The sequence below is a fragment of the Novosphingobium sp. SG751A genome (assembly GCF_013149295.1).
Classification (GTDB): domain Bacteria; phylum Pseudomonadota; class Alphaproteobacteria; order Sphingomonadales; family Sphingomonadaceae; genus Novosphingobium.
In genome coordinates, this window is sequence record NZ_JABGCB010000019.1 from 1 (window position 1) to 56450 (window position 56450).

Below are 56450 nucleotides of genomic sequence, written 5' to 3' on the forward strand. Positions count from 1 at the left end.
GCCGCGCTCAACACACCCGTCCTCATCGACCTGCGCAATGTATTCGACCCCGCAGACGCCCGCGCAAAGGGCTTCGAATATTCCTCCATCGGGCGACCGTAAGGAATTGGGCGGCGCCGGGGAATGACCCGGCGCCGCCTGAAGCCTATTGGAGCGTAGCCGCGCCCTCGTCGCCATCGCGGCGACCATAGAATTGCATCAGTTGCACCAGCAATTCGCAGCGCTCGCCCAGATCGCCGCATTCCAGCAGCGCCTGTTTCGAGGCCGCGTCAAACGGCGCTATCTGGGCCACGCCATTGATCAGCGATTGATCGTCCAACCGCGTCACCTGTTCCCAATCGACGGCATAGCCCTGCGCATCGGCGAAATGACGCGCCTCCCGCTCAAACATCGCGCGTTCGACCGCGCTGATGATCTGATGCTCGGCCTCGGGCAGCAATTCGGCCTCAACCTGACGGAAAGGCGTCACCACCGTCATCTCGCGCAAGATGCGAAAGCGCGCCTCGCCCACCAGCACGATGTTGAACCTGCCATCGGGCAGCGCCTCGACCTCCTGAATATGGCCCAACGTGCCGACATCGTAGAGCGGCGCGCCCTCCTCAGCCTTGTGCGGCTGGATCATGCCGATGCGCCGATCCCGAGCCAGCGCGTCGGACACCATAGCCCGATAGCGCGGCTCGAAAATATGCAGCGGCAGACTGAGCCCCGGATAAAGCATCGCGCCGGACAGAGGGAAGATCGAGACGCGCATCGATCAGCCAAACAGGATGGTGGACAGCTTGCGCCGCTGGGCCGAAACCCAAGCATCCTCAAGGCCGATGACCTCAAAGATCTGGAGCAGTTTGGCGCGGGCGGCGCCTTCGTTCCATGTTCGGTCCGCCGCGATCAGGCGCAGCAGCGTGGCAGCCGCCGAATCGCGATCACCCGCCGCAAAGGCCGCGCTGGCATAATCGAACCCGGCCTGGTGATCCTCTGGCGCAGCCTCCGCCGCAGCTTTCAAACCGGCCAGCTCGCCATCCTCAGGCGCATCCTTGGCCAGTTCGAGCGCCGCCCTGGCGCGCTCCACCGCCGGATCGGCCGCCAGCGCGGGATCGAGCGCAACAAGCACGGCTTCGGCCTCCTCAACGTGACCGCCCAGCACCAGAGCGCGGATAAGGCCTGCGTGGGCCGCCGCGCTGTCCGGGGCGATTTCGGCGATCTGGCCAAAGATATTGGCCGCGCGTTCGCCATCACCTGCCTCCAGCGCTTCCTCACCCATCGCCAGCAGCGGTTCGAGGTCGGGCGCAGGGTCGCCTGCGGGCTGGATCGGCAATTGCTTGAGCAACTGGTCCAGCATAGCCTTCAACTGCGATTCGCCGCGCGCATTGGTCAGGTCGGCAATCGGCTGTCCCTGAAAGATCGCATAGACGGTCGGGATCGAGCGGACCTGAAACTGGCTGGCGATAAAGCCTTCCTCGTCCACATTGACCTTGGCCAGCACGACGCCCTTGTCGGCATATTCGGCCGAGACCTTTTCCAGCACCGGGGTCAGCGCCTTGCACGGGCCACACCATTCGGCCCAGAAATCGAGAATCACCAATTGCGTCATCGAAGGCTCGACCACCGCCTTGCGGAAGCGATCAACGGCTTTCTGTTCTTCGATGCTCAGGCCAAGACTTGCCACGCGGTACTCCATCCGTCTGTGCGCCTCATCCGGCGCCTTGGCCCCCTATGTGGACCTTTCGCGGCATTTGTGAAGAGATAAAGCGCGTTTCAACCCAAAGCAGAGGTGATGCAAAGAGGGCTCGGCGCCATCTTTCCCCCATGAAAATGGAAAGATGTGAAGATTGTGCTTGGCAAGGTGAAATAGCCTCGTTAAAGGGCCGCCTCACCCCGCAACGGAGCGCCCCGCTCCATTGCAGAAACGCCAGAGCGGGCGTAGCTCAGGGGTAGAGCACAACCTTGCCAAGGTTGGGGTCGAGGGTTCGAATCCCTTCGCCCGCTCCAAGTTTCACCCGGTCAGACCCATTTGGGTTTGGCCAAGCCCGAGCGGGCGTAGCTCAGGGGTAGAGCACAACCTTGCCAAGGTTGGGGTCGAGGGTTCGAATCCCTTCGCCCGCTCCAGTTTTTCCGGTGTTGCCGTTTGGCGCACCCGCCCGAGCGGGCGTAGCTCAGGGGTAGAGCACAACCTTGCCAAGGTTGGGGTCGAGGGTTCGAATCCCTTCGCCCGCTCCAGTTTTTCACGACATCGGCGCGATGGCCCGTCTCAATAGGGCCTGCCTGCCGCCCTCAGTCAAAAGCGGCGCACCCAAGGCGCGCCGCCTGCTCTCCGTTTTACGCCTTCAGCCTTTCCGCATGCCACGCCACATGCTCGGCCATAAAGGTCGAGATGAAGTAGTAGGAGTGGTCATAGCCCGGCTGCATTCGGATGGTCGCAGGCTGGCTCGCCTTGTCGCATGCCTCGACCAGCAGATGCGTTTTCAACTGCCCTTCAAGGAAACCATCCGCCTCGCCCTGATCCACCAGCAGGTCAGGCAGGCGCGCCCCGCCCTCGATCAGCGCCACCGCGTCATATTCGCGCCATGCCCCGCGATCATCGCCCAGATAGCCCTCCAGCGCCTTTTCGCCCCAAGTACAGTTGAGCGGCGACACGATCGGCGCAAAGGCCGAAACCGAGCGAAACCGCCCCGCATTGCGCAGTGCAATGGTCAGCGCGCCATGCCCGCCCATCGAATGGCCGGTGATGCCCTGCCGCCCCATATCCGCCGGGAAATGCTCGGCCAGCAAGGCAGGCAACTCGGCCTCAATATAGGAGCGCATGCGGAAATGCGGCGCCCATGGCTGCTGCGTCGCATCGACATAGAAACCCGCCCCCTTGCCAAAGTCATAAGCATCATCATCGGCCACATCATCGCCGCGCGGCGACGTATCGGGCGCCACAAAAATCACTCCCGCCTCGGCGCAGGCACGGCGGAATTCACCCTTCTCGGTTACATTGGCATGAGTGCAGGTCAGGCCCGAGAGATACCACAGTACGGGCAGGCGCTCGCCCGGCGCATGATCGGGCACAAAGACCGAGAAGGTCATGCGCGTACCTGTCTGTTGCGAATCATGGGCATAGACCCCCTGCGTGCCGCCAAAGCTGCGATTGCTGCTGATCACTTCCAACGTCATGTCGTGCCTCTCATTGCCCTGTTTGCGCGCCTTCGGCGGTGAACCGGAAAAATGCCCTAAAACTGTTGCCGCGCAAGGAATCTTACTTTGTAAAATCGCGCATACTGTAGAGTTCCGCGCTTCTTCAAGGGGTCAACCGGCTCGGTTCATCTTATTCCCCCTTGCCTTTGGCCGCTATTCCCTGCACCTCCCGCAACACCCCATTCATCCGGCGTTCACTGCGCGAGCGCCACTCGCCCCATTCGGGGTAGACATTCGAAAGACGAAGGACAGACACGGACATGGCCCGGTCGATTAACTTGCTCAGCCGCACCACCCGCGCGCGCCGTTTCGCGCCTATTGCCCTTGCGTCCACCGCGTTGATGACGCCCGGTGTTGCCTGGGCCGATTGCACGGCCAGCGGCACCACCGTCACCTGCTCGGGCACGTCGGCCGCCTATACGAACACGGCCTCGGGCGTGAATGTCACCGTCAATTCGGGCGCCAGCGTCACCTCGCCGCTGGTGATCGGCACATCGGGCACGCTGACCAACGCGGGCACGATCACCAACACCGGCGCGGTTTACGGCGTACAATATGGCGATGGCGCCACGATCACGAACAATGGCACGATCACCTCGACCAGCAGCACCTCCGGTGCAGGCGCGATCACCGTGGGTGCCAATTCGACTGTGACCAACAATGGCGTGCTGACCGCTTATTCGGGCACGCCTGCGGTCAACTTCGGCGTCAACGGCACCTTCATCAACAATACGTCCGCCACCGCCGCTGTCACGGGCAACATTGTCTATGGCACCAACACCGGCACCAACCGCGCCTACTTCTACAATTACAACACCTCTTACGGTTTTACCGGCGCAGTGACGGCCAGCGGCAACATCACGGCCTATAACAATGGGATCTTTACCGGCACGTTCAGCCAGTCGCCCGTTTCAGGCAGCAACACCGTTTCCTTCACCAACGATGTCAGCGGCACCTTCACCGGCATTTTCGCCTCGGGAGACACGACCACGCTGACCAACGCCGGTACGATGTATCTCTATTCGGGCAGCACGATCGGTTATTATTACACGACCGGCGGCACTTCTTCGGTGGTAAACAACGGTACCTCATCGGCCAACAGCCAGCTTTGGATCGGCACCGCATCGGCACCTGCCAAGGTCACCGTATATGGCAGCTACACCCAGGGCGCCTATGGCACGTTGAATATCCCCATCTATCCGGCCGGCAGCGCGACCACCGCAGCGGGCACCAACTACAGCCAGCTCTACACCACCGGCACCGCATCGCTGAGCGGTACTCTGAACCTAAACGTCACGGCAGGCTTCTATCCCACCGGCACCGTGTTCAGCGTGATCCATGCCGATGGCGGCATCTCGGGGGACTTCTCGACCATCACCGTCAACAACGGCACAAACCTGCTGTTCACCACCTTTACCAAGGTCGGCGCGGTGACCAGCACGAGCGGCACCGACTATCAGTTCGTCGCCACGCATAATTCCTATGACACGGTGATGGCCGCCAATGGCGCCAATGCCAATCAGATCGCCATCTCCAAGGCGCTGGGCCACACCGACGGCACGGTTGCGGGCACCACCGGCCTGCTGGCCACCGCCACGGCAAGCACCGGTTCGGATGCCGCTACGCTGCTGGGCACGGTGGACATTCTGAACGCTTCGGACGCCAAGCTGTTCCTCGACCAGATCTCGCCCGAAGGCTATCTGGCCTATGCAACGGCGCTGCGCGATCAGGCCAACCTGTTCCACCGCACCATCGACATGCGCCTGAAGGATCAGAACAGCACCCATCCCGAAGACGGCTGGTGGCTGACGCCGATGGCGCAGGGCAGCTTCTCGTCGACGGCTTCGACCGTGGGCGGCTATCGCACCCGCGATCAGATCACCGCGATTGCCGCCGGTTATGACTTCTCGGGCCCCAGCCATGTCTATGGTGCCGCCGTCAACCTGTCGTGGGATAAGCTGAAGTATGCGCCGGGCAATCTGAACGGCACGAACCGCGATTATGCGGTGGCCGCCTATGCAGGCAAGAACTTCGGCCCGCTGCATCTGACCGGTATCGCCAGCTATCATATGGGCAAGGTGAGCGCGACCAAGATCATCACGATCGGCTCCTATGTCCGCAACGCCACCGCTTCGGTTGGCGAAGACCTGTTCAAGGCCACCGGCAAGGTCGGCTTTGAACTGAAGGCCAATGGCTGGACGGCCGAACCCTTTGTCGGGATCGACTTCAACAAGGGCAAGATCAAGAGCTTCACCGAAACCGGCGCGGGCGCTGCCAATCTGACCGTCAACAGCATCAGCGCGGATCGCACCGAATGGCTGGCGGGTGTGTCGCTGATCCGTTCGAAGGGCATGCTGCGCCCCTATCTGAACGCAACCTATCGCTCTAAGATCACCGGTGCGGGCAACACCGTGACGGCGATCATGAACGGTCAGGCTGACACGCAGTTCACCGTGACGGGGCTGGCCCAAGGCAACAGCCAGGTTGACACCAATGTCGGTGTCAACTTTGTGTTCGACGATGCGGGCGCGCTGTTCGTCGGCTATCAGGGCACCTATCGCAGCGATTACATGGCGCATGGCATCAATCTGGGCATCCGCCTCGAATTCTGATCCCTTGCGATCCATTTCGTGAGTTAGGGGCGGCGCTGCGGCGTCGCCCTTTTCATTTGCGCGTCCGGCTTGCGCTCATGTCACACAAGCATCACGCAACCGCCACGTGCATGTCACCTCCATCGCCTATCAGGGCATGAAGGAGACGCCATGACCGCCCAGATGCTTGAGAAGTCGTTGATGACCCGCCGCCTGACCGTCCGCCTTGCCCGCGATGGCGATGATCTTCATGCGGTGCAGCATCTGCGCTGGCGGGTGTTTTTCGAGGAAATGGGGGCCGATGCCGATCCGGCCGCCGATCCTGCCAATGCCGCGCTGCGTTGTGATCGCGATGCTTACGATGCGCTGTGCGACCATCTGCTGGTAATCGACGAGGCGCTGCTGGACGCGGGCGCGGCGCCTGCCGATGCAGTGGTCGGCACCTATCGCCTGCTGCGCGAGACGGTGGCGCGGGCACATTCGGGTTTTTACTCGGACGGCGAATATGACCTTTCCGCGCTGATGGCGCGCGAGAATGAAGGCAAGGAATTGCTCGAGCTGGGCCGTTCCTGCGTGCTGCCGCAATATCGCACCAGCGCGACGATCTCGATGCTTTGGCGCGGGATCGCCGATTATATCAAGGCCAACCGGATCGGCCTGATGTTCGGCTGCGCCAGCTTTCCCGGCACCGACCCGGACCTTTACGCGCCGGCCCTGTCATATCTCTATCACCACCATCTGGCCGCGCCCGATCAATGCCCGCGCGTGTTGCCGGGCAAGGGTGTGTCGATGGAGCGCCTTGAACGCGGCACCTATGACGAGCGCCGCGTGATGTTTCAGCTTCCCCCGCTGGTCAAGGGCTATATGCGGGTGGGCGCGCGCTTTGGCGATGGCGCGTTCATCGACCATGCGTTCAACACGGTCGATGTGTTTGTGGTCATGCCCGTCGATCTGATCGCTGACCGCTACGCTTCGCGTTTCAGCGCGGCGGCATAAGCGCCTCGGCGCGACTTCCTAAACGCGCCACCACGGCGGCCTCACAGGCGCGGGCCAACGCCTTGCGGTCGCCCGCTTCGATCGGCGTCTCGAACCACACCTCGGCCCGGATACGCCCCATGCCCGCCAGATTGAGCGCATGGGGCAGCAGTTCATCATCGCCGATCCATGCGATCTGCCGCTGCTCCTCAGGGGTAAAGGCCCGCCCGTCGGCATAGGCATAGCGCAGGGTGATCGGCTGCACCCGCGCCGTCCCCTCGCCCACCCCCGGCACCAGCGCGAACAGGCTGGAGCGGAACGGCAGCACGCCGTCGCCCAGCCCCGTCGTCCCTTCGGGAAACAGCACCAGCCCGCGCTCGGCCTCCAGATGGCTGGCCAATTCGGCGGCCTGCGCGCCCACCTTGCCGCGCCGCTCGCGCTCGACAAAGACGCAGCCATATTCCGCCGTCAGCCGCCCGATCAACGGCCAACCGCGCATATCATCCTTGGCCACAAAGGCCGCGCGCGTGACCAGTCCCAGCACCGGAATGTCGGTCCAACTGATATGGTTGGCAACATAAAGCGTGCCCGCTGCAGGCATCGGCGCGCCATGGACCTCGACGGTGATGCCAAAGCTGCGCAGCAAAACCCGCCACGCCATCACCGCCAGACAGCGCCTCGCCCGCCACCCGACGGGCATCATCAGCCATGGCATCGCCAGAACCAGAAACAGCGCCACGCCCACCGCCATCCGTCCATATCGCGGCCAGCGCGCCAACTTGTCCAAACTCACCCGATCCCCCGATGCAAAACGCGTCACAAGCCGCCCCGTATGACAGGGTGATGACTAAGGCGCCAGTGCTGCACCGGTTCTGGCGCCCAAACGGGGAATAGCCTGCCGATAACGAATCGCCCCGCCCAGCCGTGCCACGATTACGCTCAACGCCGCCTCAGCATCGGCCAGGGGGCCGCAGACGAAAATGTCGATCGCGGCCAGCCCTTCCTCGGGCCATGAATGGATCGAGATATGCGATTCGGCCAGCAAGGCCACCCCGGTCACCCCCTGCTCCGGCCCGAAAGGGTGGAGGTGGACCGAGAGCACATGGACATGGGCAGCATCGGCGGCCTCACGCAGCGCAGCCTCGATCAGGGCCACATCACACAACCCGTGACAGTCCGCCAGATCGGCAATCAGATGCAGGCCGGTGGCAGGAGCGGGCATCACAGCAGGCTCTCGACACCGCGCCCCAGATGGGCCAGCGCACGCTCGGCGGCCAGCACACCGTGGTAATGCGCCTCTTCAAACAGCGAGAGGCCAGAGAGATCGGAATGGGCGCGAAATACCGGGCCAGCCATCGCCTGCGCCGCCGCCCGCGCAGGATCGCTGCGAAAACCCACCGTTGGCCGCACCATCGCATGGCCCCAGCGCCAGACATCAATCCGCTCGATCCGCCCATCGAGTTCGGGGTTCATCGCCAGCAGATCCGCCGCGATCAGCGCCTGCCACTCACCCAACCCCCGCGCCAGCAGACTCTTGCGCGCCGCCACCGGATCGCCCTCGGACAGGGCCTGATACCATGTCAGCACCCCCGGCCCATCTGAGGCCGAGGAAGTCTGGTGATTGGCCACGACATAGCCGAGGCTGGCGCTGGTGCTGGAAACATTGTCCCACGCCAACGGTACGCCCGGCCCCCATGGCATGCGCGACACCGCCACATTGGCCACCACCCATGGCGCATAGGAAAAGCGCGAGGCCCCGGTAAATTCGGGCGCCACATGGCGCGCCACAAAATCCGGCATGGCCAGAACCACCGCCTGCGCCCTGATCCGACGCCCCGCGCCCGCCCGATGATCGAACACATCGACCAGCACATCTTCGCCATCGCGCGCAACATGGGTGACGCTGTGGCGCGGGCGCAATCGCGCGCCGATCCGCCCGGCCATCAGCCGCGCCAGCCGGGCATTGCCTTCGGGCCATGTCAATTCACTCTCGCCCGCGCCCTCGGCGGCCCACCCCCGGCGACCGGCAAAATAGTGGATGCCCGCCCATGCCGAGATCGCGGCCGGCTCGCTGCCATAATCATCGCGGGTGCAATAGCGCAGGTGGGCGAGCAGAGGCGCGGCGGTGTATCCCTCCCGCGCCAGCCACGCGGCAAAGCTGATAAGCTCGAGCGCGGCATAGGCCTCGTCGCGGCTGGAAAGCGCAGAGGGGCTGGCAAAGGCGGGGCGGCCATCGCGGCCGATAGCCTTGCGGAACTGCTCCATCGCCGCATCGAAACGGTGCCATTGCGCGGCATCCTGCGCCGAAAGGCCGGTGGAGGGCACAAGGCCCTCCTGCCACTTGCCGCGCCAGAGCAGGCGCTCCTCCAGATCGGCGCAGAGCTGAAACGGATCATAGACCGGCGCGCCATGCGCGTCCGCCCCCGTCACCATGCCGAATTGGCGCAGCATATGGATCAGCGCCCTCGCCTCTCGGTTGGGGATCGGCAGATAATGCGCGCCCCATGGGAAAGCCGTGACGCTATTGGCACCGCTGCGCGCATTGCCGCCCGCGACATCTTCCAGTTCGAACAGGGCGAAATCGTTAAAACCCGCCTCGGCCAGCCGCCAGCCAGCCGCCAGCCCTGCCACACCGCCGCCCGCGATCACCAACGGGATGCACTCCTTCGGCCCGGTCGGCCCCGGCAATCTGCCATCGCGGATCGCATGGCCCCGCGCCATATCCGGCCCCAGCAGCGCGCCGGGGAAAGGCCTGGCCTGCACCGACCCGCAACCGCTCAGCGCGCCGCAGGCCCCCAATGCCCCGCAGACCATGGCTCCGGCGAGCAGATCGCGCCGCCGGACCTCAGCCCTCATAGTGGCTCCATTCCTCGGCAAAGCTGCGCACCAGTGCCTGATTGTCGAGGCGGTTCACAGGCGTCGGGCGGCGGGCCATGTCGGGAGGAAAATCGAACATCAGCGGTTCAGACACCGCATTCAGATAACGCAGGCCAGCGGGCAGATGTGCAGGCCCCGTGGGCGGCGTACGCGCCGCCAGCGTAAAGCCCCATTCGCCAAAGCTGGGCACATAAGTGTGATAACCGCGCGTTTGCAGGCCCGCCGCTTCCAGCGTCTGGGCCACGGTCCAGAACGAGCGCGGCGCCACCAGCGGCGAGGTCGATTGCACCACCATCACCCCGTCCGGGGCCAACAGGCGGGCCACCTGCGCGTAGAAGCTGACCGTATAGAGCTTGCCCAGCGAATATTCGGTGGGATCGGGAAAGTCGATCAGGATCGCGTCATACGTCCCCCGCGCGGCGCGGACCCAGCGAAAGGCGTCGGCATTTTCCACGCTGAGGCGCGGGTTCAGCAAAGACCCGCGATTGAGCGCGGCCAGTTGCGGCGTTTCACGAAACATCCGCGTCATTTCCGGGTCCAGATCGACCAGATGGATCGAACGCACCCGTCCATCGCGCAGCACCTCGCGCGCAGCCAGCCCATCGCCACCGCCAAGGATCAGCACCCGCGCCGGATTGGCCACCCGCCCCAGCACCGGCCAGACCAGAGCCTCGTGATAGCGATATTCATCGCGCGACGAAAATTGCAGATTGCCGTTGAGATAGAGCCGCAAGTCCTCGCCCCGGCGCGTCAGCACGATGCGCTGATAGGGGGTCGAGCGGGCATGGATCACACCCTCGCCATAATAGGCGATCTCGGAAAAGCGCTGGATGCGTTCGGCCATGAACAGGCCAGCGATCAGGCTGATCGCCACCATCAGCGCGGCGGACATATCCACGCCCACCCGCCGCGTGCCGCGCAGCACGAACAGCAGCGCCACCGCCACCGCCACATTGGCCAGCCCAAACACCAGCCCGGTGCGGATCATCCCCAATTGCGGCACCAGCAGCAGCGGAAAGGCCAGCGAAGCAATCAGCGCGCCGACATAATCATAGGTCAGCACATTGGAGACCAGATCGCGGAACGCAAAGCGCGAGCGCAGGATGCGGATGAGCAGCGGGATTTCCAGCCCCACCAGCGCCCCGATCACCAGCACGATGGCATAGAGCAGCACCCGGAAATCAGCGCTGAGCGGAAAGGCCAGAAACAGGCCCGCCGCGCTCCACCCGCCGATGGCCGCGATCATGATCTCAACGCGGATGAACACGCCGATCTCATCGCGCCGGACATAGCGCGAGAGAAAAGACCCCACCCCCATCGCAAACAGATAGGAACCGATCACGGTCGAAAACTGGGTAACGCTGTCGCCCAGCAGATAGGAAGCCAGCGTGCCCGCCAGCAATTCATAAATCAGCCCGCAGGTGGCCACCACCAGCACCGAGAGCAGCAGAATGGCCGCATGGGCGCGCGCAGGACCCGTAAAATCGCCGGAATCGTCCATCAGCCGTGAATCGCCGCCGAGATAATCATGCTTAGCCCCAGCGCCACCGCGCCCGCCAGAATGGCCACGGCCATATTCTGCCGCTCGATGATTTCCTTCCACAATTCGCCCGGCGTCAGCTTGTCCACCAGAATGAAGCTGGCGACGAAGACGACGATGCCCAAAAGAGCATAGAACAAGGTGGCGGCGATGACGGTGGTCGAAAGCATGACGATCCCTCCCCTTTTATTTGTGCGAAGGCCCAAAGCCCCAGAAACCGGCCGCCCCGCCATGGTGATGGCTGCGTTCGGCAGGGCCGCTGTGCCGGGCCGAGCCGTCGGCAAACGGGTCCCACGCGGCCCAGCCCGCCCATCCGGCAAGGCCCAGCAGCGCAAGGCACCATGCGGCAAAGAACAACAAGCCACGGCTCATCAGGCATCCTCCCCGTAAACGGCGGTCCTGCTGGCGCGATAGGCATAGAGAAACAGCAGCGGCAACGACGCCAGCGCCACGATCAGCCACCAAAGACCCAAAGGCAGCCCGCCCGGCTCGACAAGGAAACCGAGGCTGATCACTTCCTGCTCAGGCGCGGTGGCGTCTTGTGCGCCGCCAATGCCCCATGGGTTTCCCCCACTGATCGGGGCGTTATAATTGCTGGCGCTGGGGTCATTCCAACGCTTGGCCTCCGCCTCAACCAGCAGGTCATAATCACCGGCAGGCACGCCGGCGAAACGGGTGCTGGTTTCATGGCTGCCCTCGGACCAATAGCCATCGGAATCGCGGCCCGCGTAATATTCGATGGTGGCGCTGGCGGGAATCGTCGCCTGCGTGGCGCGGTTAACCAACAGGTAGTCCAGATCGACCCAGCGGTTGGTGAAATTGCTGGCCGCAACTTTGACCGTGACGAATTGATAGGCGCTCGTCAATTTGACCGGCCCGACCGTGATGCGCGCGGTGGGGCCATCGACCACCACCTGCCCATCACCCCGCACGCCGTTGCCGCCTGCGGTCAGGAAGGAGAGCAGCAGGAAGGCCGCAACGATGGTGATCAAAACCAGTTTGACCATATCCCAAAGGCTGGTCCGTTTTCCGGCCGAATCCTGCCAAAAGCGGGCGAAGAAACCGGGCTTTGGCCCATCGACCTGCGAACGCACCGGCTCGGGGCGGGCCAGATCGGGGCCTTGGGGGCGGACAAATGCGTCGATCAGCCGCTGGGGCACGCCGACCAGGTGGGTCCACTGCACCTCTTCACCTTCGCGCCATTCGCGCGACAGCGAGGCAGGCCCGCGATCATAGCTGCGCGCCACCCACATCTCGCCCGCCTGAACGCGCCAGTAAAACTCGCCGATCACGCGTGTGGTGGTTATGGTGACAGGCTCATCCTCGCTGGCATAGGTTTCGCCGCGCCATGCCGCCTCGCCCCAATGGCCCGTTTCGCGCGGCATGTCGGTCAGCATGGTGCCGAATTGCCACTTCCCATCGGAATGGACCAGCCAGCGATAGCCCGCATAGGGGTTGAAGAGGAGATATTCGCCCCAGGAATAGCCGCCCGCCTCGCGCCGCAGCCAGCCAATGGCCTCCCATTGCGTGCCGAACAGGATGCCCCGGCTGCCCAGCGGCAGGGGCAGTTTGGCGACATTTTCGTGATATTCCTTGATAATGGCCACATCGGGCTGGGCGACGTCCAGCACGCTGCCGCAATGGCGACAGGCGACCGTTACCGTATAACCCGCCGCCTTAACATCAATCGAACCACCGCAGGAGGGGCAGAGGATCGCCCGGCTCACCGACCCGTCTCCGCCAGATTGTCGGGCATCGCCCAGTCCTCAACCGCACGCAACCGGCTGGGGCGCAATTCGGCCAGTTCGACATAGCGCCCCACATAAGCACTGGCCCCGACCCGGTCGCGCTGGACCGACAGCGCCGCGCCGGTAGGCGAGCGAAAGTCAATGCTCTCCACCTGCCAGTCGATGGGCGTGGGAAAGGGCAGATCGCCCTCGCCACCAAGGCAGGTGACGGTCTTGATGTCGCTGGCGGTCAGGCTTTGGCCGTCCACATCGATGGTGAAGCCCAGCGCAATGTCGGCGGGCAGGCGCTGCGCCACATCCTCGCGCTCGGCCAATATCTGAAACTGCCCCATCGCCTCACCCAGCCAGCGGGTGGAGCCATCGGAGAGTTGCAGCAGCCATTCGTTCCACGCCCCATCGGCCCAGCCCCAGCGCACCCGGCCCACCACGGTGAAACGCGCGCCATCGACCGCGCCCCCGGTGCCAAGCTGGATGGGGGAAATATCATAGGGCAGCAATGCCGCCTTGCCGATGTCGCGCATGCCGTCGCGCGCGATCACCGTCTGGCAATAGCCGCACACGGCATAGGGCATGGCGCCAGAGCGCATCGGCACCGGCGCGCCGCATTGCGGGCAGGTAATATTGGCCATGGAGGTTCTCTTACTTCACCCGCGAGAGGATTTCGGCCTTCTTGGCGTCAAATTCTTCCTGCGTGATCGCGCCGATGGTCAGCAATTTATGCAGCTTTTCCAGCAGGGCGAAGGGATCTTCAGCCGGAGCGGCGCCGGCAGGCGCGCTCTGGCCGAAAGCGCCGCTCATCGCGCCGCTCAGCATATTGGCCGCCGCCATGCCCGCGCCGATCCCGGCGAGGCCGCTGTCCGAGGCCGGATTGTCCAGCGCCTGCGCCGCCTGAAAGCGGGTGTAGCCTGTCATATCGCCCAGCACGCGCATCGATGAACCCTTGTCGAGATGGGCCTGAACCTCGTCGGGCAGGCTGACGCTTTCAACAAAGAAGCTGGTGCAGGACAGGCCCCATTGGGCAAAAGTCTTGTCCACCTCGGCCTTGATCGTGTCCGACATCGCCTGCTGATTGGCGGCCAGATCGAGGAAGGGCACCTTGCTGGCGCCCAGCGCGGTGGCGATGGCGGTGACGATGGCGCTGCGCAATTGGGTGTCGAGCGTGTCGGCCCAGATCTCGCCCATCGTGCCCAGCACCTTTTCGACAAAGAGCTTGAGATCGGCGATTTTGAACGAATAGGTGCCAAAGGCGCGCAGGCGGATCGCGCCAAATTCGGCGTCGCGCACCGTCACGGGCTGGGGCGTGCCCCATTTGCGGCCCGCCTGTTCTTTCAGGCTGATAAACACGACATCGGATTTGAAGGGTGAATTGAACCCCTTGTCCCAATTCATCAGATTGGTCAGAATCGGCAGATTGGCCGTTTCCAGCACATGCAGCCCCGCGCCGAAATAATCGGCCACCTGCCCCTCGTTCATAAAGGCCGCGATCTGGCCCTCGCGCACGGTCAATTGCGCGCCATTCTTGATTTCATTGCCCGCCGTGGGCACACGCCATGCGACCTGTCCGGGCGCCTCATGCCATTCGATCACATCGATGAACTGTTTGCGCAGGAAATCAAACATCGCACCCATCCTGAGTTGTTCCGAGAACAGGTGTTATTCTAGAGTAAGACACCGCCCTTGCAAGCGAAACCGCAAGCATAACCGGACAGGCGCCCGCATCGCCCCTTCATTTTTGCTGCGTTTTGGCGTAACGGCGCCCGCTATGTCTGCCATTTCCACCCCCCGCACCTCGCCTGTTTCCGCCCCACGCACCTATCGCGTGAAAAGCTTTGGCTGTCAGATGAATGTCTATGACGGCCAGCGCATGGAAGAATTGCTGGCCCATCAAGGCATTGCCCCCGCGCCCGAGGGCGAGCAGGCCGATCTGGTCGTCCTCAACACTTGCCATATCCGCGAAAAGGCCGCCGAAAAGGTCTATTCCGACATTGGTCGTCTGATCAAGGATGCGCGGCGCGAGGATGGCACGCCGCCGTTGATCGCGGTGGCCGGATGCGTGGCCCAGGCCGAGGGCGAGGAAATCATGGCGCGCGCGCCCGCCGTGACCATGGTGGTGGGGCCGCAGGCCTATCACCGCCTGCCCGAAATGATCGCCCGCGCGGTCGATGGCGAGCGCGTGACCGACACCGACATGCCCGCCGATGCCAAATTCGCCGCCCTGCCCAAGCGGCGCAGCGTTGGACCGACGGCGTTTCTGACCGTGCAGGAAGGTTGCGACAAGTTCTGCACCTATTGCGTGGTCCCCTATACGCGCGGCGCGGAAATCAGCCGTCCCTATGGCGACCTGATCGCCGAGGCACATCGCCTGATCGAAGCGGGCGCGCGGGAAATCACCCTGCTGGGCCAGAACGTGAATGCGTGGGATGGCGAGAACGGCAAGGGGCAGAAGGTCGGCCTTGACGGGCTGATCCGCGATTTGGCCGCGATCGATGGTCTGGCGCGCATCCGCTATACCACCAGCCATCCAAATGACATGACCGATGGCTTGATCGCCGCCCATGGCGAGGTGGACAAGCTGATGCCCTTCCTGCACCTGCCGGTGCAATCGGGCAGCAATGCGATCCTAAAAGCGATGAACCGCAGCCATACGGCCGAGAGCTATCTGCGCCTGCTGGAACGCGTGCGCGAGGTGCGGCCCGATATTGCGCTCTCGGGCGATTTCATCGTCGGCTTCCCCGGCGAGAGCGAGGAGCATTTTGCCGAGACCATCGCGCTGATCGACGCGGTGGGCTATGCGCAGGCCTTCAGCTTCAAATATTCACCGCGCCCCGGCACGCCAGCCGCCACGATGGATGATCAGATCGCGGGCGAAGTAATGGACGACCGGTTGCAGCGTTTGCAAGCCGCCCTGAACCGCGACCAGCATGCCTTCAATCAGGCAAGCCTTGGCCGCACCTGCGACGTACTGATCGAGCGCAAGGGCAAGTTGCCGGGCCAATGGCTGGGCAAATCGCCGTGGCTGCAATCGGTGCATTTTCAGGGCAATTACGGTGTGGGCGACATTCTGCGCGCCGAACTGGTGCAGGCAGGGCCGAATTCACTCACCGGCAGAGTGATCGCCTGAAACGCATAAAAAGCCGCCCCCTCCTTGCGGAAGGGGCGGCCCAGCACAGCTTCCCGACCGAAGCGCGCTGAATTAGTAGAAGAACGAGCCGTAAACCTGCACCACGCGGCCCGTGCGCAGATCAACCCGCACCACATCGCGGCCATAGCGCACCCAGCGCTGGTTCATGCCCGGAGGCGGCAGGCGATAAGCCATCGGATCGGCGATCCAGTAGCGGCGGTGGTAGTAATCAGGCGCAAAGCGATAGCCCGGCGCGATGGGGCGATAGGCATAGCCGCGCGGGCCGACATAGGCGGGGCCACGGAACACATCGCCATGAGCGCGGCGATAATCACGCCAGTCCTCGCGATATTCCTGACGGGCATTGCGCAGGTCGCGCATGTCACGGCGGGCTTCGCGGTAATCGCCGCGCGCCATGTCGCGGTGAATTTCGCGATGTTCGCGGGCAATGTCGCGCTCATCGCGGCGCAATTCGTGGGCGCTCTGGGCCGAGGCAACGGTCGGAACAACAGTCGCGGCGGCCAGCGCCAGCATCAGGATCTTTCGCATCTTGCTCTCCTTTGAAACTCCGGTGGGGTCGCCCCGAGGAACAGGACCGGCCCCGATGAAGCCCTTATGAGCCTGACGCCATGAACCCATTTGGAATTGAATGCTCAGACCTCAGTCAGATTTGTATCAATTTGTAGTAGCGAACAGCATGCAGATGCACCGGATACGCTTTTCCACCACCGCGGCGCGCAGGCCCCCTTGGCGGATGGCATGATGAGGCATATCTTTGCCCTGTGAGCCGGTCTTGAGACTCCGGCCACAGACAAGGAGCACATGGCCCGCAAACAGATCCGCGCCGCTTTTGACCCCATCGAAGATGTGGCCTCCTTCCGCAGCCCGAACGCTCGCGCCAACCCTTCCCGACGTGCGCGAACCGAGCTGGAATTTGACGAGCCGACCATATTAGGCGCGCTCTTTGGCCAGTTTGACGCCAATCTGGTGCTGATCGAAAACCGGCTGGGGGTCTATATCTCGGCCCGAGGCAATCGTATCCTGATCGAAGGCAACGAGGACAATGTCGCCCGCGCGCGCGAAGTGCTTCAGGGCATGCACAGCCGCCTGCTTTCCGGACAGGAAGTGGACGCGGGTGCGGTCGAATCGCTGATCGCCATGTCGGTCGAGCCGACATTGGAAGGCATCATCACCGGCGATGAGGCCCATCCCCCGATCATGATCCGCACGCGCGGCAAGACCATCGTCCCGCGCAGCCCGACCCAGATCGACTATATGCGCGCACTGACCCGCAATGATGTGATCTTTGCCCTTGGCCCGGCGGGCACCGGCAAGACCTATATCGCCGTGGCACAGGCCGTCTCGCAGCTCATCACAGGCAGCGTCAAGCGCCTGATCCTGAGCCGTCCGGCGGTCGAGGCGGGCGAAAAGCTCGGTTTTCTGCCCGGCGATATGAAGGACAAGGTCGATCCCTATCTGCGGCCTTTGTACGATGCGCTCTATGACTGTATGCCGCCCGAACAGGTCGAGCGACGTCTGGCCAATGGCGAGATCGAGGTGGCGCCCATCGCTTTCATGCGTGGGCGCACGCTGGCCGATGCCTTCGTCATCCTTGACGAGGCGCAGAACACCACCGCGGCGCAGATGAAGATGTTCCTGACCCGTTTCGGCATGAACAGCCGGATGGTGATCTGCGGCGACCCCAAGCAGGTCGACCTGCCCGGCGGCATCGCGGCCAGCGGGCTGAACGATGCGGTCGTGCGGCTGGAAGGCGTCGAGGGCATTGCCACGGTACGTTTCAAGGGTTCGGATGTGGTTCGCCACCCGATCGTGGGCCGGATTGTCGAGGCTTATGAAGGTAAGAACGAGGATTAGGCTTCGACATTCGCCCCGCCAGCGCCTAGGGACCGCAGCCTATGCTGACGCTTGAAATCGACATCGAAGCCCCTTGGCCGGAATCCACCGACTGGGAAGCCCTTGCCGCGCGGGCGGCGGGGGCTCTTAGCGTCGTCGCCCCGGAACTGGCCAAGGAATGTCTGAGCACCAGCATGATCTTCACCTCGGACGCCGAGGTGCAGGTGTTGAACGCCGAATGGCGGGGCAAGGACAAGCCGACCAATGTGCTGTCCTTTCCCATGCTGGCGCGCGAGGATCTGCTCGATCTTCCTGATGACGGCCCGCCCGAATTGCTGGGCGATATTGCACTGGCCTATGAGACTTGCGCGCGTGAGGCCATGGATAAGGGCATCGCGCTGGCCGATCATGCCTCACATCTGATCGTCCATGGCTTGCTGCATCTGGCGGGGCTGGATCACGAAATTTCCGAGGATGACGCGCGTCAGATGGAAATTTTGGAAATAAAGGCGCTTGCGCTGATCGGCATTGCCGACCCATATGGCGACCATCACCTTTGACTTTCTTGCAATCGGAGTAATGCACAAAGTGGCCGACATGGGCCGAACAGGGGATTCCGGCCTCGGAGAGCCGGACAGTAAGCGCTCTTTATGGCGCTCAGTTCTGCGCTTCTTTGAAGGGGGCGATCAGGACCAGTCGTTGCGCGCCCATCTGGAAGACATCATCGATGAGCATGAGGAAGAAGGCGGCCGCAGCAATGTGGGCGATCTTTCGATGCTTGAACGACAGATGCTGCGTAACCTGTTGCATTTTTCCGAACTGGATGCGGCCGATGTCTGCATCCCGCGCGGCCAGATCATCGCGCTGGCGCATAATGCGCCATGGCCCGATGTGCTGGCCGCCTTTGCCGAACATGGCCATTCGCGGATGCCCGTCTATCGCGAGACGCTTGATGAAGTCATCGGCATGATCCTCATCAAGGATGTGTTCCCCTATCTGGCCCGCGGCGAGGAGCCGCAGGGCAACTGGACGCGGATGATGCGCCAGCCGCTGTTTGTGCCCACCGCGCGCGGGGCCATAGACGTGCTGGCCGATATGCGCTCCAGCCGGGTGCATCTGGCGGTGGTTGTCGATGAATATTCGGGCACCGAAGGCATCATCACCTTTGAGGATCTGGTGGAGGAAATCGTCGGTGATATCGAGGATGAGCATGACGATGCTCCCACCGAATTGCTGCGCGCCCTCGACGATGGTCTATGGGATGCCGATGCCAAGGTCGAACTTGACGAAGTGAGCAAGCGGGTCGATCCGCGCCTCGCCGAAGTCGAGGAAGATATTGATACGCTGGGCGGGCTGGCCTTTGTGCTGTCCGGTCATGTGCCGCCGGTGGGTGCGAAAATCGCGCATGCCAGCGGCTGGATCATCGAAGTAACCGAGGCCGACGAGCGCCACGTGATTCGCCTTCGCCTGCATCCGCCTGCCAGCAATGGCGCACAAGAGGACTGATCGATCATGCCCGCCACCCGCCGCCTCCCCCCCTTGCGCGCGCTGGAAGCCTTTGTCCGCACGGTTCGCCTTGGATCGGCCAAGGCCGCGGCCAGCGAATTGGGCCTGAGCCCTTCGGCGCTGTCCCGCCGCGTCGGCGCGCTGGAGGATTTCGTGGGCAAGCGTCTGTTTACGCGCCAGCATCAGGCGATGAAGCTGACCGATGATGGCCATGCCTTTTATGCCGCCGTCAGCCCCAAGCTGGAAGATCTGGCCGAGGCGGTCGAATCGCAGATGGAGGCCAGCAATGTGATGCGCCTGCATCTGGGTGTTCCGGCGCTGTTTGCGGGCACGCGCCTGTTTCCACGCCTGCCCGAATTGCGCAAGCTGCATCCGCGCCTGCATATCGACTTTGACACCGGGGCCCAGCTCGAATCGGAACTGGGCGATTCGATTGATGCGGCCATCGTGCTGTCGAAGGAGCCCGATCCTGCGCTCCATTCGGTGCGGCTCGATCATAACAAGATCCACGCTTTCGCCTCGCCCGCGCTGGCCGCCGAGATTGGCGCGACGCCCGATCTGGCCCGCCTGTCAAAGCAGACTTTCGTAATCTCGACCGATCTGCCTGAAAGCCTTGATGTGTGGAAAGGCGCGCTGGGGCTGGAACGGCTGGAACCGGCCGCAATCGACCATTTCGATTCGGCTCAGCTTATCATTGCCGCAGCGGTTCAGGGTCTGGGCATCGCCATCGTCCATGACGACCACTTCCTGCGCCCCGGCGATGACCGTCTGGTCCGCCTGTTCGACGCCGATATCGACAGCCCCTACAGCTATTGGTTCGTATGCCGCCCGCGCGCGCTGGAAACGCGCCCGGTGCGGATTTTCCACGATTGGCTGATCAAGGCCGGGCTTTAAGCGGCGTGACGCAACCCGTCGCGAGTGGAGCGGCGGGCCAGCGTGAAACGCTGCACCACGCCCGACAGACGCTCGGCCTCATGGGCCAGTGAGCGCGAGGCGGCGGTCGATTCCTCGACCAGCGCGGCATTCTGCTGGGTGGCCATATCCAGCTCGTTCAAAACCTGATTGACGCCTGCAATAGCCTCGGACTGCTGGGCCGCATTAGTGGCCAGCGTGGAGAGCATGCCCGCAACCTCGGTCGAACGCTCGACAATGCGTTCAAGGCTCGACTGCGTGCGGCTGACCATATCGACGCCCGCGCGCACCTCCTCACCGGAATGGACGATCAGCGCGCCGATTTCCTTAGCGGCCAGCGCGCTGCGCTCGGCCAGATTGCGCACCTCTGTGGCCACCACGGCAAAGCCGCGCCCGGCGTCCCCTGCCCGCGCAGCCTCCACCCCCGCGTTCAGAGCCAGCAGGTTGGTCTGGAACGAGATGCCGTCGATGATCTCGACGATGGAGCGCATTTTATCCGAGGTCGCCGCAATGGACTGCATGGCCGCCACCGCGCCGCGCATCAGTTCGCCGCTGTTCGAGGCTTCCTGCTCGGCCTCATGGGCCGAACCTGCCACGCTGGTCACGCCCTGACCGGTCTGGGCCACCGAATGGGCCAGTTCGCGCACGGTATTGGCCGTATTGCCCAGCGATGCGGCCTGAAGCTCGGTGCGATGGGCCAGATCCTGCGCCGCTGAGGAAATCTCGCCCGCGCCCGAACGCACCGCGTTGGAAGACACCGAGACGGCCGAAATCTGTTCGGAAAGCGAGGCAGCCGTTGCGTTGAAATCATTGCGCAATTGCTCGTATTCAACCGGAAATACCTCGTCGAGCCGTTCATCCAGCCGCCCCTGACGCAACGATGCAAGGCCGCGCTCCAGCGCCCCGGTGATCCGCTGCTGCGCCTCCAGCTTGGCCTCTGCCTCGGCGCGGCTGCGATTGGCCACCGACTGGCGGATCTCCTCCAGCGCGCGGGCGATGTCGCCCAATTCGTCGCTCTTGTCGATGCCGGGGATGTCGCGGTCCAGATCGCCCGCCGCCATATCGCCCATCGCATTCTTCAATTGCGAAACGGGGCGCGACACACGCAGCGAAAACATCAGCAGCACCAGCAAACCGATGCCGACACCCAAAATGCCCAGCACGATGTTGCGCTGGATTGCGGTATCGGCCTGGGCAAGCACGCGGTTCGAAATGTCATCGGTCAGTTTAACGTTGTAATCTTTGTCGGCCTCAATCGCGGCCTGCAGCGCGCGGGAATGGTCCACAATATCACCATTAAACAGCGTAATGGCGCGATCATGCTGATTTTTCAATCCGGCAGAGCGAATGGCCTCAACGTCCTGCCGGAACAACTGCCAACGCCGGACAAAGTCCTCGTAAAGCCGCGCATCCTCTTTATCGCTGATCAGCTTTTTATAATCGGCAATGCCCTCTTCGGCCTTGACGAGAGCTTTGTCGAGTGACTCAGATTGCTTGGTCGCTTCTTCAGGCGATTGCGCCAGAATCAGACGCGACATGCGGATTCGGGCGATTTCGAAATCAATGATGATCGAATTGAGCTTATCGACACTGGGCACCGAATTGGACGCCACATAGGCCATATCTGTACGCATGGCGGTTGCGCCTTGAACAGCCAGCCCGGCCCCCAAGCCGATGATGGTCGCCAGCGAAAGCGAGCCTGCGGCGACAAGTGTGCTGATTTTTGCGCGAGCGAGCACGGACTATCCTCTCGATACTGTCCGTTTACTATCGTTCACAAGCAATGGAGATCGGTTGAACCGATGACTGGGGACAAGCCCTGATCAAGAGTTAACAGTTGGTGCAGAAGGCAGGACTGCCCCGGCCCACACGCTAGGAGAGCGCCGGGGCAGTCCATGGGATCAGGCGGCCGAAACGACAGCCTTGACGATCTTGCCCGGATTGCGCGGCGGCTCGCCCTTGGGCAGCGCGTCAACGAATTCCATGCCCGACTGGACCACGCCCCACACCGTGTACTGGCGGTCGAGGAAGGTGGCGTCGTCAAAGCAGATGAAGAACTGGCTGTTGGCCGAATGCGGATACGAGGTGCGCGCCATCGAGCACACGCCGCGCACATGCGGTTCAGCGTTGAATTCAGCCTTAAGATCGGGCTTGTCGCTGCCGCCGGTACCGGTGCCGTTGGGGCAGCCGCCCTGCGCCATGAAGCCGGGGATCACGCGGTGAAAAACGATACCGTCGTAGAAACCTTCGCCGACCAGTTCCTTGATGCGTTCAACGTGGCCGGGGGCCAGATCGGGGCGCAGCTTGATGACAACATCGCCGATGCCGTTGCCGGTATCCACGGTGAAGGTGAGAATTTCGTCGGCCATGGGTAAAGCTCCTGTGTGGACTGGCGAGGATTGGCCATCATCGCCCTATTTTCTGGCCGCGCTGATAAAGGCCCCCCGCGCCCATGGCCAGCAGTTTGTGCGAACGCTTGCGTCAAACGCATCCTGCACGGTTGCTTTTATTCGCTTAATGCCTAATCCCCTTCCCCCATGACTGTCGAGCCTGTCGATCCTCTCTATGCCGATGCCCCCAACGCCGAAATCGAGGCGATGGAGGAAAACACGCGTCATGACAGTCTGGACGAGGACAACCAGTTGAAGAGCGACTTTGTTCGCCGCGTGCGCAATGCGCTTGACGCGGGCGAGGTCGACGCGGTCTATGCGCTGGTCGAGCCGCTGCACCCTGCCGACATCGCCGACCTGTTCGAACAGATCGACGCGGATGAACGCCCCGCGCTGGCCGACGCCATCTCCGACCTGATGGGCGGCGAGGTTTTCGCCGAACTCAACGATCACGTCCGCGAAGGGCTGGTCGATGAATTGTCGGCCGAGGACATTGCCGACATTGCCGAGGAGATGGAGACCGACGACGCGGTCGCCCTGCTCGAAGACCTTGAGCCCGAGGAGCAGCAGGCGGTTCTGGCCGAGATGGAGCCGGAAGAGCGCGCCGCCATCGAATCCGCGCTGGCCTATCCCGAGGAGACCGCCGGCCGCCTGATGAGCCGCGATTATATTGCGGTGGGCGAGCATATGAGCGTGGGCGAGCTGATCCACTATCTGCGTGACAACAAGGACCTGGCGACCGAATTCTGGGAAGTGTTCATCGTGGACGCGCGCCATCATCCGGTCGGCACGTGCCAGCTTTCCTGGATCCTGCGCACCGATCGCCATGTCACGCTGTCCAATGTGATGAAGCGCGACCAGACGCTGATCCCGGTGGGCATGGATCAGGAAGAAGTGGCGCTGCGCTTTCAGAAATACGCGCTGATTTCGGCCGCCGTGGTTGATGAGAGCGGGCGTCTGGTAGGCCAGATCACGGTCGATGACGTGGTCCACATCATTCAGGAAGAAGCCAGCGAGGACATTCTGCGCCTGTCGGGCGCGGGCGATGGCGACATTAATGAGCCGATCCTCATGACGGTGCGCACGCGCCTGTCATGGCTGGTGGTCAATCTGGGCACGGCGATCATCGCCTCGTCGGTGGTCGGGCTGTTTCAGGGGGCGATTGCGCGATTCGCCCTGCTGGCCGTGCTGATGCCGATTGTCTCAGGGATGGGCGGCAATGCCGGCACACAGACGCTGGCCGTGGTGGTGCGCGCGATTGCCACCAATGAGCTGACCAGTTCGAACACAGTCCGCATGGTTCTGCGCGAATTGCGCATCGCGATTGCCAATGGCCTGTCGCTGGGTCTGATGATCGGTTCGGGCACAACGCTGCTGTTTGGCAATCCGCATCTGGGCGCGGTGATCGGCGCAGCGATGGTGATCAACAATCTGGTGGCGGGCCTTGCGGGCATTCTGGTGCCGGTGACGCTCGACCGCTTGCGAATTGATCCAGCCGTCTCTTCGGCCGTATTTGTAACCACGGCCACCGATGTCATGGGCTTCTTCTCCTTCCTCGGCCTTGCCGTTCTGACCGGACTTGCCTGATGCCTCTTAACATGACGAAAGTCGCCTATGGCGCGCAATCCATGGCCGAAATCCACGAATGGTTCTCGCCCGAAGGCCGGCGCGGGGGCGAGAAAGTCGCTCGCCTGACCACGCGCAACCGGCCCAAGCGGGCGGAGGAAATGATCGGCGGCTCGCTGTTCTGGATCTTCAAACATCAATTGGTAGCGCGCAGCGAAATCCTCGCTTTCGAGGAAGATGAAGGCGGACGTACCGCGATCCTGATTTCCACCAAGCTGATCGAGGTCGTCCCCACGCCGCGCCGCGCGCATCAGGGCTGGCGCTATCTCGAGGCCAAGGACGCTCCGGCCGATCTGGCCAGCGGAGACAATGGCGATGTCCTGCCCGCCAGCGTGGCGGCGGAACTGGCCAAACTGGGGCTGGTCTGACGTCTAGCGATGCTCGTGGATCGGGCGGATCTCTATCACGCTGGGCACCGGCATCGGATTGGGGCAACGACGCACCCAATCCAGCGCCTCGTCCATATCCCTCACCTCCCATAGCCAGAAACCGGCGACCAGTTCCTCGCTGGGCATGAAGGGGCCATTGAGGATGTCGCGGCTCGCACCGTCAAACGCGATCCGCATGCCCTGATCCGATGCAGTCAATCCCTCGGCCATAATCAGCACACCCGCCTCACGCAGCGCATCGTTGAAGCGCCCCATGGCCGCCATCATCTCCTGCGCCCATGCCGGGTCGAACTGCCCCGCTTCGCTTTCCTGCGTCGCCTTGACCATCACCAGAACGCGCATAGCCTAATTCTCCAGCCAATTCGCCAGCAAATGCCACGCCACCGCCGTGCGCGAGGGCGCGCTGAAAGCCACACCATCCTCGCCCCGATCGCGCGCGGTCATGGCCTCGACCACCTCCTCGCGGTTGAACCAGCGCGCGTCCTCCAGTTCACTATAGTCGATGGTCAGCGCGGGATCATCGGCGAAGGCATGGGCCGCGATCATCAGGCTGGAAGGGAACGGCCAGGGCTGGCTGGCGACATAGCGCACATCGCGGACCTTGACGCCTGCCTCCTCGTAAATCTCGCGGGCCACGGCTTCCTCAATGCTTTCGCCCGGCTCGATAAACCCGGCCAGCGCGGAATAGCGATGCGGCGGAAAACGCGGTTGACGACCCAACAGAAGCCGCCCCTTATGCTCGACCGACATGATGACTACCGGATCGGTGCGGGGGAAATGCTGCGCCCCGCAGGCTTCGCAATCGCGTTGCCACCCGCCTTTGGCCGGCACCGTGGCCGCGCCGCAACGCGCGCAGAACCGGTGCCGCGCATGCCAGCCTACCAGCGCCCGTGCCGCGCCATATATAGCGATCTCGCCGCCATCCATGCCGTTCAGCGCCTGCCACAGGTTAAAACTGGCGGGCGCCGTGCTGGCCTGATCAGCGCTGGGCACCGGGGCGAAATGGCCGATGCCCGCGCCGTCCAGCCCAAGGAACACCGCCTCGCCCACGGGCGCGGCAACCTCGCTCCACACCAGAGCGCCGCTGGCAAGGCTGGGCTCCAGCCCCTCCATCTGCAACAGCCGCCCGCCCCGCGCCCACAGCGCCGCCAGACGCGCAGGGTCAGAGCGCACCGCATCGGCGCGGTCCAGAAGATTGCCGGTAAAGGTAATGGGGGGACGCATATCTATCCTTTTCTGGCCATCGCGACCGCTGCGGCGCGGGCATAGAGCGTGGGCAGTCCGGCCTCGTCAAGCCGGGCGAGCGGCCACCATTCGCCCTCGCCCGATGGATTATCACCGCCCTGTGACACCATCACGGCCAGATCGAGCGCGACATGGGTAAAGACATGGGCCACCCTGCCCGCCTCCTGCCAGCCGCCATCGAGCGGTGGATTGCCCGACCCGTCGCGCCTTGCATTCCAGCCATCGTCGGGCAGTGCACGCATCCCCCCAAGCATCCCGCTGGCCGGACGGCGGATCAGCCAAACCGCGCCGTCACGCTCGATCCACCATGCATGGCCGATGCGCTGCGCCTTGGCTTTCTTGGGCGGTTTGACCGGCAACTGCTCGGCCCGTGCCTGCCCCCGGCAATCGCTGCGCAAGGGACAAATCAGACATTGCGGTGCGCGGACGCTGCAAATCCCCGCGCCCAGATCCATCATCGCCTGGGCAAAATCGCCGCTGCGCGCGTCGGGAGTGATAGCATCGGCAGCCTCGCGGATGGCGGCGCGCGCAGCGGGTAAAGGCTCGTCAATGTCAAACAGGCGGGCCACCACCCGCTCGACATTGGCATCGACCACCACGGCGCGCTGGCCAAAGGCAATCGCCGCGACCGCCGCCGCCGTATAGGCCCCCAGCCCCGGCAAGGCGCGCAGGCCCGCCTCATCCTCTGGAAATGCGCCAAGATCGGCCACGACCCGCGCGCATTCAACCAGCCGCCGCGCCCTTGAATAATAGCCAAGCCCCGCCCATGCCGCCATCACCTCTTCCTCGGGCGCCGCGGCCAGCGCGGCCACATCGCTCCAACGCGTGGTAAAACGCTCGAAATAGGGGATAACCGCGGCCACCGTGGTCTGTTGCAGCATCACCTCGGACAGCCACACACGATAGGGATCGGCCCGGTTGGCGCCGGGCGGCGCACGCCAAGGCAAGGCCCGCGCATGCGCATCATACCAGCCCAGCAGTGCGGGCGCGATTGATCCTGCGCGCGGGATATCGACTTTACCGCATTTCGCGCTCTGGCCTCTGGCATCCATGGGGCGGCTATGGCATGGCTGGGCTGGTATGGAAAGGGATAGGCCAAATACACCGAAGGGCAGCAAAGCCCCTGTTTCGACGCGCGATGATAAACCGCGCGCGGCAAAGTCGCGCGTGGGCCAGCCCTATGAGCGCCCGCGCGGCGGACAGGCACGCCCGATTGCCGAACTGATGCCCGATATTGGCCGCACCGCCTTTCGCCGCTTCGGTTTTGTGCAATCCAGCGTCGTGACGCGCTGGCCCGAAATCGTCGGCCCAATCCACGCCAATGTCTGCATGCCCGAAGCGATCCGGTTTCCCCCCGGCGAAAAGAGCGACGGCATATTGCAACTGGTGGTTTTGCCCGCCCATGCGCCGATCATCACCCATGTGATCCCCGAAATCATCGAGCGGGTGAACCGCTTCTTTGGCTATCAGGCCGTGTCCAAGGTCAAGATGCGGCAAGGCGAGGTGATCGCCCGCCCCAAGAGCCCGGCCCGCGCCGCGCCGCCCAGCCTGAAACCGATCCCGATCGAGCTGGGCGATTCGCTGCGCGATATTGGCGATCCTGAATTGAAGGCGGTTCTTGAATCGCTTGCCCGCAGCATCGCCCGTGAGGACGAAGCGTGACGAATTCTGTTTTCAGCAAAGGACTCTGGATGCTTCTTCCATTCCGCATGATGGCCGCTGTTGCTCTGACGCTTGGGCTGAGCGCCGCGCCGGTGCAGGCCGCAACCGCAAAACCGACCGCGGCCGGCGGCGCATGGGGCGCCAAGGTGGCCATCAGCCCGGTGGGCGGGCATATTCAGGGCAATCCGGCCGCAGCCCACAAGCTGATCGAATATATGAGCTATACCTGCTCGCATTGCGCCCATTTCGAGGCGGAAACGGCGCTGCCGCTGCGCATGGGGCCGGTGGGCGGCGGGCAATTGTCGTTCGAGGTGCGCCATCTGGTGCGCGATCCGCTCGACATCACCATCGCCATGCTGACCAATTGCGTGCCGCCGGTCAAATTCTTCCCGCTGCACCACAAATTTCTGGCCGAACAGGACAAGTGGATCGCCACCGCGCAAAAGCTGACCGAGGCGCAGACCAAGCGCTGGAACGAAGGCCAGATGCCCGAGCGGATGCGCGCCATCGCCTCGGACCTGAAATTCTATGACATCGCCGCCGGCGCGGGCCTGAGCCATGCGCAGGCCGACGCCTGTTTCGCCAATGAGGCCACCTTGCGCCGGGTCATCGCCCAGACCAAGGAAGCGCAGGAACTGGGCGCCACCGGCACGCCCACCTTCACGCTGGACGGCAAGATGCTCGAAGAACATGACTGGGCCGGATTGCAGCCCAAGCTGGCCGCCGTTCTGAAATAAACCCGTTTCATTCTTTGCCCAAGGATAGGTCGCAAGATGATGTTTGCCTCGCTTTCTTCCCGTACTCTGGCCCTTCTGGCCGTGGCTCCGCTGGCGCTGGCCGGTTGCAACAAGTCGGACAATGGCGCAGCCAACGCGCCCGCCGGCAGCGTGACCGCCGTGGCCCCGCCTGCGGGCAAGGCATGGGCCGAAACCTTTGCCAAGACCGAGGATGGCGACGGCATCATCGTGGGCAACCCCAAGGCGGCGGTCAAGATGGTCGAATATGGCTCGCTCTCCTGCCCCCACTGCGCGAAACTGGCGCAGGACGGGATGAGCGCCTTGACCGGCAATTACATCGCCAGCGGCAAGGTCAGCCTTGAATTCCGCAGCTTCGCCATCCACCCGCAGGATATTCCGCTGACGGTTCTGGCGCGCTGCGGCGGGGATGACGCCTATTTCGGCCTGATCGAGCAGGTTTACACCAATTTCGACGCGATGAATTCGCAGACCAAGGAGCAGTACGATCAGGCCTCGGCCGCGATGAAGCTGCCCGCCGCGCAGCGCTATCCGGCCATTGCCGACGCGCTGGGCTATACCGCCTTCTTCTCGGCCCGCGGCCTGCCCGAAGCGCAGCAGCGCCAGTGCCTTACCGACCTGCCCCGCGCCGAGGCCGTGGCCAAGGCCTCCGAAGCGATCAGCGCCAAGGGCATCAATTCGACCCCGACCGTCTTCATCAACGGCAACAAGGTCGAAGGCGCCGAATGGAAGAATGTCGAAGCAGCACTTAAGGCTGCGGGCGCCTGATAGGCTTTCATGCGTTTTCGACGGCTCAAACTCTCAGGCTTCAAGAGCTTTGTTGAGCCCGCCGAACTGCGCATAGAGCCGGGGCTGACCGGGGTGGTCGGCCCCAACGGCTGCGGCAAATCCAATCTGCTCGAGGCCATTCGCTGGGTGATGGGCGAGAGCAGCCCCAAATCCTTGCGCGGCGGGGGGATGGAGGATGTGATCTTTGCGGGCACGGCCACCCGCCCACCGCGCGATTTTGCCGAGGTCGTGCTTTCCGCCCATGACAGCGCGGGCGAGGAACTGGAGGTCGTGCGCCGGATCGAGCGCGGCGCGGGATCGGCCTACCGCATCAACGGTCGCGATGCGCGGCAAAAGGATGTGGCGCTGGTCTTTGCCGATGCGGCGACCGGCGCGCATTCGCCTGCGCTGGTCAGTCAGGGCCGGATCGCCGCCGTCATCAATGCCCGCCCCGCCGAGCGCCGCGCCATGCTGGAAGAAGCGGCGGGAATCGCGGGCCTGCACGTTCGCCGCCGCGATGCCGAACAGAAATTACGCGCGACTGAGGCCAATCTGTCGCGCCTCGAAGATCTGATGGCGGGGCTGGAGAGCCGGATCGCCGGATTGCGGCGTCAGGCGCGAACGGCAGAGCGTTATCGCCACCTGTCCGAACAGATCCGCGTAGCCGAGGCGCGTGTCTTGTTCGCCCGCTGGCGCGAGGCGGCGCAGGCGGCCGATCACGCCAGGGCCGAAGCGGTACAAGCCGAGGAGCGCGCCACCGCCGCGCAGGCCCGCGCAGATGCCGCCCAAACCGCACAGGCCCAAACCGCCCAAGCCGCCATCGCCACGCGCGAGGCGCTGAGCATCGCGCGGGAAGCGGCCAGCACCAATACCCACCGCCTCGCCACATTGAACAGCCAGTGGGAGGCGGCGCAGGCGAAACTCGCCGACCTCGACCGACAGCAGGCGCGGCTGGAGGCCGACCGCAACGAGGCGGATCGGCTGACGCGCGATGCCGCGCAGGCCTTGCAACGGCTGCAACTCGAACTGGACGAAGCGCGCGCGCGACTGGCGCAGGCCGAGGCCGAGCGCCCCGCCATGGCGCAGGCCTTGCAGGAGGCCGACAGCAACGCCCGCGCTGCCGAAATCGCCTATGCGCAGGCCAATGCCGAGCAGGCCCGCGTCGAGGCCGAATGGCGCGTGGCCGAGGCCGAGATAGCGCAGACCCAAAGCCGATGCGCGCGCACCGAGGCCGATCTGGCCCGCAATGGCGAGGCGCTGGCCGCGCTCGACCGGGCAGGCGATCCGCTGGCCGATCTGGCCGGCGCCACCGCGCGCCGCGACGAAGCGGGGGCAAGGCTGGCGCAGGCGCGGGAGAAATTAAATGCCTCGCAGGAGCGGCGCGCCGCCTTGCTGGGGCAACGCGATGCCGCCGCCAGCGCGCTATCGGCGGCCCGCGCCGATCTGGCCGGAGTGGAGCGCGAATTTCAGGCCTTGCAGCGCGACCGCGAGACCCGCGCCAAGGCGCAAAAGAATGCCGCCGGACGCCGCCTTGCGCTTGACCATGTACGCGCCGCGCCGGGCTATGAGCGCGCGCTGGCCGCCGTACTGGGCCGCGATGCCAAAGCGCCTTTGGGCGAGGCCGGGGCCGAGGGGCGTTTCTGGACCGGGGCCGCGCCGCCTGTGCCGGTGGCGCAGAGTCTGGCCGCGCATGTGCCGGCTTGCCCGGCCGAACTGGCGGCGCGACTGGCGCTGGTGTGGGTGGATGAGGCCGATGACGGGCGCCCATTGAAGCCCGGCGAATGGCTGGTGACGCGGGCGGGGCATGTCCGGCGCTGGGATGGCTTTGTGGCGCGGGGCGAAGGCGCAGCGGAGGCGGCTCGGATGGAGGCGGACAACCGTTTCCTCGCGCTGGAGGCACAGATTTCCCCATTGCGCGAAGCGCTGGCGCAGGCGGAGGCCGAGGCAGACGCGGTGGCCGTGGCGCTGGCGCTGGCGCAGCATGAGACCGCCGGGTTTGAGCGCGATGTGGCCGCCGCCGCCGATGCCGAGCGCGCCGCCCTGCGCGCGATGGACGCCGCCGAGGCCGCCCGCGACCGCGCCGCCGCCCGCCGCGCCGAATTGCGGGCTGCCGCATTCGACCTGACCCAGCAGCGCGATGCGGCAAGGGCCGAGCAGGAGGCCGCTCTGAAGCGCCGCTCTGCCCTGCCCGCGCCTGATACGGGGCGGGCGATTCTGGAGACGGCGCGTTTGCGGCATGAGGCGGCGCGCAGTAACCACCAATCCGCCACCGCCCTGCTGGCCACGCAGGACCAGAATATGGCCGTGGCCCGCGAGAGGGTCCATGCGCAATCAGGCGAGATCCGCAACTGGCAGAACCGCGCCAGCGATGCAGCCAAGAGGCTGGCTCAGATGGCGGGGCGGATCGAGGAAATCGCGCAGGACCGCGCCGTCCATGCCGCCCGCCCGCCCGCGATCCAGGCCGAAATGGATGGGGTGGAGCAGGAGCAGCAGGCGCTAAGCCAGACCCACGCGCAGGCCGAAAGCGCGATGGCGCAGGCTGGGCACGAGGCCACCGAGGCCGAACGCGAATTGACGGGCGCGCAGGAAACGCTGCTGGCTGCCCGTGAAGCGCGTGCGGGGGCGCTGGCGCGGTTGGAGAATGAAAACGCACGCCGCGCCGAATTCAACCGCGCCTCGGGCGAGCGTTTTCAATGCCCGCCCCCGCTCCTGCCCCCGCGCTTTGGCTTTGCCGAGGCCGAGGTGGGCACGGCCGGCGAAGAGAGCCGCGCCATGGACCGATGGGCAGCGGATCGCGAGCGACTGGGCCCGGTCAATCTGATCGCCGCGCAGGAACTGGCCGCCGCCGAGGAGCGGGCGGGCGAATCGATCCGCGAAAGGGCCGAACTGGCCGAAGCGGTCAACCGGCTGCGCGGGTCGATCGGCAATCTGAACCGCGAGGGGCGCGAGAGGCTGCGCGCGGCGTTTGAGGCGGTCGATGGTCATTTCCGCCGATTGTTCGCCACACTGTTTCAGGGCGGACCGAATGACAGTGGGATGGCGCATCTGGCGCTGGTCGATTCGGACGATCCGCTGGAGGCTGGCCTTGAGATCTTCGCCCAGCCGCCGGGCAAGCGCCTGCAATCCCTGACTTTGCTGTCAGGCGGCGAACAGGCGTTGACGGCGGTGGCGCTGATCTTTGCGCTGTTCCTGACCAATCCCTCGCCGATCTGCGTGCTGGACGAGGTGGATGCGCCGCTCGACGATGCCAATATCGAGCGCTTCTGCGACCTGCTGGAGGCGATGACGCGCGAGACGGAGACGCGCTATCTGGTCGTGACCCATAATGCCGTGACGATGAGCAGGATGCACCGCCTGTTCGGCGTGACCATGGTGGAGCGCGGCGTATCGCGGCTGGTCAGTGTGGATCTGAGCGCGGCCGAGCAATTGCTGGCCGAGGCGAGTTAAGCGTTTCCGACCACCAGACAGGCCAGCGCCATCAGGAACCCGGCAAAGCGGTTCGAGCGAAAGCGGGCCAGCGCATTGTCGCCATCATCCTGTTTCAGCGTCCCCACCTGCCACAGGAAATGCAGCCCTACCGGCAAGAGCGCCAGCAAGGCCAGCGCATCGTACCGCACCAGCCACAAGGCCCCCGCCCAGCAGCCCAGCGCCATGGTGTAAAGCGCGCCGACTCCCGCATGCACATACCGCCCGAACGACAGCGCCGAGGAACCGATGCCCACCAGCGCATCATCATCGCGGTCCTGCAACGCATAAATCGTGTCATAGGCCATGCACCACGCCCAGCAGCCCGCATAGAGCAGCCCCAGCACGCCCAGCCCGTCAAACCCGCGCATCTCGACCCAGCCGACCGGCGCGCCCCATGTGAAGACCAGCCCCAGCCACGCCTGCGGCCAGCCGGTGATCCGCTTCATAAAGGGATAGGCCGCCACCAGCGCCAGCGAACCCAACGCCACCAGTTGCGCCTGCCACCGCAGTTGCAGCAGCACGAGCAGGCCGATCAGGCAAAGGCCGATCAGCCAGATCCATGCAGATTTCTTGCTCACCCGCCCGCTGGCGATGGGGCGCAGAGCGGTGCGCGCCACGCGGCGGTCGATATCCACATCCACGATGTCATTGTAAACACAGCCCGCCCCGCGCATCACCACGCTGCCCAGCAGGAGCCAGAGCAGCAGGCCCCAGCGCGCCGCGCCACCCGCCAGCAGCACACCCCACGCGCAGGGCCAGAACAGCAGCCACCAGCCGATGGGCCGATCCAACCGTGCCAGAGAGGCATAATCGCGCGCCGCAGCGGGCAGCAGCCCCATGATGCCGCGATGCTCGCTGTCGGGTACGATCTGGACGGTTTCGCTCATGCGCCATGCCATAGCGTGGCGCACCGCAATCGGCTAGAGCGCGAGGCTATGAGCGATCATCTTCCTGCCACACCCGCCTGGCCCCCGCGCAGCGCGCCGCGCCTGTTCGTCGAAACGCCCCTCTCGCAAGGCGCGCAGGTCAGCATTGACGGGCCTCAGGCGCATTATCTGGGCCGCGTCATGCGCGTGGGGCCGGGGGATGCGGTGATCCTTTGCGATGATCTGTCGGGCGAATGGGCGGCGCGGGCCGTCTCGGTGGGCAAGCGCAATCTGGTGCTGGAATGCGTGGACCTGCTTCGCGGGCGCGAGGCGGTGCCCGATTTCACGCTTTGCGCGGGGCTGCTCAAAAAGGATCGCTTCGATCTGGTGCTGGAAAAGGCCTGCGAATTGGGGGTGCGCCATATTCAGCCGGTGCTGACGCGGCGCTGCGTGGCGGATAAATTGAACCTCGAGCGCGCCCGCGCCACGCTGATCGAGGCGGCCGAGCAATGCGCGCGCACCGCCCTGCCCAAGATTGCGGCGCCGGTGCGATTGGATGCGTTGTTGCGCGAATGGGAGGCGCCGCGCGCCCTGTTCTTTGCCGATGAACAGGGCGGCGCGCCCGCGCTGGCCACCTTTGCCGCCCATTCCGGCCCCGCCGCGTTGCTGACCGGGCCGGAGGGGGGCTTTACCGACGAGGAGCGCGCCGCCATCCGCGCCCATTCATCGGCCCATGCGATTACCCTGGGGCCGCGTATTTTGCGGGGCGAAACCGCCTGTATCGCGGCCACAGCGCTGTGGATGGGCGGCATGGGTGACTGGGGCGCATAATCAAGATGCCTCTGACATCGTAAGGTGAATAGATTTTCTCGCTAGCGCAAAGTGTTTTGGCCCACTAGGAAGTCGCGCCATGAGCACTCGCGAAGCGACCGACCAGCATGATCCCCTGATTTCCGGGCTGGATCAACTTGCCTCTCCGATGCAGGAGGGCGAGAAACCACGCGCCCAATGGCGCATCGGCACCGAGCATGAAAAGATTGTCTATCGCGGTGCCGACCGCCACGCCCCGGCCTATGATGAGGCGGGCGGCATTCGCGACCTGCTGATGGGGCTCAAGCCCTATGGCTGGAGCGAGATTATGGAGGGCGACCACGTCATCGCCCTCAAGGGCAGCGATGGCGCGGTCAGCCTTGAACCGGCGGGTCAGATCGAATTGTCGGGCGCGCCGCTCGAAAATCTGCACGAAACAGATGCTGAAACCCGCCGCCATATCGATCAGGTGAAGGCCGTGGGCGCGGGCAGTGATCTGGGCTTCCTCAGCCTTGGCCTTTATCCCGACAAGCGGCGCGACGAATTGCCGATCATGCCCAAGGGCCGCTATGACATTATGCTGCGCCATATGCCGCGCGTGGGGTCGATGGGGCTGGACATGATGCTGCGCACCTGCACCATCCAGACCAATCTGGATTACAGCAGCGAAGCCGACATGGTACAGAAGTTCCGCGTTTCGCTGGCGCTGCAACCTCTGGCCACCGCGCTTTTCGCCAATTCGCCTTTTCTTGAGGGGCGGCCCAACGGCTACCTTTCCTATCGCAGCCATATCTGGTCGGACACCGATCCGGCGCGTACCGGCATGCTGCCCTTCGTGTTCGAGGATGGTTTCGGATACGAGCGTTATGTCGAGTATATGCTTGATGTGCCGATGTATTTCGTGTTCCGCGATGGCAAGTATATTGATGCCGCGGGCCAGTCCTTCCGCGACTTCCTGAATGGCCAGCTGCCCGCTCTTCCCGGCGAACGCCCGACGATCGGTGACTGGCAGGATCACCTGTCCACAGCCTTCCCCGAAGTGCGTTTGAAGAGCTTCCTTGAAATGCGCGGCGCCGATGGCGGGCCGGTTGAACGGATCGTGGCGCTGCCCGCCCTCTGGGTCGGCCTGCTTTATGATCAGGGCGCGCTCGATGCCGCTTGGGATCTGGTCAAGGGCTGGAGCATGGAGGAACGCGAGATCCTGCGCTCGAGCGTACCCAAGCTGGCGCTGGATGCACCGATTGCCGGGGGCCGGTTGGGAGATATCGCGGGCGAAGTGCTGGCCATTGCCCGGGCCGGTCTGAAATCACGTGCACGGTTGAACGGCGAGGGCGCGGATGAAACCCGCTATCTCGCCCCCCTCGACGAAATCGTGGCCAGCGGCAAGGTCCCTGCTCAGCTTTGGCTGGACCGCTATCATGGCGAATGGGGCGGCGATCTCAGCCGCGTTTACGACGAAGCCAGCTTCTAAAATACACGCTTGAGCAGGCGCGTAATCGGCGCGCCTGTTTCGGCCCATGCCCAATAGGCGCGATATTTGGCATCCTGCCCCAACAGATGCCGCTCCTCGGTCTTGGCACGCCACCAATAGACCGCACTGACCATCGCCAGAATTGCGGTGTTGCGCATGCAATCAACCAGCGATCCGGTGGGACTGAGAAAAGGCAGCGTCACCGACCACCAGAACAGATTCTTCGACACATAAGCCGGATGGCGCGTCAGTCGATAAGGCCCATGGGTGATGACCCCGCGATAGGTCAGATTGGAAAAGCGCAGGCCGAACACCATCGTCGCCCAACCGTAAACGCCTGTGAGCGCCACCAACCACGCCCCCCACCCCCATAGCGCCCATTCATGCCCGGCCAGCCATTGCGACCATTCCGCCGTGCCGGGGTGATAATCGAGCGGCCCATTGCCCCCCATCATGATGAAGGGCGGATAGCACACCAGCGCCGCCACCCAGCCGTCAAGGTACGGGTTGGCGCTGCGAATATGCGCGTCCAAGGGACGCAGAGTGAAGAGATAGCCCGCTGTGCCAATCTGCACGTCGATCATGAAAAGCCACGTTATCAGCCAGTTGGTCAGCGCCACCGGATCGCCCAACCCGGCCCCGTCGAAATGCACCACCGCCGCAAAGCCACCCGGCAGAATCGAAAGCATAAAGGCCGTGAAAAACCCCTTCACTGCCCAGCGTCGCGCATGGAGCAGAACCTGCCCCCCATCGGCCCCATCCCGGCCCAGAACCCACGCCCCGCAATGCCACGCCCCATCGCGCGGATCGATCAGCACCCGGTCCAGCCACAAGACATAGGGCACCGAGAGCAAAGCCATCGGCACCACGCCCAAGCCGATCAGGCGGATGCCAAACAGCCATGGCTCCTGCCAATAAAAGCGGAACAGGCAATAGGCCGTGCCGATCACCGCCCATGTCACCCACAGGCCCACCAGCTTGACCGCGCTGATGCCCAGCACATCGCGCAAGGGGCGAGGATGAGCCCAGTCGATACCGGTCGAGGCCCGCCGATGCACCTTGTCCACCAACACCGACCACAAGGCCATCGCGCCCGAGGACAGAGCCAGCGCCATCACCGCCGTATAAGGCCCCGCCAAAGGCTCCCTTGGCCCGCCCAGATCAAGCGCGTCCGCCACCATCGGCCATGACCGGCAGACCATCACCCAGGCTACCAGCACGGCCAGCCCCACCAGCCCGACACTGGCGGAAACATCGCTTTGCGGTCTGCTGACGACAGAAGGGCTGGCGGAACAATCCATTCCGCCAGCCCTAGCAGCCACTGGTTAAGAGTGCGGAAACGCTCTTACTTCAACGCGGTAATCCGGCCGGAATCGTCCAGCAGATAAAGGATGCCATTGGCCACGATCGGGGCCAGCGTGATCGGCGCCTTGACCTCGGTATAGAACTTGGACACGCCGTCCATCGCGCTTACCACATGGACCTCGCCACGGCTGTTGGCCACCCACAGGCGGTCGCCCGCCAGCACCGGGCCGGTCCAGAAGATCGGGCCTTCCTTCTTCTTGGGCTTGGTCCAGCGGTTGAGCTGGGCCACCCAGCGCACCTTGCCGCTGGCCTTGGAAATGCACAGCAGCTTGGCTTCGTCGGTCAACGTGAAGATCCAGTCGCCCGCAATCGCCGGAGTGGAAATGCCCGCCAGATTCAGCTCCCAAAGGCGCTGGCCCGTCACGAGTTCATAGGCGGCCATACGCCCGCCCTGACCCAGCGCATAGATGCGGCCACGGTCGATGATCGGATCAGCGTCAATATCGGTCAACACGCCCACCGAGGTGGAGAGCGACGTGCGCGAAAGAGCGTCATTCCACAAGGTCCGGCCATTTTCATAGCGATAGGCGATCAGTTCCCCGGTTGAGAAACCGGCGACCACCGAACCCTGCCCCGCCGCCGGCGCAGCGACGCCAAAAACGCCCGTCGCGCCCAGCGAAGCCGCTTCCTGCCACAGACCGGTGCCGTCCTCGATCTTGAGCGCGTGGATCTCGTTATTCTGCGTCATCACATAGACCGCGCCAAAGGCCACCGTAGGCGATCCGCGCAGCGGGCCTGCGGGGCGCACCTTCCATGCGATCTTGCCGGTCTTGGCGTCCAGCGCGGCAACATCGCCCACGCCCGTCGTCACATAGACGCGGCCAGAATCATACGAAGCGCCACCTCCGAACACCGCCTCGCCCGCGCCGCCGGTAACCTGCAGCGTCTGAGTCCATTGCGGAGCGCCCGTGGCGGCATCAAAGGCGTGCAGCACACCATCGGTGTCGAACACGAACATCGAGCCGCCGCCGATCACCGGAGAAGCGCCCAGACGGCGCCGTTCGTTGGAGCCGGCCACGCGCACTTCCCAGATCGGCTTGGGGCTCTCGCCCAGCGTCAGGTTGCCGTAGCTCTTCGAAGCCGAACCGCCCGGCTGCGCCCATTCGGTATTGGGCTGGGCCAGAGGCAGCACGACCGCCATCGTGGCGATGTCCATATCCGCCTGCGCCGAGGATTCGACGCGGCTCAGGATCGGTTCGCGCTTGCCGGTGGTGGGCGTGGTCGGCTTGGGCTTGCGGCCCAGCTTGGGTCCGCCGCCGCAGGCCGACAGTGCGGCGATCAGCGCCACCGACAGCAGCGCACGGCCCGGATTACGACGGAAGGAGGCAAGAGACTTCATGAGGCAGGTCCTTAAGGTCCGTCAGGAATGGATCAGGGCTGAGTGGGGGCGGGCACAGCAGGCGTCGCGGCGCCGGGCTTGCCCACCATCAGGGGGATTTCGGGCGTGGCCGCCTTGGGTTTTGCTGCCTTGGCCGTGGGCGCCGCCTTTGCGGGCGCAGGGGCCGAAGCAGCCGCAGGCGCGGCCTCGACCGGCGCGGCTGGGGCCGGAGCAGCGCCCGGCTGGGGCGCGTTCAACTCGATCGGCCGGGCCACATCGTCCACCGCGTCAAAGCCCAACTGGCTGGCGACCTGACGCACGCGGGCGCGCAGGGATTCGGGCTGATCCTTATCCTTGGCAATCGCGCCGAACAGCGGCGAGGCCAGTTCCTTCTTGCCCTGCTTCAAATAGGCCATGCCCAGCAATTCGCCCGCCGCACCAAACCACGGCGCGCCCGGCGCGGCCAGAGGCTTCAGCTTGGCGACGACTTCATCGGGCTTCATCTGGTCATAGTTCAGCGAGACCTGGCGCAGCGTGGCGAAATCGCGATAGGTCTGCGGCGCATTGGCATCAGCGGCCACGGCGGCATAACGCGTGGCGGCGTCCTGTACCTTGCCCTGCTTGGCCAGCAGCCCCGCTTCGACCAGCCGAGCCACCACCGCCGAACCGGAATCGCTGCCTGCGGCAAGACCATCGAGCGTCTTATTGGCCAGATCCGGGCGGCTCGCCTCGATCTGGTCCAGCGCGATGGTCAACTGCTCGCCGCGCGTGGCCGCCTGCTGATCCTGATAATGGCCCCACCACAGATAACCGCCCAGCGCCGCCAGACCCAGCACCAGCCCGGCGCCCACCGGCTTGGCATAGCGGCGGACCACGGTCATCATCTGATCCTCGCGCAGCGCGTCATCCACCTCGCGCAGGAAGGCATCGCCCTGCTGGGCCTGTTGTGCAGCCAGTTGCTGGGCGCGGGTCTGAGGAGGAGTAGGACGCAGGGCCAAGGGACTTCACTTCCTGATCATCGATGCGGGCGAAAAAGTCACACCGCGTGTAAAAAAACGAAACTGCCGTTTAGCGGATGGGCCGGGCTTTTCAACGGCAATGAGACAATCGGCGAGACGGTCCGGCAACAGATCGGCAATTATGGGAAACTATTGCGCCCCATCGCCCCGGCGTAAAGCGCGCGGTAACGATCGACCATGGTCTTTTCGTCATATTCCGTGATGGCCAGCGCGCGATTCGCCTCGCCGACCGCACGGCGCAGATCCGTCTCCCCGGCCAGATGCGCCAGATGGGCGGCAAAGGCACCCTCATCACCCGATGGCGCAATAAAGGCCCGGTTTTTCGCCGACAGCATCGGCACAACATCGCCCACATCCGGGCTGACCACCGCCAGACCCGCCGCCATGGCCTCGACCACGCTGATCGGAAACTGCTCGCTGTCAGAAGACAACGCAAAAAGGTCGAACAGACCCACCACCTTGGCCGGATCGCCGACATGACCGGGAAGATGGACCCGGTGCGCAATATCAAGGCGCAGCGCCTCCTCGCGGATCGCCTCGCGTTCCGGCCCATCGCCCGCGATCACCAACTGCCATGGCTCGGGCAATGCTGCAAAGGCGCGCACCAGACGCGGCAGATTTTTCACCGGCCGCAGTCCGGCCAGCGTGCCCAGCCACAATTCGCCCTCGCGCTTAATCACGCGGGGCAGCGCATCGGGCCGGGGCCGCGCAGCATAGGCAGCGGTGCGTATGCCATTGGGGATGCGGTGAACCTTGGCCTCGGGCTGCTGCCACACGCCGCGCGCGATGCCCTCCAGCCTTTGCGAACAGACCACCAGAGCGCTAGCTCGGCCAAGCGCGATCCGGCGATACCAGTTGCGGCTGGATTTCAGGCTGACCGCCTCGTCCTGATTGAACCCGTCCTCATGGTGAACCAAAGGCGGCAGACGCAGGATCTGGGCAAACAGAGTATGGGCCAGCACCGCATCCATCGCGCCGAAATTATAGGTCAGTACAAGGTCATAATCCGACATCGCGCTGGCCAGAGCTATCAGGCGTTTTGGGCTGGGCTTGCCCTGAAGCGAGGGGAAATCGGTGCCTGCCTGCCAGCGGATGCCGGGCATGATGCGGCGTGCGGCCTCCATCGCATCGGGCATAGCCGAGACGATCGTGTGGGCCGCCCCCGCGCCAAAAGCGTTGATAAGCTGGACGCAGCGTAATTCCTTGCCGCCGGGGTTAAAGCTGGAATGGAGATGCAGAATACGCAACGGATTCGAACTCATACCACCCGTTCCAAAAGGCGCTCGATAGCCTTGACCGCCCCGGCCTCATCCAATGTCGGCGCATGGCCGATCCGGGGAATGCTGACCGCGACGGCATCGGGAATGCGCCGCGCCATTTCGCCCAGCGTTTCGGTGGAGAGCAGATCCGACAATTCCCCGCGCAGCAGCAGCAGAGGCCGCCCCGCCAGCGCCATATAGCCGGGCCACAGATCGACCCCCGCCTCGCCGCCGGGGCGCTCGAAAGGCTCGGCGATCTTCATGTCGTAATCATACACGATGCGGCCGTTCTGCCCCACGGTCATCACCCGCTTGGCCATGGCCAGCCATTGATGCACGTCGTAATCCGGGAAGGACGCGCTCTGCTCCTCCTCCAGCGCACGGGCGGCATGCATCCATGTGGGAAAGCTGCGCCCCTGCCCCACATAATCGCGGATACGCGCGAGGCCGGATGGCTCAATCACCGGTCCGATGTCGTTCAGAACCGCGCCCGCGATCCGCTTGGCATCGATCATCGCCAGCAGCATCGCCATCAGCCCGCCCAGCGAGGTGCCGACCACGACAAAGCGCTCAATCCGCAGTTCATCGAAGAGCGCGTTGACGTCCTGCACATATTGCAGCGGATTATAAGTGGCCGAATTTTTGGCATATTGCGAATCGCCGCGCCCGCGCATGTCCGGGCAAATCACCCGCCATTGCCCCGCGATGCGCCCCGCCAGCCCTTCAAAATCGCGCGCATTGCGCGTCAGGCCCGGCAGACAGACCACCGCCGGGCGATCCTCGGGTCCGGCGTAATCTCGATAGTGCAAACGCAGCCCGTCCGGGCTTTGCCAGAATTGATCGGTAAAACTGTTCATGGCCTTGCGGGCGCTTCCTTATCGCAATTTTGCGCAGGCATGGCTTGCGCCCCGCCGCTTGTGCGCCCACTTATTGCCCCATGCGCCATGAACCGCAAGCGAATGCCTACGCACCCGATCCGCAAATCCTCAGTCTGGCCCCATGGCTGGGCGATCCGGTTGCGCCCGCCGACTTTCCAGAGGCCCGGCTGCGCTGGCGCAACGACCGCTGGGCGCGGGGCGTAGGGCTCGATGGGCTGGACGATGCGGCATGGGTTGCCCATTTCGGACGGTTTGCGCCTTTGGACGGCAATTTGCCCCAGCCTTTGGCGCTGCGCTATCACGGCCACCAGTTTGGCGTGTACAATCCCGAACTTGGCGATGGGCGCGGGTTTCTGTTTGCGCAGATGCGCGATGGCGCCGAACGCCTGATCGACCTTGGCACCAAGGGTTCGGGGCAGACGCCGTGGAGCCGTCAGGGCGATGGCCGCCTGACACTCAAAGGCGCAGTGCGCGAAATTCTGGCGACCGAAATGCTGGAGGCTTTGGGCGCGAACACCTCCAAGACTTTCAGCGTCGTGGAAACCGGCGAGGCTTTGTGGCGCGGCGATGAACCCTCGCCCACCCGCTCGGCGGTGTTGGTGCGGATGAGCCATGGTCATATCCGCATCGGCACGTTCCAACGCCTGCTGGTGCTGGAGGAGGCCGAGCATATGGCCGCGCTGGTCGATTATGCGCTGGCGCAATTTCCCGGTCCGCTGCCACCCGCCGATGCGCCGGGCCGCGACCAACCCGCGATCATCCTGCTGCATCAGGTGGTCGAGCGGCTTGCCGATATGGCCGCTTCCTATGTCGCCTCGGGCTTTGTCCATGGCGTGCTGAACACCGACAATATGAACATTTCGGGCGAGAGTTTCGACTATGGCCCCTGGCGCTGGCTGCCGCGATGGGATGCCGATTTTACCGCCGCCTATTTTGACCACGCGGGCCGCTATCGCTTTGGCCAACAGGCCGAGGCGATCAAGTGGAATTGCGGGCAGTTGGCGGTGTCGCTGCGCCTGCTGGTGGCCGATACCGCGCCGCTGATCGCCGCGCTCGACCGGTTCGACGGCTTGTATCAGGCGGCGCTGGCGCGGCGGATGCTGTGGCGGATCGGGCTGCAACCGCTGGGCGATGAACAAGACGGCGCGCTGCTGGCCGCAGCGGGCGCGCATATGCGCGAAGAGCAGATGTCGCCCGATGCTTTCTTCCACCTGTTTCGCGGCGCGCCGGATGAGGCACGGGCGGTGCTGCGTGAAAGCTCGCCGCTGGCCAAGGTGCTGGACGATTATACGCCTATTGCCGACGCCCGCGCCCATCCCGCATGGCAGGCCCCTGCCCCCGACAACCACATCGAAACAGTCGAAAGTCTCTGGCTGGCCATCGACCGCGATGATGACTGGGGCCCGCTCCACCGCCACATCGCGGCCATACGGGCGCTGGGCGATGCCTTGGGCGAACCGCCCATCCCTGCAGGACATGTTTCTGGATCAATCACTTAGGCGACAGCGGAGCCGATCTCCGGAGGGGGCATTAAGAATTTGCCAACCTAGATTGGTTTAAACTTGGCAATCGTGGCGGCTCACAACGCCGCCTGCCCCCTTTCGGATAAGCCATCTTGTCAGCCATCGCCCTTGCCACCTTGCCCGATGACACACCCGATCCCGTGATCTCGCGTGATCCGGCCACCGGCGCGGTGCTGATGCAGACCTATCCCACCGATCTGGAAGCCCAGATCGCCACCGCGCGGATCGCCTATACCGGCTGGGCCTGTCAGCCGCTATCGGCGCGGGTCGATGCGGTGCGTCGTCTGACCGGAGCGCTGCGCCAGCGGTCGCAGGAATTTGCCGAGGCCATCGCGCGCGACACCGGCCGGCCGATGTGGGATTGCTTTGCCGAGGTCGAGACCGCGCTGGCCCGCGTCGATGGCTGCGTACGCGCCTATGCCGACCGCTGCGCCCACCGGCGGCAAGAAGGTGGGGCCAATGGTGCGGTGGCCGTGCGGCACAAGCCGATGGGCGTGCTGGCCGTCATCACCACTTTCAGTCAGCCGATGCTGACCCCACTCTCGCATATCGCCCCGGCGATTCTGGCGGGCAACGCGGTTATCTTCAAACCCTCCAGCCGCGCCTTGCCCACCGCCTTGCTGATCGAGGATTGCATCAAGCGCGCCGGGCTTGCCGCCAATATCGTCCAGATCGCCGTGGCGCATGGCGAAGCCGCGATGGATCTGGCGGCGCATGATGGTGTCGATGGCGTATTCTTTTCCGGCTCGACTCAGGTAGGGCAAAATCTGGCGCGGCGGATTGCAGGTCGGCCGGGCAAGCTGCTCTCGCTCGACCTGGGCGGAAACAATGCCATCGTGGTCTGGGACACGCCGCAGATCGAGGATGCCGCGATGCTGGTTGTACAATCGGCCTTCACCGCCTCGGGCCAGCGGGCCACCTGCGCGCGCCGCCTGATCGTGCGCGAGGAGATGGCGGAACCGCTGTTGGCCGCAGTCAAGCGTCTGGCCGACCGCATCGTCTGCGGCGCGCCCAACGACGAAACCACGCCCTTCATGGGGCCGCTCATCGACAATCGCGTGGCTGATGGGCTGGTGCAGAGCTTCATCTGGCTGATGTCGCGCGGGGGGCGGCCAATCAAGCATATGGCCCGCCTCGATCCCCAGCACCCCTTTATCAGCCCGGCGATCATCGATGTTACCGACATGCGCGAGCGGCCCGATGTCGAGCTGTTCGGTCCGCTGTTGCAGGTCATCCGCGTGCCCGATTTCGACGCCGCGATCACCCAGGCCAATGCCACGCGCTATGGGCTGGTTTCGGCGCTGATCGGAGGAACTCAGGAGGAGTACAACCGTTTCTGGGCCAATGTACGCACGGGCCTGACCCATTGGAACCGGGCGACGATCACCGAATTGCCCGGCGTACCATCGGGCGGTGTGGGCCTGTCCGGCAATTTTCGCCCCGGCGGTTATTACGAGGCCGACTCCTGCGCCTATCCGGTCAGTTCGGCCGAAATGAGCCACCCGCGCGCGATGATCGGCACCGGCTTTGCGCCCGAAATCTAAGACCAAAATCTGACATTTGTCTGATTTGATCGCCGATTTTGGGATGCGTTGATCCTTCACTTGCGCCATGGAGCAGGGCGAAAGGATTTGACATGACGCAGCCCGAGACCCGTAACGATGGCATGCCCTATGCGATTGCCGCCTATCTGATCTGGGGGCTGCTGCCGCTCTATCTGCGACAGGTTCATGATGTGCCGCCGTTCGAATTCGTGGGCTGGCGCACCCTGTTTACCCTGCCCGCCTGCGCGCTGGCGATCATCGTGCTGCGTCAGGGGGCGGCTTTGCGCGCGGCCTTGAGCGATGGACGCAAGGTGATGGCGCTGACGGCTTCTGCGCTGCTGATCGGGGCCAACTGGACAACCTATGTGGTCATGATCCAGCAGGGGCACATTTTTGCCGCCAGCCTTGGCTATTACATCAACCCGCTGATGAATGTCGTACTGGGCACATTTCTCCTGGGCGAGCAGTTGAACCGCGCGCAATGGGTGGCGGTGGCGTTGGCAGCGGTGGGTGTGGTCATCCTGGCCTCGGGCGCGGCCGAAACGCTGGGGTGGAGCCTGGCGCTGGCGGCGACTTTCTCCGGCTACGGTCTGGTGCGAAAAAAGGCCCCGGTGGCGGCGCTGCCCGGCCTGTCGATCGAAGCGGGGATTCTGACCCTGCCCGCCGTGGCGATGATCGCGCTGGGCCATGGACCTTTGGGCATCACGCTGGGTCAGGGGCGGCCTGCGCATGACACACTGGTCGCCATGTCGGGAGTGGTCACGGCGGTACCGCTGGTGCTGTTTGCCATGGCGGCGCAGAGGATGAATTATTCTATCCTCGGCTTTGTCCAGTTCCTCGCCCCCACCCTAGTGTTCTTTCAAGGCCTGCTGCTGTTTCACGAGCCGCTGCAATCGGCGCAACTGGCCAGTTTCGTGCTGATCTGGGCCGCGCTGGCGGTATTCAGTTGGGACATGTGGCGGCGGCGGTAAGGGAGTAAACAAAAGGGGCGGTGGCCATATCGGCCCCGCCCCTCTTCTTTATATCGGTCAGCCTGAAATCAGGCCGCCTCTTCCTTGCCTTTGAGCACGCGGACAGGTTCCTTGCGGCCTTCGACCACATCCTTGTCCACCACCACTTCGGCAATGTCATTCTCGGTCGGCAGGTCGAACATCGTGTCGAGCAGCAGCCCTTCGACGATCGAACGCAACCCGCGCGCACCGGTCTTGCGCTCGATGGCCTTCTTAGCAATGGCTTCGAGCGCATCGTCGGTGAAGGTCAGCTTGACGTTTTCCAGATCGAACAGCTTGGCATATTGCTTGATCAGCGCATTCTTGGGCTCGCGCAGGATCTGTACCAGCGCGGGAATGTCGAGATCATTCAGCGTGGCGATCACCGGCAGACGACCGATAAATTCGGGGATCAGGCCGAATTTCTGCAGATCTTCCGGCTCAGCCTTCTGCAGCAGTTCGCCCACCTTGCGCTTTTCCGGATCGGCGACATGGGCGCCAAAACCGATCGAACGCTTTTGCAGGCGGTCGGCAATGATCTTTTCCAGACCCGCAAAGGCGCCGCCACAGATGAACAGGATGTTCGTCGTGTCCACCTGCAGGAATTCCTGCTGAGGATGCTTGCGTCCGCCCTGCGGCGGCACGCTGGCGGTGGTGCCTTCCATCAGCTTGAGCAGAGCCTGCTGAACACCCTCGCCCGACACGTCGCGCGTGATCGAGGGGTTTTCGGCCTTGCGGCTGATCTTGTCGATTTCGTCGATATAGACGATGCCCTGCTGCGCCTTTTCGACATTATAGTCGCTGGCCTGCAGCAGCTTGAGAATGATGTTCTCCACGTCCTCGCCCACATAACCGGCTTCGGTCAGCGTGGTGGCGTCGGCCATGGTGAAAGGCACGTCGAAAGTCTTGGCCAGCGTCTGGGCCAGCAGCGTCTTGCCCGAACCGGTGGGGCCCACCAGCAGGATGTTCGACTTGGACAGTTCAACGTCGCCGCCCTTGCCGCTGTGCTTCAAACGCTTGTAATGGTTATGCACCGCCACCGACAGCACGCGCTTTGCACGGTCCTGGCCGATCACATAATCGTTGAGCGTCTCGAAAATCTCGCGCGGGCTGACCACGCCGCCATCGCGCTTGCCTGCGATGCCGCCCTTGGTTTCCTCGCGGATGATATCATTGCACAGTTCGACGCACTCATCGCAGATGAACACGGTCGGGCCCGCGATCAGCTTGCGCACCTCATGCTGGCTCTTGCCACAAAAGCTGCAGTACAGGGTGCTCTTGGCGTCGGATCCGCTCAGTTTCGTCATGCTTTTTCCCAAATGGCCCGCGTGGAGCCTGACAATAATGCCAACCTAGCCACGCGAGCGCCAAATTCAATACCCCCGATGGGCACCATCCCAAGCTGGAACAATGTCACCATCGCGGGTTTCATCATCAGGCCGTGGCGCCATCCGCATCGGGGCGACGCTCAAACACCTTATCAATCAAACCAAACTTGAGCGCTTCATCAGCCTCAAGGAAGGTATCGCGATCCATGGCGGCCTCAATCTCTTCAAGACTCTTACCCGTGAACTTCACGTAAAGATTGTTCATCCGGGCGCGGATGCGCAGGATTTCGCGGGCCTGAATCTCGATATCCGACGCCATGCCCTGCGCGCCGCCGCTGGGCTGGTGGATCATGATGCGCGCGTTGGGCAGAGCGATTCGCTGCCCCGGTTCGCCCGCGGCCAGCAGAAAGCTGCCCATCGAGCAGGCCTGACCGATGCACACGGTCGAGACCTTGGGCTTGATGTACTGCATCGTGTCATAGATCGACAGACCCGCCGTCACCACGCCGCCGGGCGAGTTGATGTACATGCTGATGTCCTTGGTCGGGTTTTCCGATTCGAGGAACAAAAGCTGGGCCACGATCACGCTGGCCATATGATCTTCGATCTGGCCGGTGACGAAAATGATGCGTTCGCGCAGCAGGCGCGAATAGATGTCAAAGCTGCGCTCGCCCCGGCTGGATTGCTCCACCACCACCGGGATCAACGCGCCGGTCACGGGATCAACACTGAATTTGCCCTGAGCATCGTTGCGTCCGAACAGATCGATCATGAAATTTCCTCTTTGTCTGCCACGCCTATGTCGCGTCTCGCGCCGCAATGTTCAAGTGGCTTAACCCCACCCTGAACGATCAGGGACTGCTTTTGGGTTAATCTTCTCCCCCCGGCATGGCCTGTAATGGACAATGATGCCGGTCATTTTTGCCATTTGACCCAGATCAGGTTTGACCCGAGGTTCGGATATTATATGTATAACATACAAAATGCCGTCACGAACGGTCCGAACCGGAGAGGAAAAACATGGCCCATTTCCCCGACACCCGCAGCTTTACCGGCATTTTACGGCCGGTCCGGCTGGAATGCGACATTCTGGACATGGAAATCGAGGGCGAAATCCCGGAATCGATGAACGGCACGTTTCACCGCGTCCATCCTGATTCGCAATTTCCCCCGAAATTTGCCGACGATCAGTTTTTCAACGGCGACGGCATGGTCAGCCTGTTCCGTTTTCGCGGCGGCAAGGTCGATTTCAAGCAGCGTTTCGCCCATACCGACAAGTTCAAGCTGGAGCGCGCCGCGGGCCGCGCCCTGTTCGGCGCCTATCGCAACCCGCTGACCGATGACGAAGAGGTCAAGGGCCAGATCCGCTCGACCACCAACACCAATGTCATGGTCCATGCGGGCAAGCTCCTTGCGATGAAGGAAGATGGCCCGGCCCTTGTCATGGACCCGCTGACGCTGGAAACCGAAGGCTTCACCTTCTTCGACGGCAAGCTGAAGAACCAGACTTTTTCCGCCCATGGCAAGATCGACCCTGTCACTGGTAATTTCTGCAATTTCGGCTATGCCGCCACCGGCCTGCTGACGCGCGACTGCTCGTTCTTCGAAATCGATCCGCAGGGCAATGTCCTGTACGAAACCTTCTTCGAGGCGCCCTATTATTGCATGATGCACGATTATGCGATCACCGAGCATTACGCCGTGTTCCATATCGTGCCCTCAACCAGCAACTGGGACCGGCTGAAGGCTGGCCTGCCCCATTTCGGCTTTGACACCACGCTGCCGGTTTACCTTGGCGTGCTGCCGCGCGGGCCCGGCGTGACGCAAAAGGACATCCGATGGTTCAAGGCGCCCAAAACGATCTTTGCCAGCCATGTGATGAATGCATTCGAAGACGGTTCGAAGATCCATTTCGACACGCCCGAAGCGGTCGGCAATTGTTTCCCCTTCTTCCCTGACATTCACGGCGCGCTGTTTGATCCGATGGCCGCCCGCCCGTTCCTGACGCGCTGGACGGTCGATCTGGCCTCAAAGTCGGACGAATTCCTCAAGGTCGAGCAGCTCTCGAACTGGATCGACGAATTTCCCCGCATCGACGAACGCTATGTCGGCCAGCCCTACCGCCATGGCTATATGCTGGTGATGGACCCGGAAATGCCGGTCGATTTCCCCGGCGCGCGGGCCTCGGGCTTTCGCATGAACCGCATCGGCCATATCGACCATGCGACCGGCGCGCAGGACAGTTGGTGGGCAGGCCCGCATTGCATGATCCAGGAGCCCTGCTTCGTGCCCCGCAGCCCCGATTCGCCCGAGGGCGATGGCTGGATCATCGCCGTGGTCGACAATCTGGTGACCAACTATTCCGATCTGGTCGTGCTGGACGCGCAACATCTGGAGGATGGGCCGGTGGGCCGCGCCAAGCTGCCCTTCCGCCTGAAATCGGGCCTGCACGGCAATTGGTGCGACGATCGCAAATATGCCGCTTTCGCCTGAGGCATAACAGAGAAGGCCCGCTTCCCTATCCGGGAAGCGGGCCTTTCATCAGGCCGAAGCCGGGCGCTTATTCAGCAGCCGGTTCTTCCACAGCCTTCTTCTTGGCCGGAGCCTTCTTCTTGGGAGCGGCCTCAGCAGCTTCCTCGCCCTCGGCAGCAGCCTTCTTCTTGGGCGCAGCCTTCTTCTTGGCGGCAGGCTTTTCTTCGTGGTCGTGCCCATGGTCGTGATCGCAATCCGGACCATGAACGTGGCCGGTTTCGCCTTCTTCGGCCTCGATGGCGGCCTGCAGCTCTTCCTTGGTCACTTCGCGGGTCGTGACTTCGGCCTTGTCGAACAGGAAGTCCACAACCTTCTCTTCATAGAGCGGCGCACGCAGTTGGGCGGCAACCATCGGTTCGGACTGGACGTATTCAACGAAGCGCTGACGGTCTTCCGGGCGATACTGCTGCGCGGCCTGCGACACCAGCATCTGGAATTCCTGGGCGGTGATTTCCACGCCATTGGCCTGGCCGATTTCCGACAGCAGGAGGCCGAGGCGCACACGGCGCACGGCGATCTTACGATAGTCTTCCTTCTCGGCTTCAATTTCGGCCAGAGCGGCGGCGGGATCTTCCTCGCGGCTGGCTTCCTGGGTCAACTGTTCCCAGATCTGGTTGAATTCGGCTTCGACCATGCTGGGGGGCACGTCGAATTCGGCGCCATCAGCCAGAATGTCGAGCAGCTGGCGCTTCATCTGGGTGCGTGTCTGACCTTCGGTCTCGCCTTCCAGCTGACCGCGCAGCAGGCCCTTGAGCTGATCCAGATCGGTCAGACCCAGGCTCTTGGCGAATTCGTCGTCGATCACGGTTTCACCGGCAACCTTCACCGACTTGACGGTGATGTCGAAGGTGGCTTCCTTGCCGGCGAGGTGAGCGGCCTGATATTCCTCAGGGAAGGTCACGGTGATGACCTTCTCGTCGCCAACCTTGGCGCCGACGAGCTGTTCTTCAAAGCCAGGGATGAAACGGCCGGCGCCGATTTCCAGCGCCGCGTCTTCGGCCTTGCCGCCGTCGAATTCAACGCCGTCCAGCTTGCCCACGAAGTCGATGATCAGCTGGTCGCCGGTTTCGGCTTCCTTGCCTTCTTCGGCGTCGTTGAAGCGCTTGGCCGACGAGGCGATGCGGGTGACGGCTTCATCAACGGCTTCGTCCTTGACGGGAACGACCAGCTTTTCCAGCTTGAGACCCGTCAGGTCCGGGGCCGAGATCACGGGCAGCACTTCGAGGCTGACGGTCAGCTCGGCGTCCTTGCCTTCTTCATAGCCTTCGCCCAGCGCGACATCGGGCTGCGTGGCGGGGCGCAGAGCGTGGTCAGCGACCAGCTTGTCCAGCGCTTCGCGGATGGTCTGCGAGAGCACATCCTGATGAACCTGCGCGCCGAAGCGCTTCTTGACCAGATTCGCGGGCACCTTGCCGGGGCGGAAACCGGGCAGCTGCACCTGGGGAGCGATCTTGACGACTTCGCTCTCGATCTTTTCGGCAATGAAGCCGGCGGGGATCGTCACGGTGAAGCCGCGCTTCAGACCCTCATTGGTGGTTTCGACAATCTGCATGATAATTCAACGCCTTCCCAACTCGCAACTGTCGCTTGCACGGGGCGGAAGACTGGTGCGGGCGAAGGGACTCGAACCCCCACATCTTACGATACTGGTACCTAAAACCAGCGCGTCTACCAATTCCGCCACGCCCGCATGAAGACGAAGCTACGTCAAATTCAGATGGGGGGCCTTAGAGAGCTTGGACCAAAAGGGCAAGCACCCAAACGCAGATCTCGCGCAAACCGCGTATCCGCACCGCCTTTGGCCGCACCCAAGCCCTCTCCAAGCCCACCAAGCGGCATTTTAAACCGTCCAGCAACGGGCGAGCAACACGCCAAGCCTACCTGCGGATCAGGCCCGAGACAACAAACCATACGGGCCAACAAGCAGGAGGTAATTATGCTTCATGTGTTGCTGGCGGCGGCGCTTGCCGGAACCGCCACCCATGCCGAAACGCTGTCCTATCGGGAAAAGGCGATAGAACTGCATTACAACGCCCATATCGAATTGCACACGGTGGCGATGGGCGCCCATGCCCCTACCCGCGGCCATGAACGCTCATGCCATTGGCAAGCGCGGCTGATCGTCGAGCGACGCTTGGGCGATGGTGCTTTTATAAGCCGCCTGCCCATCGTCAAAAAGGCGAATGGGTCGCTGTACGGCCCATGCCATGCCGACAATCGCCATGTGAAACAGGCGGCAAACCGCGCTATGGGCGATCTTAATCTGGCCCTGCGCGAGGCGGCGCGTCAGGACCGCCTCGTCGTTCTGGCCGAAATCGAGGCGACCCATTCGCGAGCCACCCAATAAGCCTAAAGCGCCAGCCAGCGGGCCAGAACCATCATCCACGAACGGGTCTGGCCCGTCGGGCCGGCCCTCGAGGCCCCCACCTCGCATTCCAGACAATAGGCTTGCGCCCCGCGCACCGCCATCAACCGCTGTGCCCCCACCACTGCGGAGGCCAGACGCGCCCGCTGGCGCTGGGTCACCATGCCCACCCAATCAGCGGCATCATCATCACCGGCCTCATTATCCTGCGCCCCAAACTGACGCAGGATCTGATCGACCGGCCCGACCTCATCGCCCAGCCAGACCGCATGCCACGCGCCATCCTTGATCCCGGCGCGCCCCGCCGCATCGGCCAGCGCGGCATCCAGCCCGCCAAACCCATCGACCAGCCCGATCTGATGCGCGGTGCCGCCATCCCAGACGCGGCCCTGCGCGATACGGTCCACCTCCTCGGGCGTTTTCTTGCGTGAGGCGGCGACCAGACCGACAAAGCGGCCATAGCCCGACTCAATATTCGCCTGCAAAATCTGCTCGATCTCCGGCGTCAACCCGGTCAGCACATCGGGCTGACCGGCCAAAGGCCCGGTGCGGACACCATCGCCCTTGACGCCCCAGCCCTCAAGCGCACGCTCGAAACTGGGGATCACGGCAAAGATGCCGATCGAACCGGTAATCGTACCGGGCTGGGCAAAGATCTTGGCCCCAGATGTCGAGACCCAATAGCCCCCGCTGGCCGCGACATTGGCCATCGAGATCACCACCGGCACCCCGCGCGCCTTTTGCCGCAGGATGGCGGCGCGAATGGCCTCCGAACCCGTCACCGACCCGCCCGGCGAATCCACCCGCACCACCAGCGCGGCCAACTTCTTGGTCGAAGCAGCATCGATCAGCTTGGCGATCCGCTCGCCACCTGCGCTGCCGGGGCCTGCCTTGCCATCGGTGATTTCGCCCGCCACCGTCACCACGCCGATCACGCGACCATCCTTCTTGTCCGGATGGCCCGCCAGCCACGCCGCCAGCGTGGTATGGGCAAAACTGCCCGGCGCGGGCACTTCATCGCCCGATTTGTCCTCGCCCGCGATCTTGGCGATGGCATCGCCCCATTGCGCCCGCGTGCCGATCTTATCCACCAATCCGGCCGCCAGCGAAGCCTTGGCCGCATCGCCGCCCGAGGCCTTGAACCAGCCCACCGGATCGGCCACCACCTTATCCACCTGCGCCTTGGGCCGTGCCTTCAACACATTCTCGCGCCACTGGGCAAAGATCGTGTCGAGCAGCGCCTTGCGCGCAGCGCGCGAGGGATCGGACATCGAATCGCGGATATAGGGTTCGACGAAATCCTTATATGTCCCCACGCGGAAGACATGGGCCGAAATCTTCAACCGCTCCAGCAATTTGGCGAAATAGAGGTTCTGCCCGCCCAGCCCCTCGACATAGGCGCCGCCCAGCGGGTCGATCCAGATCTCGCTGGCATGCGAAGCGATCAGCAACCCGCGATCCCCCAGCATCGTGCCATAGACCAGCACAGGCTTCTTCGCCTTGCGCACGACATCCATTGCATCGCCGATTTCAACGGCATGGACAAAGCCCGCGCCGCCGAATTTGCTCATGTCGATGGCCACGGCCTTGATCTTTTCATCTGTGGCCGCTCCGCGCAGCGCGCGAATCACATCGCGCTCGCGCAGCTCCGGGTCGCCCACATTGCCCGTCAGCACGCTTTGCAGATCGGTCTTTTGCAATTCCTCGACCACCGCGCTCTTCATCTCGATCAGAAGCGCACCCTCGCGCAATTGCGGAGCCGCGGGCCGGGCCGAGAGCGCGGCATAGAGCGAGCCGAAAAACAGCAGCAGCAAGGCCAGCATCAGCCCGTCCTTGATGGCCACCAGCAGCCGCCACACCGATTTTGCAAAAGCCATGTCTTCTCCGTTGTCTTGCCCGCCCACCCTACGAAGGATTTGCCCAACAGAGAAGTGGACAAACGGCCCTTTCCTCTTGAGCCGGGCCGACCACAGGTTTAGAGCGCTCTCTTCAATGACATCAGCAAACTCCTCCAGCCAGAGCCGCTACCCTGCGGGCTCTCTGGCCTTCCCGCACCGTGGGCTGCTCGGTCTGGCCGGCCTTGCCCCGCATGAGATCCTCTTTCTGCTCGACGAGGCGGAACAATGGGTGGAACTGAACCGTCAGCCGACCAAGCGGGTCGATCACCTGCGCGGGCTGACCATCATCAACGCCTTTTACGAAAATTCGACGCGCACGCTGCTCTCGTTTGAAATCGCGGGCAAGCGCCTGGGTGCCGATGTGGTCAACATGTCGGTGGGCCAGTCCAGCGTGAAAAAGGGCGAAACGCTGATTGACACGGCCATGACGCTCAATGCCATGCGCGCCGATGCGATCGTGATCCGCCATGCCTCTTCGGGCGCGGTACGGCTGATAGCGGAAAAAGTGGACTGCCCGGTGCTCAACGCCGGCGATGGCCAGCATGAGCATCCCACGCAAGGCCTGCTCGACGCATTGACCATCAAGCGGGCCAAGGGCGAATTTGTCGGCCTCAAGGTGGTGATATGCGGCGATATTCTGCACAGCCGCGTGGCGCGCTCTAACATTCTGGCGCTGACCGCTCTTGGCGCCGATGTGCGCGTCTGTGCGCCGCCCGCCCTGATGCCCGCAGACATCGAGCGGATGCGCGTGTCGCCCTATCACGACTTTGACGCCGCGCTCAAAGACGCCGATGTCGTCATGATGCTGCGCCTTCAGAACGAGCGCATGACCGGCCAGTTCATCCCCTCGCCGCGCGAATATCGTCATCTCTACGGTCTGTCGGTGGACCGTCTGGCGCGGGCGGCGAGCGATGCCATCGTCATGCACCCCGGCCCGATGAACCGGGGCGTGGAAATCGACTCCAACGTGGCCGACCTGCCGGGGCGCAGCCTGATTACGACACAGGTGGAAATGGGCGTGGCGATGCGGATGGCCTGTCTGGAAGTTTTGACGAGGAAAGCTCGCGGATTGCCCGGTTGGGCCGAGCCCAGAGAAGAAAAAGGAAGCTGGGCATGAAACAGGATGCTCTGACCATCACCAACGGCCTGATCATCACCCGCGAAGGCGCCGCGGTTCCGGGCGCGATCCGTTGCGATGGCGACCGGATCGTGGCCATCGGCGCCGATGTGGCTCCGCAGGAGGGCGACCGGGTTGAGGATGCGCGCGGCAAGCTGATCGCGCCGGGTCTGGTCGATCTGGGTGTGTTTGCCATCGACAAGCCCGCGCTGCATTTCGGCGGGATCACCCGCGCTGCGCTGATGCCCGATCAGAACCCGCCTTTGGATCGCTCCTCAACCGTGCGTTATGCGGCGCAGAGCGGCAAGCCCGACCTCTGGGTCCATCCCCTTGCCGCCGCCACGCGCGCGCTGGAAGGCAGCGACATCGCCGAAATCGCCCTGATGCGCGATGCGGGCGCCAAGGCTGTGGCCACCGGCCGCCACTGGATCGCCGATTCGGGCACGATGCTGCGCCTGCTGCGCTATTGCGCGATGCTGGGCATGACGGTCATAGCCCATGCCGAGGACAGCGGCCTTGCGGGCAATGCCGTCGCCACGGCCAGCGAGATGGCGACCCGACTTGGCCTGCCCTCGGCCCCGGTCGAGGCCGAGGCGCTGGCGGTCGCGCGCGATATTGCTCTGGCCGAAATGGCGGGGGCAAAGCTGCATTTCCGCCAGATCACCACGCGCGGCGCACTGGATCTGATCCGGACAGCGCAAAAGCGGGGCGTGGCAGTGTCGGCAGGCGTGACGCCCGCGCATTTCATGCTCTCGGACACGGCGCTGGCCGATTTCCGCACCTTCTGCCGGTTTTCGCCGCCTCTGCGGCGCGAGGACGATCGCAAGGCCGTGATCGAGGCGATTGGCGATGGCACGATCAGCGTGATCGCCAGCGGCCACGATCCGCGCGGGCCGGAGGATAAGCGCCTGCCCTTTGCCGATGCCGAACCAGGCATGGCGGGGGCCGAAACGCTGCTGCCGCTGACGATGAATCTGGTGCGCGACGAGGTGATCGACATGGCGACCGCCTTCCGCCTGCTGGCCACCAATCCGGCGCGCTTGCTGGGCGTGGATGCGGGTGCGCTGGAGGTGGGCCTGCAGGCCGACATCGCCATCATCGACGCGGATCGCCCGTGGATCGTTTCCTCGGACAAAATGGCGGCAGCTGCGGGCAACACGCCGTTTGACGGTCAGGGCGTGCAGGGCCGCGTTCTGGCCCTGTGGAAGGGCGGCCTGAAAGTCGGCTAAAACACAAGTCGACTAAACGGCGATTTCGGCCTGTCTGGCCCCCAGCGCGCTTATCGCATCATCGGGGGCCAGACGGACCTGAAGCCCGCGCTGCCCACCATTGATATAGATGCTTTCCCATTCCCGCGCGCTGGCGTCCAGCACCACGGGAACTTTGCGAGTCTGGCCAAAGGGGCTGATGCCGCCGATCTTATATCCGGTAATTCGCTCGGCATCGGCCGGTTTCATCATCACCGCCTGTTTCACACCCAACGCGGCGGCGGCCTTTTTCATCGCCACCTCGCGGTCGCTGGGCGCGATGACACAGGCCGGTTTGCCATCGGCCAGCACCATCAGCG

Annotated in this window: 51 protein-coding genes and 4 tRNA genes (1 of these 55 running past the window's edge); 25 read left to right on the top strand and 30 right to left on the bottom strand. The window is 63.8% G+C overall.

The genetic code is table 11. The annotated features are described in order from the left end of the window. Positions 1–145 precede the first annotated feature (145 nt). Together FHW96_RS20980 and FHW96_RS20985 are read right to left on the bottom strand one after the other, a co-directional pair. The gene (locus FHW96_RS20980) at positions 146–751 is read right to left on the bottom strand and encodes an LON peptidase substrate-binding domain-containing protein (RefSeq protein WP_172342541.1); all 606 of its coding nucleotides are present in this window, start codon (positions 749–751) and stop codon (positions 146–148) included. 3 nt (positions 752–754) lie between these two features. After that, positions 755–1663 carry a tetratricopeptide repeat protein gene (locus FHW96_RS20985; protein WP_371815778.1) on the bottom strand — a complete coding sequence of 303 codons (909 nt, stop codon included), beginning with the start codon at positions 1661–1663 and terminating at the stop codon, positions 755–757. A gap of 248 nt (positions 1664–1911) precedes the next feature. On the opposite strand from FHW96_RS20985, the gene FHW96_RS20990 reads away from it, so the two are divergent. The 3 genes from FHW96_RS20990 to FHW96_RS21000 all read left to right on the top strand — a co-directional run bounded on the left by FHW96_RS20990 (position 1912) and on the right by FHW96_RS21000 (position 2214). After that, positions 1912–1986, top strand: a tRNA-Gly gene (locus tag FHW96_RS20990). A 42-nt stretch (positions 1987–2028) separates the two neighbouring features. Further along, positions 2029–2103: transfer RNA gene (locus tag FHW96_RS20995), tRNA-Gly, on the top strand. Between the two features lie 36 nt (positions 2104–2139). Next, positions 2140–2214, top strand: a tRNA-Gly gene (locus FHW96_RS21000). A gap of 99 nt (positions 2215–2313) precedes the next feature. Here FHW96_RS21000 and fghA read toward each other — a convergent pair. Beyond that, on the bottom strand, positions 2314–3153 hold the full coding sequence (gene fghA / locus FHW96_RS21005) for an S-formylglutathione hydrolase (RefSeq protein WP_305849710.1): 840 nt from the start codon (positions 3151–3153) through the stop codon (positions 2314–2316). A gap of 281 nt (positions 3154–3434) precedes the next feature. On the opposite strand from fghA, the gene FHW96_RS21010 reads away from it, so the two are divergent. Both FHW96_RS21010 and FHW96_RS21015 read left to right on the top strand, forming a co-directional pair. Further along, complete coding sequence (locus FHW96_RS21010) at positions 3435–5786, top strand: autotransporter domain-containing protein (RefSeq protein ID WP_172342543.1); 2352 nt, start codon at positions 3435–3437, stop codon at positions 5784–5786. Positions 5787–5936: 150 nt separating this feature from the next. Further along, positions 5937–6761 carry a GNAT family N-acetyltransferase gene (locus FHW96_RS21015; RefSeq protein WP_172342544.1) on the top strand — a complete coding sequence of 275 codons (825 nt, stop codon included), beginning with the start codon at positions 5937–5939 and terminating at the stop codon, positions 6759–6761. Here the strand turns inward: FHW96_RS21015 and FHW96_RS21020 are convergent. The 9 genes from FHW96_RS21020 to FHW96_RS21060 are packed head-to-tail and all read right to left on the bottom strand — an operon-like array spanning position 6745 to position 14525. Further along, positions 6745–7533: a lysophospholipid acyltransferase family protein gene (locus FHW96_RS21020; protein ID WP_172342545.1), complete on the bottom strand. Its 789-nt coding sequence runs from the start codon at positions 7531–7533 to the stop codon at positions 6745–6747. The two genes, FHW96_RS21015 and FHW96_RS21020, sit on opposite strands and share 17 nt — an antisense overlap. Positions 7534–7587: 54 nt before the next feature. Then, positions 7588–7962 carry an adenosylmethionine decarboxylase gene (speD, locus tag FHW96_RS21025; RefSeq protein ID WP_172342546.1) on the bottom strand — a complete coding sequence of 125 codons (375 nt, stop codon included), beginning with the start codon at positions 7960–7962 and terminating at the stop codon, positions 7588–7590. Further along, positions 7962–9596 (bottom strand): FAD-dependent oxidoreductase, encoded by a 1635-nt coding sequence (locus tag FHW96_RS21030; protein ID WP_172342547.1) that lies wholly within the window; start codon positions 9594–9596, stop codon positions 7962–7964. Before FHW96_RS21030 ends, speD begins: the two co-directional genes overlap by 1 nt. Then, positions 9586–11118 carry a polyamine aminopropyltransferase gene (locus FHW96_RS21035; protein WP_172342548.1) on the bottom strand — a complete coding sequence of 511 codons (1533 nt, stop codon included), beginning with the start codon at positions 11116–11118 and terminating at the stop codon, positions 9586–9588. Before FHW96_RS21035 ends, FHW96_RS21030 begins: the two co-directional genes overlap by 11 nt. After that, positions 11118–11327, bottom strand: coding sequence for a DUF350 domain-containing protein (locus tag FHW96_RS21040; protein WP_172342549.1), 210 nt, complete (start codon positions 11325–11327; stop codon positions 11118–11120). Before FHW96_RS21040 ends, FHW96_RS21035 begins: the two co-directional genes overlap by 1 nt. A 16-nt stretch (positions 11328–11343) precedes the next feature. Then, entirely contained in the window at positions 11344–11529 is a 186-nt protein-coding gene (locus tag FHW96_RS21045; protein ID WP_172342550.1) for a hypothetical protein, read from the bottom strand. Beyond that, complete coding sequence (locus tag FHW96_RS21050) at positions 11529–12884, bottom strand: DUF4178 domain-containing protein (protein WP_172342551.1); 1356 nt, start codon at positions 12882–12884, stop codon at positions 11529–11531. The genes FHW96_RS21045 and FHW96_RS21050 overlap by 1 nt, the downstream gene beginning before the upstream one ends. After that, positions 12881–13534: a DUF4178 domain-containing protein gene (locus FHW96_RS21055; protein WP_172342552.1), complete on the bottom strand. Its 654-nt coding sequence runs from the start codon at positions 13532–13534 to the stop codon at positions 12881–12883. Before FHW96_RS21055 ends, FHW96_RS21050 begins: the two co-directional genes overlap by 4 nt. Positions 13535–13544: 10 nt before the next feature. After that, positions 13545–14525 (bottom strand): SPFH domain-containing protein, encoded by a 981-nt coding sequence (locus tag FHW96_RS21060; RefSeq protein WP_371815779.1) that lies wholly within the window; start codon positions 14523–14525, stop codon positions 13545–13547. Between the two features lie 142 nt (positions 14526–14667). On the opposite strand from FHW96_RS21060, the gene miaB reads away from it, so the two are divergent. Beyond that, positions 14668–16026, top strand: a complete 1359-nt coding sequence (gene miaB, locus FHW96_RS21065; protein ID WP_172342554.1) for a tRNA (N6-isopentenyl adenosine(37)-C2)-methylthiotransferase MiaB — start codon at positions 14668–14670, stop codon at positions 16024–16026. Between the two features lie 72 nt (positions 16027–16098). On the opposite strand, the gene FHW96_RS21070 is transcribed toward miaB, so the two are convergent. Further along, the gene (locus tag FHW96_RS21070) at positions 16099–16575 is read right to left on the bottom strand and encodes an RcnB family protein (RefSeq protein WP_172342555.1); all 477 of its coding nucleotides are present in this window, start codon (positions 16573–16575) and stop codon (positions 16099–16101) included. 273 nt (positions 16576–16848) lie between these two features. Here FHW96_RS21070 and FHW96_RS21075 point away from each other — a divergent pair, with 273 nt between their 5' ends. The 4 genes from FHW96_RS21075 to FHW96_RS21090 are packed head-to-tail and all read left to right on the top strand — an operon-like array spanning position 16849 to position 20280. Further along, a complete protein-coding gene (locus FHW96_RS21075) occupies positions 16849–17901 on the top strand; it encodes a PhoH family protein (protein WP_172342556.1) in 1053 nt (350 codons plus the stop codon). Between the two features lie 44 nt (positions 17902–17945). Continuing rightward, positions 17946–18440, top strand: a complete 495-nt coding sequence (ybeY, locus tag FHW96_RS21080) for an rRNA maturation RNase YbeY (RefSeq protein ID WP_172342611.1) — start codon at positions 17946–17948, stop codon at positions 18438–18440. Positions 18441–18468: 28 nt separating this feature from the next. Next, positions 18469–19386, top strand: coding sequence for a hemolysin family protein (locus FHW96_RS21085; protein WP_371815780.1), 918 nt, complete (start codon positions 18469–18471; stop codon positions 19384–19386). Positions 19387–19392: 6 nt separating this feature from the next. Beyond that, the gene (locus tag FHW96_RS21090) at positions 19393–20280 is read left to right on the top strand and encodes a LysR substrate-binding domain-containing protein (protein ID WP_168603772.1); all 888 of its coding nucleotides are present in this window, start codon (positions 19393–19395) and stop codon (positions 20278–20280) included. Here FHW96_RS21090 and FHW96_RS26815 read toward each other — a convergent pair. Next, positions 20277–22037 carry a HAMP domain-containing methyl-accepting chemotaxis protein gene (locus tag FHW96_RS26815; protein WP_172342558.1) on the bottom strand — a complete coding sequence of 587 codons (1761 nt, stop codon included), beginning with the start codon at positions 22035–22037 and terminating at the stop codon, positions 20277–20279. The two genes, FHW96_RS21090 and FHW96_RS26815, sit on opposite strands and share 4 nt — an antisense overlap. Positions 22038–22199: 162 nt before the next feature. Next, positions 22200–22667 (bottom strand): peptidylprolyl isomerase, encoded by a 468-nt coding sequence (locus FHW96_RS21100; RefSeq protein ID WP_172342559.1) that lies wholly within the window; start codon positions 22665–22667, stop codon positions 22200–22202. A gap of 168 nt (positions 22668–22835) precedes the next feature. Here FHW96_RS21100 and mgtE point away from each other — a divergent pair, with 168 nt between their 5' ends. Further along, entirely contained in the window at positions 22836–24275 is a 1440-nt protein-coding gene (mgtE, locus tag FHW96_RS21105) for a magnesium transporter (RefSeq protein ID WP_172342560.1), read from the top strand. Beyond that, positions 24275–24682, top strand: a complete 408-nt coding sequence (locus tag FHW96_RS21110; RefSeq protein ID WP_172342561.1) for a DUF1489 domain-containing protein — start codon at positions 24275–24277, stop codon at positions 24680–24682. The genes mgtE and FHW96_RS21110 overlap by 1 nt, the downstream gene beginning before the upstream one ends. 3 nt (positions 24683–24685) lie before the next feature. Here FHW96_RS21110 and FHW96_RS21115 read toward each other — a convergent pair whose 3' ends face one another. From FHW96_RS21115 to FHW96_RS21125, 3 genes are read right to left on the bottom strand one after another with little or no spacing between them, the layout of a single operon-like run. Further along, positions 24686–25045 carry a YciI family protein gene (locus tag FHW96_RS21115; RefSeq protein WP_172342562.1) on the bottom strand — a complete coding sequence of 120 codons (360 nt, stop codon included), beginning with the start codon at positions 25043–25045 and terminating at the stop codon, positions 24686–24688. 3 nt (positions 25046–25048) lie between these two features. After that, complete coding sequence (nudC, locus tag FHW96_RS21120; RefSeq protein WP_172342563.1) at positions 25049–25927, bottom strand: NAD(+) diphosphatase; 879 nt, start codon at positions 25925–25927, stop codon at positions 25049–25051. Between the two features lie 2 nt (positions 25928–25929). Beyond that, on the bottom strand, positions 25930–27000 hold the full coding sequence (locus FHW96_RS21125; RefSeq protein ID WP_172342564.1) for an A/G-specific adenine glycosylase: 1071 nt from the start codon (positions 26998–27000) through the stop codon (positions 25930–25932). A gap of 28 nt (positions 27001–27028) precedes the next feature. Here FHW96_RS21125 and FHW96_RS21130 point away from each other — a divergent pair, with 28 nt between their 5' ends. Genes FHW96_RS21130 through FHW96_RS21145 form a run of 4 tightly spaced genes read left to right on the top strand, consistent with a single transcriptional unit; the run spans position 27029 to position 32580 of the window. After that, on the top strand, positions 27029–27610 hold the full coding sequence (locus FHW96_RS21130; RefSeq protein WP_172342565.1) for a DUF721 domain-containing protein: 582 nt from the start codon (positions 27029–27031) through the stop codon (positions 27608–27610). A 29-nt stretch (positions 27611–27639) separates the two neighbouring features. Then, positions 27640–28347, top strand: coding sequence for a thioredoxin domain-containing protein (locus FHW96_RS21135; RefSeq protein ID WP_172342566.1), 708 nt, complete (start codon positions 27640–27642; stop codon positions 28345–28347). 36 nt (positions 28348–28383) lie between these two features. After that, positions 28384–29133 carry a thioredoxin domain-containing protein gene (locus tag FHW96_RS21140; RefSeq protein WP_172342567.1) on the top strand — a complete coding sequence of 250 codons (750 nt, stop codon included), beginning with the start codon at positions 28384–28386 and terminating at the stop codon, positions 29131–29133. A 9-nt stretch (positions 29134–29142) separates the two neighbouring features. Then, positions 29143–32580, top strand: a complete 3438-nt coding sequence (locus FHW96_RS21145) for a chromosome segregation SMC family protein (RefSeq protein ID WP_172342568.1) — start codon at positions 29143–29145, stop codon at positions 32578–32580. Here the strand turns inward: FHW96_RS21145 and ubiA are convergent. After that, the gene (ubiA, locus tag FHW96_RS21150; RefSeq protein ID WP_172342569.1) at positions 32577–33488 is read right to left on the bottom strand and encodes a 4-hydroxybenzoate octaprenyltransferase; all 912 of its coding nucleotides are present in this window, start codon (positions 33486–33488) and stop codon (positions 32577–32579) included. The genes FHW96_RS21145 and ubiA overlap by 4 nt on opposite strands. A 48-nt stretch (positions 33489–33536) precedes the next feature. Here ubiA and FHW96_RS21155 point away from each other — a divergent pair, with 48 nt between their 5' ends. After that, positions 33537–34298, top strand: a complete 762-nt coding sequence (locus FHW96_RS21155; protein ID WP_172342570.1) for a 16S rRNA (uracil(1498)-N(3))-methyltransferase — start codon at positions 33537–33539, stop codon at positions 34296–34298. Between the two features lie 79 nt (positions 34299–34377). Then, positions 34378–35748 carry a glutamate--cysteine ligase gene (locus FHW96_RS21160; protein WP_172342571.1) on the top strand — a complete coding sequence of 457 codons (1371 nt, stop codon included), beginning with the start codon at positions 34378–34380 and terminating at the stop codon, positions 35746–35748. Here FHW96_RS21160 and FHW96_RS21165 read toward each other — a convergent pair. From FHW96_RS21165 to FHW96_RS21190, 5 genes are all read right to left on the bottom strand, one after another. Then, a complete protein-coding gene (locus FHW96_RS21165; protein WP_172342572.1) occupies positions 35745–37049 on the bottom strand; it encodes an isoprenylcysteine carboxylmethyltransferase family protein in 1305 nt (434 codons plus the stop codon). The genes FHW96_RS21160 and FHW96_RS21165 overlap by 4 nt on opposite strands. Positions 37050–37093: 44 nt before the next feature. Next, a complete protein-coding gene (locus FHW96_RS21170; protein ID WP_172342573.1) occupies positions 37094–38452 on the bottom strand; it encodes a PQQ-like beta-propeller repeat protein in 1359 nt (452 codons plus the stop codon). Between the two features lie 32 nt (positions 38453–38484). Further along, a complete protein-coding gene (locus FHW96_RS21180) occupies positions 38485–39429 on the bottom strand; it encodes a tetratricopeptide repeat protein (protein WP_216650999.1) in 945 nt (314 codons plus the stop codon). Positions 39430–39569: 140 nt separating this feature from the next. Then, entirely contained in the window at positions 39570–40712 is a 1143-nt protein-coding gene (locus FHW96_RS21185) for a glycosyltransferase family 4 protein (RefSeq protein ID WP_172342574.1), read from the bottom strand. Further along, entirely contained in the window at positions 40709–41566 is an 858-nt protein-coding gene (locus FHW96_RS21190; RefSeq protein ID WP_172342575.1) for an alpha/beta fold hydrolase, read from the bottom strand. The genes FHW96_RS21185 and FHW96_RS21190 overlap by 4 nt, the downstream gene beginning before the upstream one ends. Before the next feature lie 80 nt (positions 41567–41646). Here FHW96_RS21190 and FHW96_RS21195 point away from each other — a divergent pair, with 80 nt between their 5' ends. The 3 genes from FHW96_RS21195 to rarD all read left to right on the top strand — a co-directional run bounded on the left by FHW96_RS21195 (position 41647) and on the right by rarD (position 45625). Further along, entirely contained in the window at positions 41647–43086 is a 1440-nt protein-coding gene (locus tag FHW96_RS21195) for a protein adenylyltransferase SelO family protein (RefSeq protein ID WP_172342576.1), read from the top strand. Between the two features lie 116 nt (positions 43087–43202). Further along, on the top strand, positions 43203–44654 hold the full coding sequence (locus FHW96_RS21200; RefSeq protein ID WP_256432886.1) for an aldehyde dehydrogenase family protein: 1452 nt from the start codon (positions 43203–43205) through the stop codon (positions 44652–44654). A gap of 92 nt (positions 44655–44746) precedes the next feature. Beyond that, complete coding sequence (rarD, locus tag FHW96_RS21205; RefSeq protein ID WP_253951128.1) at positions 44747–45625, top strand: EamA family transporter RarD; 879 nt, start codon at positions 44747–44749, stop codon at positions 45623–45625. A gap of 68 nt (positions 45626–45693) precedes the next feature. On the opposite strand, the gene clpX is transcribed toward rarD, so the two are convergent. Next, positions 45694–46950 carry an ATP-dependent Clp protease ATP-binding subunit ClpX gene (gene clpX, locus FHW96_RS21210; protein ID WP_168603795.1) on the bottom strand — a complete coding sequence of 419 codons (1257 nt, stop codon included), beginning with the start codon at positions 46948–46950 and terminating at the stop codon, positions 45694–45696. A 127-nt stretch (positions 46951–47077) separates the two neighbouring features. Continuing rightward, positions 47078–47743: an ATP-dependent Clp endopeptidase proteolytic subunit ClpP gene (clpP, locus tag FHW96_RS21215; RefSeq protein ID WP_168603796.1), complete on the bottom strand. Its 666-nt coding sequence runs from the start codon at positions 47741–47743 to the stop codon at positions 47078–47080. 248 nt (positions 47744–47991) lie between these two features. Between clpP and FHW96_RS21220 the strand changes: the two genes are divergently transcribed. Next, entirely contained in the window at positions 47992–49464 is a 1473-nt protein-coding gene (locus FHW96_RS21220; RefSeq protein WP_172342577.1) for a carotenoid oxygenase family protein, read from the top strand. Between the two features lie 67 nt (positions 49465–49531). Here FHW96_RS21220 and tig read toward each other — a convergent pair whose 3' ends face one another. Continuing rightward, complete coding sequence (gene tig, locus FHW96_RS21225; protein WP_172342578.1) at positions 49532–51055, bottom strand: trigger factor; 1524 nt, start codon at positions 51053–51055, stop codon at positions 49532–49534. Positions 51056–51108: 53 nt separating this feature from the next. Further along, positions 51109–51193 (bottom strand) — tRNA-Leu (locus FHW96_RS21230). Between the two features lie 246 nt (positions 51194–51439). On the opposite strand from FHW96_RS21230, the gene FHW96_RS21235 reads away from it, so the two are divergent. Next, on the top strand, positions 51440–51850 hold the full coding sequence (locus tag FHW96_RS21235; RefSeq protein ID WP_172342579.1) for a hypothetical protein: 411 nt from the start codon (positions 51440–51442) through the stop codon (positions 51848–51850). Positions 51851–51852: 2 nt separating this feature from the next. Here FHW96_RS21235 and sppA read toward each other — a convergent pair whose 3' ends face one another. Continuing rightward, positions 51853–53745: a signal peptide peptidase SppA gene (sppA, locus tag FHW96_RS21240; RefSeq protein WP_172342580.1), complete on the bottom strand. Its 1893-nt coding sequence runs from the start codon at positions 53743–53745 to the stop codon at positions 51853–51855. Positions 53746–53860: 115 nt separating this feature from the next. Here sppA and FHW96_RS21245 point away from each other — a divergent pair, with 115 nt between their 5' ends. Beyond that, the gene (locus tag FHW96_RS21245; protein ID WP_172342581.1) at positions 53861–54883 is read left to right on the top strand and encodes an aspartate carbamoyltransferase catalytic subunit; all 1023 of its coding nucleotides are present in this window, start codon (positions 53861–53863) and stop codon (positions 54881–54883) included. Beyond that, on the top strand, positions 54880–56112 hold the full coding sequence (locus FHW96_RS21250; RefSeq protein WP_172342582.1) for a dihydroorotase family protein: 1233 nt from the start codon (positions 54880–54882) through the stop codon (positions 56110–56112). The genes FHW96_RS21245 and FHW96_RS21250 overlap by 4 nt, the downstream gene beginning before the upstream one ends. A gap of 12 nt (positions 56113–56124) precedes the next feature. Here FHW96_RS21250 and ybaK read toward each other — a convergent pair whose 3' ends face one another. After that, a protein-coding gene (gene ybaK / locus FHW96_RS21255) for a Cys-tRNA(Pro) deacylase (protein ID WP_172342583.1) crosses the window boundary here: on the bottom strand, positions 56125–56450 show its 3' portion. Its footprint extends 148 nt past the window's final position; 326 of the gene's 474 nt are visible here — the last part of the coding sequence; the start codon falls outside the window, past its right edge; it ends in the stop codon at positions 56125–56127.

Bases quoted from the DNA above. Each gene is read 5' to 3' on its own strand.
- FHW96_RS21250 (WP_172342582.1), top strand. From the start codon at position 54,880: ATGAAACAGGATGCTCTGACCATCACCAACGGCCTGATCATCACCCGC.
- FHW96_RS21135 (WP_172342566.1), top strand. From the start codon at position 27,640: ATGCTTCTTCCATTCCGCATGATGGCCGCTGTTGCTCTGACGCTTGGG.
- FHW96_RS21195 (WP_172342576.1), top strand. From the start codon at position 41,647: ATGCGCCATGAACCGCAAGCGAATGCCTACGCACCCGATCCGCAAATC.
- FHW96_RS20980 (WP_172342541.1), bottom strand. From the start codon at position 751: ATGCGCGTCTCGATCTTCCCTCTGTCCGGCGCGATGCTTTATCCGGGG.
- clpX (WP_168603795.1), bottom strand. From the start codon at position 46,950: ATGACGAAACTGAGCGGATCCGACGCCAAGAGCACCCTGTACTGCAGC.
- FHW96_RS21185 (WP_172342574.1), bottom strand. From the start codon at position 40,712: ATGAGTTCGAATCCGTTGCGTATTCTGCATCTCCATTCCAGCTTTAAC.
- FHW96_RS21165 (WP_172342572.1), bottom strand. From the start codon at position 37,049: ATGGATTGTTCCGCCAGCCCTTCTGTCGTCAGCAGACCGCAAAGCGAT.
- clpP (WP_168603796.1), bottom strand. From the start codon at position 47,743: ATGATCGATCTGTTCGGACGCAACGATGCTCAGGGCAAATTCAGTGTT.
- rarD (WP_253951128.1), top strand. From the start codon at position 44,747: ATGACGCAGCCCGAGACCCGTAACGATGGCATGCCCTATGCGATTGCC.
- mgtE (WP_172342560.1), top strand. From the start codon at position 22,836: ATGACTGTCGAGCCTGTCGATCCTCTCTATGCCGATGCCCCCAACGCC.
- FHW96_RS21140 (WP_172342567.1), top strand. From the start codon at position 28,384: ATGATGTTTGCCTCGCTTTCTTCCCGTACTCTGGCCCTTCTGGCCGTG.
- nudC (WP_172342563.1), bottom strand. From the start codon at position 25,927: ATGCGTCCCCCCATTACCTTTACCGGCAATCTTCTGGACCGCGCCGAT.
- sppA (WP_172342580.1), bottom strand. From the start codon at position 53,745: ATGGCTTTTGCAAAATCGGTGTGGCGGCTGCTGGTGGCCATCAAGGAC.
- FHW96_RS21045 (WP_172342550.1), bottom strand. From the start codon at position 11,529: ATGAGCCGTGGCTTGTTGTTCTTTGCCGCATGGTGCCTTGCGCTGCTG.
- FHW96_RS21245 (WP_172342581.1), top strand. From the start codon at position 53,861: ATGACATCAGCAAACTCCTCCAGCCAGAGCCGCTACCCTGCGGGCTCT.
- FHW96_RS21010 (WP_172342543.1), top strand. From the start codon at position 3,435: ATGGCCCGGTCGATTAACTTGCTCAGCCGCACCACCCGCGCGCGCCGT.
- miaB (WP_172342554.1), top strand. From the start codon at position 14,668: ATGTCTGCCATTTCCACCCCCCGCACCTCGCCTGTTTCCGCCCCACGC.
- FHW96_RS21110 (WP_172342561.1), top strand. From the start codon at position 24,275: ATGCCTCTTAACATGACGAAAGTCGCCTATGGCGCGCAATCCATGGCC.
- FHW96_RS21145 (WP_172342568.1), top strand. From the start codon at position 29,143: ATGCGTTTTCGACGGCTCAAACTCTCAGGCTTCAAGAGCTTTGTTGAG.
- speD (WP_172342546.1), bottom strand. From the start codon at position 7,962: ATGCCCGCTCCTGCCACCGGCCTGCATCTGATTGCCGATCTGGCGGAC.
- FHW96_RS21015 (WP_172342544.1), top strand. From the start codon at position 5,937: ATGACCGCCCAGATGCTTGAGAAGTCGTTGATGACCCGCCGCCTGACC.
- FHW96_RS21125 (WP_172342564.1), bottom strand. From the start codon at position 27,000: ATGGATGCCAGAGGCCAGAGCGCGAAATGCGGTAAAGTCGATATCCCG.
- tig (WP_172342578.1), bottom strand. From the start codon at position 51,055: ATGCAGATTGTCGAAACCACCAATGAGGGTCTGAAGCGCGGCTTCACC.
- FHW96_RS21070 (WP_172342555.1), bottom strand. From the start codon at position 16,575: ATGCGAAAGATCCTGATGCTGGCGCTGGCCGCCGCGACTGTTGTTCCG.
- FHW96_RS21035 (WP_172342548.1), bottom strand. From the start codon at position 11,118: ATGGACGATTCCGGCGATTTTACGGGTCCTGCGCGCGCCCATGCGGCC.
- FHW96_RS21220 (WP_172342577.1), top strand. From the start codon at position 47,992: ATGGCCCATTTCCCCGACACCCGCAGCTTTACCGGCATTTTACGGCCG.
- FHW96_RS21190 (WP_172342575.1), bottom strand. From the start codon at position 41,566: ATGAACAGTTTTACCGATCAATTCTGGCAAAGCCCGGACGGGCTGCGT.
- FHW96_RS21040 (WP_172342549.1), bottom strand. From the start codon at position 11,327: ATGCTTTCGACCACCGTCATCGCCGCCACCTTGTTCTATGCTCTTTTG.
- FHW96_RS21130 (WP_172342565.1), top strand. From the start codon at position 27,029: ATGGAAAGGGATAGGCCAAATACACCGAAGGGCAGCAAAGCCCCTGTT.
- FHW96_RS21055 (WP_172342552.1), bottom strand. From the start codon at position 13,534: ATGGCCAATATTACCTGCCCGCAATGCGGCGCGCCGGTGCCGATGCGC.
- FHW96_RS21030 (WP_172342547.1), bottom strand. From the start codon at position 9,596: ATGAGGGCTGAGGTCCGGCGGCGCGATCTGCTCGCCGGAGCCATGGTC.
- FHW96_RS21060 (WP_371815779.1), bottom strand. From the start codon at position 14,525: ATGTTTGATTTCCTGCGCAAACAGTTCATCGATGTGATCGAATGGCAT.
- FHW96_RS21090 (WP_168603772.1), top strand. From the start codon at position 19,393: ATGCCCGCCACCCGCCGCCTCCCCCCCTTGCGCGCGCTGGAAGCCTTT.
- FHW96_RS21075 (WP_172342556.1), top strand. From the start codon at position 16,849: ATGGCCCGCAAACAGATCCGCGCCGCTTTTGACCCCATCGAAGATGTG.
- FHW96_RS21115 (WP_172342562.1), bottom strand. From the start codon at position 25,045: ATGCGCGTTCTGGTGATGGTCAAGGCGACGCAGGAAAGCGAAGCGGGG.
- FHW96_RS21235 (WP_172342579.1), top strand. From the start codon at position 51,440: ATGCTTCATGTGTTGCTGGCGGCGGCGCTTGCCGGAACCGCCACCCAT.
- FHW96_RS21170 (WP_172342573.1), bottom strand. From the start codon at position 38,452: ATGAAGTCTCTTGCCTCCTTCCGTCGTAATCCGGGCCGTGCGCTGCTG.
- FHW96_RS21100 (WP_172342559.1), bottom strand. From the start codon at position 22,667: ATGGCCGACGAAATTCTCACCTTCACCGTGGATACCGGCAACGGCATC.
- ubiA (WP_172342569.1), bottom strand. From the start codon at position 33,488: ATGAGCGAAACCGTCCAGATCGTACCCGACAGCGAGCATCGCGGCATC.
- FHW96_RS21160 (WP_172342571.1), top strand. From the start codon at position 34,378: ATGAGCACTCGCGAAGCGACCGACCAGCATGATCCCCTGATTTCCGGG.
- fghA (WP_305849710.1), bottom strand. From the start codon at position 3,153: ATGACGTTGGAAGTGATCAGCAGCAATCGCAGCTTTGGCGGCACGCAG.
- FHW96_RS21155 (WP_172342570.1), top strand. From the start codon at position 33,537: ATGAGCGATCATCTTCCTGCCACACCCGCCTGGCCCCCGCGCAGCGCG.